This window comes from Agrococcus jenensis (genome assembly GCF_003752465.1).
Classification (GTDB): Bacteria; Actinomycetota; Actinomycetes; order Actinomycetales; family Microbacteriaceae; genus Agrococcus; species Agrococcus jenensis.
Genome location: NZ_RKHJ01000001.1, coordinates 2905964 through 2962035, shown reverse-complemented (window position 1 = coordinate 2962035; position 56072 = coordinate 2905964). Strand labels below are relative to the sequence as shown.

Below are 56072 nucleotides of genomic sequence, written 5' to 3'. Positions count from 1 at the left end.
GCCTTCGACCCGCGCCAGAAGCGCTTCTCCGTGCGTCGCACGAAGGAGCTGCCCGAGAGCGCGGAGCGGCGCCAGTGACGCCACTCGTGAGCTCAGACGAGCAGCGGGGCGGTCGCGGCGAGCACGGGGCCGGCGACCAGCACGGCCACGCGCGCCCAGTGCACGGTGACGGGCACCGCGATCGCCTCGGCGTCGGCGCTGCGGTCGGCGAGCGCCGCCCAGCGGCGGCGCACGAGCGCGGCGGCATCGCCCGACTCGGTGCCGGGCAGGTCGCCGACCCGCACGCCGGTGTCGAGCGGGCTGCGCGGATCCGTCCGGTCGCCGTCGCGCGCCCGACGGGCGGCGCGCCGCGCGGCGAGCGCGCCGGGCTGCGGCGCGACCCACACGGGCCAGCTGCGGCCGGGCGTGAAGAGCGTCAGGGCGTACTTCGTGTCGACGTGGATGAGCGCATCCCACAGCACCCGCACGGTGCGGAGGGGGTTGCGGAGCTCCGCACCCCGGTCGTCGACGACGAGCGCGGGCGCCCACAGGAACACGAGCACGGCGTAGCCGAGCCAGACCGCGAGGATGACCGCGGCCAGCGCGCCGCGCGGCTCCGACTGCAGGGCGACGAGCGCGCCGAGCACGGCGAGCAGCGCCCAGCACGCGACGGCGACGCCCCGGTTCACTCGAGAATGGACGGTCACGGCATGCAGATCGTCGTTCGACACAGCTTCATCGTCGCAGGCGCCTCCGCGCCGGACGACTCCGACACCCCGCTGCAGGAGGCGGCATGACTTCCCACACCAGCACCCACTCCACCGGCAGCGACACGCCCGCCCTGCAGATCACCGGCCTCAGCGTCGACTTCGCGGTCGACGGCTACTGGATCCCGGCGGCCCGCGAGGTCTCCTACGAGATCGGCAAGGGCGAGGTCGTCGCCGTGGTCGGCGAGTCCGGCTCCGGCAAGAGCGTCTCGTCGATGGCGATCCTCGACCTGCTGCCGAAGAACGCGCGCGTCGCGGGCTCGATCAAGCTCGGCGGCGAGGAGCTCACCGGCATCAGCCCCTCCGAGATGCGGCAGGTGCGCGGCAACCGCGTGTCGGCGATCTTCCAGGAGCCGATGACGGCCCTCAACCCCGTCTTCACCGTCGGCTTCCAGATCATGGAGGCGCTGCGCATCCACCGCAGCATGTCGCCGAGCGACGCGAAGGCGCGTGCGCTCGAGATGCTCGAGCTCGTCGAGCTGCCCGACGCGATGAAGGCGTTCAAGTCGTACCCGCACCAGCTCTCGGGCGGGCAGCGGCAGCGCGCGATGATCGCGCAGGCGCTCGCGCTCGACCCCGAGCTGCTCATCGCCGACGAGCCGACCACGGCGCTCGACGTCACGGTGCAGGCCGAGATCCTCGAGCTCATGCGCGACCTCAAGGACCGCCTCGGCTCCGCGGTGCTGCTCATCACGCACGACATGGGCGTCGTCGCCGACCTCGCCGACTGGGTGGTCGTGATGGAGCAGGGCCGCATCGTCGAGCAGGGTCCCGTGCGCGAGATCTTCGGCTCGCCCAAGGCGGCCTACACGCAGATGCTGCTGGCTGCCGTGCCGCGGCTCGGCGAGGGCGGCGAGGGCGAGGCGATCGACCTCACGGCGGCGCTCGCGCTCGCCTCGAACGACGACATCGAGGACGCGGAGCTCGCGCAGCGCGTCGAGGTGAACGCCCGCGCGGCGGAGCAGGCCAGGCAGGCCGAGACCACCGCGACGACGACGCCGCCGGTGCTCGTGCTCGAGGACGTCGCGATCGAGTACGGCAAGAAGGGCAAGCTCGGCACGTTCCGCGCGGTCGACGGCGTCTCGCTGCAGATCCACGCGGGCGAGGTGCTCGGCCTCGTGGGCGAGTCGGGCTCCGGCAAGTCGACCATCGGCCGCGCCGCGATCGGCCTCCAGCCGATCGCCGAGGGCAGGCTCGAGGTCGCCGGCGTCGACATCTCGCACATCGACCGCAAGCTCGCGCGCAGCCTCAACCGCAAGGTGGGCATCGTCTTCCAGGACCCGTCGTCGTCGCTCAACCCGCGACTGCCGATCGGCGAGTCCATCGGCGAGCCGATGTTCCTCGCGAAGATCCACCGCGGCAAGGCGCTCGACAAGCGCGTCGAGGAGCTGCTCGACGCCGTCCGGCTGCCGCAGTCGTACCGCAACCGCTTCCCGCACGAGCTCTCGGGCGGCCAGAAGCAGCGCGTCGGCATCGCCCGCGCGCTGTCGATGAGCCCCGAGCTGCTCGTCGCCGACGAGCCGACGAGCGCGCTCGACGTCTCGGTGCAGGCGACGGTGCTCGAGCTGCTCACCGAGCTCCAGCGCGAGCAGGGCTTCGCGTGCCTCTTCATCAGCCACGACCTCGCGGTCGTCGACCTGATGTCGGACCGCATCGCGGTCATGCACCACGGCAAGATCGTGGAGCAGGGCTCGCGCGACGCGATCCTGCGCGCACCGGAGCAGCCGTACACGCAGCGCCTCATCGCCGCGATCCCGGTGCCGGACCCCGACAAGCAGGCCGCCCGCCGGGCGCTGCGGCAGCAGGTGCTCGCGCAGACGTCCGACGAGTCGCCCGAGGCGGAGGCCCCCGCGGCCGCCGACCCGGACGCCCTTGTCGAGCAGCGCAAGGACGTGCAGGCGATCGAGGACGAGCGCAACATCTGACGCCACATCCGACGGCCGCGGCCGCCCGCTAGACTGGGCGCCGCGGCCGTTCGTCGCGCACCCCCTCATCGGAAGGCACCTGCATGCCGATCGCCGCGCGATCAGACCTCCGCAACGTGGCGATCGTCGCCCACGTCGACCACGGAAAGACCACCCTCGTCGACGCGATGCTCCAGCAGACCGGCTCGTTCGGCACGCACGACACGCACGACGAGCGGGCGATGGACTCGAACGAGCTCGAGCGCGAGAAGGGCATCACGATCCTCGCCAAGAACACGGCGATCCGGTACGTGGGCGCGCACGCCACGGACGGCCCCGTGATCATCAACGTGATCGACACCCCCGGCCACGCCGACTTCGGCGGCGAGGTCGAGCGCGGCCTGTCGATGGTCGACGGCGTGGTGCTGCTCGTCGACGCGTCCGAGGGCCCGCTGCCGCAGACGCGCTTCGTGCTGCGCAAGGCGCTCGAGGCGAAGCTCCCGGTCATCCTGCTCGTCAACAAGACCGACCGCCCCGACGCGCGCATCGACGACGTCGTGACCGAGAGCCAGGACCTGCTCCTCGGCCTCGCCTCGGACCTCGCGGACGACGTGCCCGACCTCGACCTCGACGCCGTGCTCGACGTGCCCGTCGTCTACGCATCCGGCAAGGCCGGCCGCGCGTCGACCGTCAAGCCGGCCGACGGCCAGCTCCCGGACAGCGAGGACCTCGAGCCGCTGTTCGAGGCGATCCTCCAGCACATCCCCGCACCGACGTACGACGACGAGGCGCCGCTGCAGGCGCACGTCACGAACCTCGACGCGTCGCCGTTCCTCGGCCGCATCGCGCTGCTGCGCGTCAAGGCGGGCACGATCCGCAAGGGCCAGACGGTCGCGTGGGTGCGCCACGACGGCGAGGTGCAGAACGTGCGCATCACCGAGCTGCTCGAGACGAAGGCGCTCGAGCGCGTGCCGGCCGAGAGCGCGGGCCCCGGCGACATCGTCGCCGTCGCCGGCATCGCCGAGATCACGATCGGCGAGACGCTCGCCGACCCCGACGACGTGCGCCCGCTTCCGACCATCACGGTCGACGAGCCGGCCATCTCGATGACGATCGGCACGAACACGTCGCCGCTCGCCGGCAAGGTCAAGGGCTCGAAGCTCACGGCCCGCATGGTGAAGGACCGCCTCGACCGCGAGCTGATCGGCAACGTGTCGCTCCGCGTCGTCGACATCGGCCGACCTGATGCGTGGGAGGTGCAGGGCCGCGGCGAGCTCGCGCTCGCGATCCTCGTCGAGCAGATGCGCCGCGAGGGCTTCGAGCTCACCGTCGGCAAGCCGCAGGTGGTCACGCGCCAGGTGGACGGCAAGCTGCACGAGCCCTTCGAGCACCTGACGATCGACGTCCCCGAGGAGCACCTCGGCGCCGTCACGCAGCTGCTCGCCGCCCGCAAGGGCATCATGGACGGGATGCAGAACCACGGCACCGGCTGGGTGCGCATGGAGTTCGTGGTGCCGAGCCGCGGGCTCATCGGCTTCCGCACCGAGTTCCTGACCATCACGCGCGGCACGGGCATCGCGAACGCGATCGCGCACGGCTGGCAGCCGTGGGCGGGCTCGATCGTGACCCGCAACAACGGTGCGCTCGTCGCCGACCGCATGGGCGTCTCGACGCCGAACGCGATCATGACGCTCCAGGAGCGCGGCGTGTTCTTCATCAAGCCGGGCGACGACGTCTACGAGGGCATGGTCGTGGGCGAGAACGCCCGCGCCGATGACATGGACGTCAACATCACCAAGGAGAAGAAGCTCAACAACATCCGGTCGTCGACCGGTGAGGAGCTCGAGCGCCTGACGCCCCCGAAGCTGCTCTCGCTCGAGGAGTGCCTCGAGTGGGCGCGCGACGACGAGTGCGTCGAGGTCACGCCGCACGCGGTGCGCATCCGCAAGGTCAACCTCGACGCCAACACCCGGGCGCGCGAGGCGAGCCGCCTCAAGAAGCAGGGCTGACCGACCGACCGCCAGCGCCCCGCGGACCGATCGCTCGGTCCCGCGGGGCGCTGCTGCGTCCCGGGCGCACCGGCGCGAGTGGTTGGATGGACGGAATGGACCCCCGCCTCGAGCGCGTGCTCTTCGTGCACGCGCACCCCGATGACGAGACGCTCTCGACCGGCGCCGCGATCGCGACCGTCGCCGCCGGCGGCGGCGACCCGGTCGTCGTCACCTTCACGCTCGGCGAGCGCGGCGAGGTGCGCGAGGAGCGGCTCGTCGACGTCGAGCACGTCGGCGTCGGCGAAGTGCGCCGCGCCGAGCTCGAGGGCGCGCTGCGGGCGCTCGGCGCGCGCGGCCGCCGCATCCACGGCTGGGACGACTCCGGCATGGCCTGGCACGCGTCGGGGATCGCCGGCGCCGCCCCCGATGCGCCGCCCACCTCGATGAGCAAGGCCGACCCCGACGACCTCGCGGATGCGCTCGGCGTCGTCATCGAGGAGGTCGACCCGACGTCGATCGTCACCTACGACGTCGACGGCGGCTACGGGCATCCCGACCACGTCGCCGCGCACCACGCAGCCGTGATCGCCGCGCGCCGCTACGACCTGCCGCTCTACGTGCGCTCGAAGCGGGCCGGCGACGTCGCCTTCCCGCTCGCGCCGGTGCGCGACCGCGTCGTGGCCGCGCTCGGCGAGCACCGCTCGCAGCTGACGGTGGAGGGCGATGACGTGCTGCACGTCGGCGGCCAGCGCCGCGCGCTCGACGAGGTCGAGCACTACACGCTCATCGAGACGCGTCCGCGCCGCCGCATCCGCTGGGGCCTGCGCGTGGGCACGCTGCTCGCCGGCGCGATCGTCGGCACGGTCGGCACCTTCTCGCACCAGCAGGTGCCGTGGGGCATCGCGCTCTCGCTGCTCGCCGCGCTCGGCCTCATCGTCGGCGTGCGGGCGGCCTCCGGCTCGCGCCAGCTGACGTTCGCGGCCGTGCTCGGCGTGCTCGGCGTCGTCGCGCTCGTCGCGATCGATCCGCTCGGCCGGGGCGCCTTCGGCACCGAGCGGGCGATCGTGCCGGCGAACCTGCCGGGGTGGCTCTGGACGATCGTCCCGGCCGTCGCGTCCTTCGTCGCGCTGGCGTGGCCGGACGCGGAGGCGATGCGGCGGATTAGGATGGCTTCGACGACCGCGACGGAAGGGGACCGGAAGTGACGTATGTGATCGCGCTCCCGTGCGTGGACGTCAAGGACCGCGCCTGTGTCGACGAGTGCCCGGTGGACTGCATCTACGAGGGCGACCGGATGCTCTACATCCACCCCGACGAGTGCGTCGACTGCGGTGCGTGCGAGCCGGTGTGCCCCGTCGAGGCCATCTTCTACGAGGACGACACGCCGGAGGAGTGGGCCGAGTACTACGAGGCCAACGTGCACTTCTTCGACGAGATCGGCTCGCCCGGCGGCGCGGCGAAGGTGGGCGTGCTGCCGTTCGACCACCCGATCGTCGCGGCGCTGCCCCCGCAGGCGCAGCCGGCCCCGTAGCCCGCGCCGCGTGGTCCAGCTGCCCGAGTTCCCCTGGGACACGCTCGCCGGGGCGAAGGCGCGCGCCGCCGAGCATCCCGGCGGCCTCGTCGACCTCAGCGTCGGCTCGCCCGTCGATCCGACGCCCGCGCTGCTGCAGGAGGCGCTGCGCGAGGCGACCGACGCCCACGGCTACCCGACGAACTGGGGCACGCCCGAGGCGCGCCGCGCGATCGTCGCGTGGTTCGCGCGCGTGCGCGGCGTGCCGGGCCTCGACGACGCCAACGTGCTCGTGACGGTCGGCTCGAAGGAGCTCGTCGCCGGCCTGCCGCAGCAGCTCGGCCTCGGCGCGGGCGACGCGGTCGTGCACCCCGCGGTCGCCTACCCGACCTACGACATCGGCGCCCGGATGGCCGGTGCGACCCCCGTGCGCGCCGACGACCCCGACGACTGGCCCGCCGAGACGCGGCTCGTGTGGCTCAACTCGCCGTCGAACCCGACGGGCGACGTGCTGGGCGTCGACGCGCTCCGCCGCGTCGTGGCCGCCGCCCGCGAGCGGGGGATCGTGGTCGCGAGCGACGAGTGCTACGCGCTGCTGCCCTGGGAGGTCGACGCGGCGCCCTCGATCCTCGACCCGCGCGTGACCGACGGCGACATCGGCGGCCTGCTCGCCGTCTACTCGCTCAGCAAGCAGTCGAACCTCGCCGGCTACCGCGCCGCCTTCGTCGCCGGCGACGCCGCGGTCGTGCAGCGCGTGCTCGCGGTGCGGAAGCACCTCGGGCTCATGGCGCCGAGCCCGGTGCAGCACGCGCTCGCCGTCGCGCTCGGCGACGACGCGCACGTCGACGCTCAGCGCGAGCGCTACCGCGCCCGCCGCGCGCTGCTCCTGCCCGCGCTCGAAGCGCGCGGCTTCTCGGTCTCCTCCGACGCCGGCCTCTACCTGTGGGCGTCGGACGGCACGGATGCGCTCGCGCAGGTCGACCGGCTGGCCGACCTCGGCATCCTGGCCGCGCCCGGCACGTTCTACGGCGACCCGACGCACGTGCGCGTCGCGATCACGGCCTCCGACGACGACATCGCGGCTGCCGCGGCGCGCCTGCTGGGCTGAGGCGCCGGGCCGTGGCATGGCCGTGGCCGAGGGTCCGCTCGGCGGTCGGTAGGCTGTCCTGGTGACGACCGAGGACACCGCCATGCACCCCGCCCGATCCGAGGACGCCCCTGCGCGGACCGTGACCCTGCAGCATGACGGCCGCGCCACCGAGCTCGCCGTCTTCCAGGCGGCGGACGGCCGCTCCGCGATCGACGTGTCGAAGCTCACGCGCGACACCGGCTACACCGCGCTCGACTACGGCTTCGTCAACACGTCGGCCACCCGCAGCGCCATCACGTACATCGACGGCGACCAGGGCATCCTCCGCTACCGGGGCTACCCGATCGAGGAGCTCGCCGAGCAGAAGACGTTCCTCGACGTCGCGCACCTGCTCATCCACGGCGAGCTGCCGAACGAGGACGAGCTCGCGGACTTCGACCACGGCGTGCGCCGCCACACGCTGCTGCACGAGGACCTGCGGCGCTTCTTCGACGCGCTGCCGCGCGACGCGCACCCGATGAGCGCGCTCTCGAGCGCGGTCAGCGCCCTGTCGACGTACTACGAGGCCGACCACGACCCGCGCGACCCCGAGAAGGTCGACAAGCAGACCATCCGGCTGCTCGCGAAGATGCCGGTCATCGCCGCCTACGCGCACAAGAAGTCGATCGGCCAGGCGTTCCTCTACCCCGACAACTCGCTGTCGTTCGTCGAGAACTACCTCAAGCTGAACTTCGGCATCCAGGCCGAGGAGTACGTGCAGAACCCCGTCATGGTGCGGGCGCTCGAGCGGCTCCTCATCCTGCACGCCGACCACGAGCAGAACGCGTCGACCTCGACGGTGCGGCTCGTCGGCTCGACCGACGCCAACCTGTTCGCCTCCGTCTCCGCCGGCATCCACGCCCTCTCCGGCCCGCTGCACGGCGGCGCGAACGAGGCCGTGCTGCAGATGCTCCGCGGCATCCGCGACTCCGGTGAGGGCGTCGAGCGCTTCGTCGAGCGCGTGAAGCGCAAGGAGCAGGGCGTCAAGCTCATGGGCTTCGGCCACCGCGTCTACAAGAACTACGACCCGCGCGCGAAGCTCGTGAAGTCGTCGGCCGAGGAGGTGCTCGCTCAGCTCGGCGTGCGCGACCCGCTGCTCGACATCGCGCAGGAGCTCGAGCAGGTCGCGCTCGCCGACGACTACTTCCGCGAGCGCAAGCTCTACCCGAACGTCGACTTCTACACCGGCGTGATCTACAAGGCCATGGGCTTCCCGGAGCGCATGTTCACCGTGCTGTTCGCGATCGGACGCCTCCCCGGCTGGATCGCGCACTGGCGCGAGATGATGCTCGACCCGCAGACGAAGATCGGCCGCCCCCAGCAGCTGTACGTCGGCCCGGTCGAGCGCCACATCTGAGCCGGCCCAGGCCCACCCCACCCACCGCCGCCTGCGCGGTCACCGACCCGGAGCATCCATGACCAGCAGCACGCAGGCGCAGCCCACGGGCGCCGTCGACCGGTTCTTCAAGATCAGCGAGCGGGGCTCGAGCGTCTCGCAGGAGGTGCGCGGCGGCCTCGTCACGTTCTTCGCGATGGCGTACATCATCGTGCTGAACCCGCTCATCATCGGCGGCTTCTCGGCCGATCAGGCGGCGACCGACGTCGAGGGCGGATGGCTGCCCAACGGGCAGGTGGCGGCCGTCACCGCCCTCGTCGGCGGCCTCATGACGCTCGCGATGGGCCTCATCGCCAACGTGCCGTTCGGGCTCGCGGCGGGCCTCGGCATCAACTCCTTCCTGGCCTTCGGCCTCGTCGGCGAGCTCACCTGGCCCGAGGCGATGGGCCTCGTGCTCATCAACGGCGTCATCATCGTCGTGCTCGCCGCGACCGGGCTGCGCCGGATGATCTTCGACGCCGTGCCGCCGGCGCTCAAGAGCGCGATCGCGGTCGGCATCGGCCTCTTCATCGCGTTCATCGGCTTCGTCGACTCGGGCTTCGTGCGCTCGACGGGCGCCGCGTCGCCGCCGGTCGAGCTCGGCGACGGCGGCTCGATCACGTCGCTGCCGACCGCGGTGTTCGTGATCGGCGTCATCCTCATGGGCATCCTGCTCGCGCTGCGGGTCAAGGGCGCGCTGCTCATCGGCATCGTGGCGACGACGATCATCGCCATCATCCTCGAGGCGATCTTCCGGGTGGGCCCGTCGCTCGGCGCGAACCCGGACGCCTGGAACCTCAACGCGCCGGCGCTGCCGACGAGCGTCGTCGCGCTGCCGGACCTCTCGCTCATCGGGCAGGTGTCGTTCGGCTCGTTCGACCGCATCGGCATCCTCGCGACCACGATGTTCATCTTCACGCTCGTGTTCATGAACTTCTTCGACGCGATGGGCACCATGACGGGCCTCGCCCGCCAGGCCGGCCTCGCCACCCCCGACGGCCAGTTCCCGGGGCTCAAGCGCGCGCTCGTCGTGGAGGGCTTCGGCGCGGTCGCCGGTGGCGGCGCGAGCGCCTCGTCGAACACCGTCTTCGTCGACTCCGCCGCGGGGGTGGGGGAGGGCGCCCGCACGGGCCTCGCCTCCGTCGTGACGGGCGTGCTCTTCCTCGCCGCCATGTTCCTGACGCCGCTCACGCAGATCGTGCCGCTCGAGGTCGCGGCGGCCACCCTCGTGGTGGTCGGCGCGATGATGATGGCGCAGATCGCCGACATCGACTTCACCGACTTCCGCGTCGCGCTGCCCGCGTTCCTCACGATCGTCGTGATGCCGCTCACCTACAACATCGCGAACGGCATCGGCGTGGGCTTCATCGCCTGGGTCATCGTCAACGCCGTCTCCGGCCGCGCGAAGCAGATCTCGCCGCTGCTGTGGATCGTGGCGGCGCTCTTCGTCGTCTTCTTCGTGCGCGGACCGCTGCAGGCGCTGATCGGCTGAGGCCGGCGCTCCGCGCCCGCTACGCCGCCTTCGACACGTGCGCGAGCACCTCGGGGGCGCGCCGGTCCAGTGCGGCGCCGCCCACGCGGATGCCGAACCACGCGGCGAGCGCGGCCACGGCGAGGCCGACCGCGAGGCTCAGCCAGCCGAGCCAGGGGATCCAGATCGCGGCGACCGCGAGCCCGATGCACGGCGCGCCGACCGTGCCGAGCAGCGGCAGCGAGAGGGCGATCCCGGCGAGCGACTGCACGCCGCCCGAGGAGCCCCGCCCGAGCGGGTTGGAGCCGGGCGCCGGCGCCTCGCCCGGCAGCAGCACGCCGAACCACAGCATGACGCCCGCGAGCAGCAGGAACGTGCCGAGCCCGCTGCCGATGCTCGCCGGCAGCAGCTCCCAGCGGCCGCTCGCCCACGTCGCGAGCACGGCGGTGAGCGCGAAGGTCGGCACGTAGACGACCGCGATGCCCAGGAGCCTGCCCGCGCGGTCGTCGGCGCCGCGCACGCCGGTGAGGATGTGCCACGCGAACGCGCTGCTGTCGTAGGCGACGTCGATCTGCACGATCGCCGCCGCCACGAAGGCCATCAGCACCGGCAGCAGCGCGAGCCCGTCGGGCGGGAGCCGCGTGCCGTCGACGTCGACGTCGACGAACCCGACGAGCTGCATGCCACCGACCACGGCCGGCACGAGCAGCGCGGCGATGACGTTCATGAGGTGCCGCACGTCGCGGCGGCGGTAGCGGATGCTGCGGGCAGCGATGGCGCCCACCGGGGTCGCGGGTAGCAGGCGGTCGAGCAGCCGCCCCTCGCGCACGCGCCCGCCGCCGCGCAGCACGATCGGGTGCGTGAGCCGCTCGGCGAGCAGTCGTCCCCACGCCCACCAGGCGAGCCCCACCGTGGCGAGCGCGATCGCGAGCTTCGCGACCGCCTCGAGCCACGCGCCCGCGGCGACCGCTCGCGGCAAGTCGAAGGCCGCGCCCAGCGGTGTCCAGGCGAGCGCTGCCGCAGCGGTGTCGAGCGCGCGGGCGAGGTCGGCGATCTCCCGCACGCCGCTCGCGAGCAGCTGCACCCCCACCGTCAGGCCGAGCACGGCGACGAGCAGCAGGATCGCCATCACGTCGCGAGCCCCCTTGCTCGCGAGCTGCCGCGCGAGCAGGTCGGCGACCGCGCGCGGCACGAGCACGGCGGTGGCGACGGCGATCGGCAGCGCGACGACGGCCGCGGCGAGCGCCGCCGCGGAGGTGGACCAGACCACCACGCCGATGGCGGTGCCGAGCGCGCCGACGAGGACCCACGGATCCAGCACGGACGCGACGAGCAGCCCGCGCCGCAGCGCCCCGGCGCGCACGGGCAGCAGGCTGAAGCGCTCGGCGGCGAGCGGATCGCTCGTGCCCACGAGCACCGTGACCGCCGTGAGCGCGAGCACGAGCACCGCGCCGCCGACGACGGCCGCCGCGGCGCCGAGCTCCGGCACGAGCGCCCGGACCGCGACCGCCCCGGCGAGGGTCGAGCCGAGCAGCGAGATCGCGCCGAGCGCGGTCACGACGAGCGCGACGACCGCCCATGCGCTCTGCCGCAGGCTGCCGACGAGCAGCCGGAACCTCAGCGCGAGGAGGTGCGCAGCCACGGCAGCCCCTCCGCGTCACCCGACTGCCGCCCGACGAGCTCGACGAAGCGGTGCTGGAGGCTCGAGCCCGCCCGCACCTCGTCGAGGCTCCCGGTCGCCACCAGTCGCCCATCGGCGACGACCGCGACCCGGTCGCACAGCGACTCCACGAGCTCCATGACGTGGCTCGAGAGCACGACCGTGCCGCCAGAGGCGACGAAGTCGCGCAGGATCGCCCGGATGGCCTCGCCGGAGACGGGGTCGACGGCCTCGAACGGCTCGTCGAGGATGAGCAGCCGGGGGGCGTGGATGAGCGCGCACGCGAGGGCGATCTTCTTGCGCATCCCCGCCGAGTAGTCGGCGACCGCGGTGCCGGCGGTGCCGGCGAGGTCGAGCGCCGCGAGCAGGTCGGCGGCCCGCGCCGTCACGTCGGCCTCCGGCATCGAGCGCAGCAGGCCGTTGTAGCGCAGCAGCTCCGCACCCGTCAGGCGGTCGAAGAGGTGCACGCCGTCGGGCAGCACGCCCATCCTCGCCTTCGCGGCCGCCGGATCCCGCCACACGTCATGCCCGAGCACGACCGCCGCGCCGTGGTCGGGCCGCAGCAGCCCGGTCGCCATCGAGAGCGTCGTCGTCTTGCCGGCGCCGTTCGGGCCGACGAGCCCGAACATCGACCCCTGCGGCACCGAGAGGCTCAGGCCGTCCACCGCCACCTTCTGGCCGAAGCGCTTCGCGAGCTGCACGAGCTCGAGCGCGGGCGGCGGTGCGGATGCGGGCTGGGCGTGCGCGGACGTCATGGCTCCAGCCTGCCAGCGGGGGCCGCCCGACGCCTCCGCCGCCCGGTGGACGGCGCGGTCCGCCCCTCGGCGGAGCGATCGGGGCGGCTAGTGCAGCAGCGCGTTCAGCTCGACGCCGCGGCCGTCCCGCGCGACGACCTCGACCGCGCCCGACACGGAGTTCCGGCGGAAGAGCAGCCCGGGGGTGCCCGAGAGCTCGACGGCCTTGACCGTCTCGCCCGACGGCACGAGCGTCACCTTCGTGCCGGCCGTCACGTAGAGGCCGGCCTCGACGACGGAGTCGTCGCCGATCGAGATGCCGACGCCCGCGTTCGCGCCCAGCAGCACGCGGGAGCCCAGCTGCACGCGCTCCTTGCCGCCGCCCGAGAGCGTGCCCATGATCGAGGCGCCGCCGCCGATGTCGGTGCCGTCGCCGACCACGACGCCCTGCGAGATCCGGCCCTCCACCATCGAGGTGCCGAGCGTGCCGGCGTTGAAGTTGACGAAGCCCTCGTGCATGACGACGGTGCCGGGCGCGAGGTGCGCGCCGAGGCGGATGCGCGAGGCGTCGCCGATGCGCACGCCGTCCGGCAGCACGAAGTCGGTCATCCGCGGGAAGCGGTCGACGAGCTGCACCTGGATGCCCGCGCGCTGCAGCTGCACCCGGTGCGACGCCGCCCAGTCCGGGTCGACGGCGCCGGCGTTCGTCCACGCGACGATCGGCAGCGCGGCGAAGATCCCGTCGAGGTTGATGGTGTTGGGCTGCACGAGGCGGTGGCTCAGCAGGTGGAGGCGCAGGTAGGCGTCCTCGGTCGACGCGGGGGCGGCATCCAGGTCGATCTCGACGTGCCGGTGCTCGAGCACCACGCCGCGGGCGGGCACCGGGCCGGCCTGGTCGCCGAGGTCGCCGCCGCCCATCCACGCCTCGTCGCCGCTCGGCGAGCCGAGCGCGGGGGAGGGGAACCACGCGTCGAGCACCCGGCCCTCGAAGACGGTGACGAGCGCATGTCCGTGTGCGGGGCGAGCCATGCGCCAAGTCTAGGCTTGGCCCCATGACTGCCCCGACGCTCGACCTCACCGCGACGAGCGCTGCGCTCACCCGCGCGCTCTGCGACATCGACTCCGTCTCGGACCGCGAGGGGCCGCTCGCCGACGCGATCGAGGCCGCCGTGCAGGCCGTGCCGCACCTCACCGTGACGCGCGTCGGCGACACGGTCGTCGCGCGCACCGACCTCGGCCGCGATCGCCGCGTCGTGATCGCCGGGCACATCGACACCGTGCCCATCAACGACAACCTGCCGACCCGCGACATCGAGGTCGACGGCGAGCCGCACATCTGGGGCCGCGGCACCGTCGACATGAAGGCCGGCGTCGCCGTGCAGCTCAAGCTCGCCGCCGAGCTCGCCGAGCCCGTCGTCGACCTGACCTGGATCTGGTACGACCACGAGGAGGTCGGCGAGGACCAGAACGGCCTGCGGCTGCTCGCCGAGACCCACCCCGAGCTCATGCAGGGCGACTTCGCGATCCTCGGCGAGCCCTCGAACGGCCACATCGAGGGCGGCTGCAACGGCACGCTGCGCGCCGAGATCCGCACGCGCGGCGTGCGCGCGCACTCCGCCCGCGCCTGGGTCGGCCACAACGCCATCCACGACGCCGCGGAGGTGCTGCAGGTGCTGCAGTCGTACCGCCCGCGGCAGATCGAGGTGGAGGGGCTCGTCTACCGCGAGGGCCTCAACGCCGTGATGATCTCGGGCGGCGTCGCGACGAACGTCATCCCCGACGAGTGCGTCGTGCAGGTCAACTACCGCTTCGCGCCGTCGCGGAGCCTCGCGGAGGCGACGGCGCACGTCGTCGAGCTCTTCGAGGGCTTCGACGTGCGCGTCATCGACGCGGCGCCCGGCGCCCGCCCGGGGCTCGACGCGCCGCTCGCGAAGGAGTTCATCGAGGCGGTCGGCGTGACGCCGCAGCCGAAGTACGGCTGGACCGACGTCGCACGATTCTGGGGCCTCGGCATCCCGGCCGTGAACTTCGGCCCGGGCGACCCGTCGAAGGCGCACGCGGACGACGAGTCGGTGCCGGTCGCGCAGATCGTCGCGACCGAGGAGAGCCTCCGCACGTGGCTCTCGCCGGCCTGACCGAGCGCCGCCCCGCGCTCGCGGCGATCGCCGCAACGGGCGCGGAGCGCTGGTGGGTGTGGCCCGCCGCGCTCTGGCTCGTCTCCCGCCTCATCAGCACGGCGTTCCTCGCCGCCTTCGCCGGCCGCCAGGAGCAGAGCTCGTGGACGCCCGCGGGCCCGGACCTGCTCGACTACTCGACGATGTGGGACGCCCACTGGTACTTCATCGTGTCGGTCTCCGGCTACCCGTCCGAGCTGCCGATCACCGACGACGGGCACGTCGGCGAGAACGCCTGGGCCTTCATGCCGGTCTATCCGATGGTCGCGCGGCTGCTGACGGCCGTCGGGCTGCCGTGGGAGGCCGCGTCGGTGCTGCTGTCGGTCGCCGCGTCGCTCGCGTTCGCCCTCGTCGCCTACCGGCTGTTCGCCGACATCGCGCCCGGCAGGGAGCGCTTCGCGCTCGCGATCGTGCTGCTGTCGCCGACCGCGCCGGTCTTCCAGCTGGGCTACGCGGAGTCGCTCTTCCTGCTGCTGCTCGCCGGCGCGCTGCTCGCCTGGCGGCTGCGCGCGTGGTCATGGCTGTGGGTGCTGCTGCCGGTGCTGGCGCTCACCCGGCCCGGCGGGCTCGCGTTCGCGCTCGCGCTCGGGCTCTGGTTCCTCATCCGCCTCTCGACCGACCGGGCCGCGTTCCCGGCGGCGGAGCGGCGGATGGTCGCGGGCCTCGGCGCGTGGAGCGCGCTCTGGGGCTTCGGCTGGCTCATCGCCTGCACGCTCGTCACCGGCAGCGCCACCGCCTACGTCGAGACCGAGCTCAGCTGGCGCTCCGCCTACATCGGCAGGCAGGAGCTCGTGCCGCTCACGCCCTGGCCGATCGGGCTCGAGTGGTGGTTCGGGGCGTGGTGGCCGCTGTGGCTCGTCGGGATCGTCGGCGCGGCGGTCGCGCTGCTCGCCGGCCCCTGGCGGCGGGGGGTCGCGCTCGAGGCCCGGCTCTGGACGATCGCCTACCTGCTCTACCTCGCCGCGGTGTGGTTCCCGCAGTCGTCGACCTGGCGGCTCCTCATGCCGATCTTCCCCGCCGCGGCGATGCTCGCCGCGGTGCGGCCCGGCTGGGCGCGGGCGGTGCTGCTCGGCGCGTGCATCGTGCTGCAGCCGGTGTGGATCTGGTTCTGCTGGCACGTGAACGGCGCGGACTGGACGGTTCCGTAGCGGGCGCCCGGTCGGCCGCTCTCGGGCGCCACGCGAGCGATGCAGGGCGAGAACATGAGACAATGTCCCCAGTAGCCGCGAATGAAAGGGGTGCCTCCATGGCCGCCATGAAACCACGCACCGGAGACGGACCGCTCGAGGCCGTCAAGGAGGGTCGGGTCATCGTCGTCCGCGTCCCTCTCGAGGGTGGCGGGCGCCTCGTGGTCTCCGTCAATGATGCAGAGGCAGCAGCGCTCCACAAGGCGCTGGGCGAGGTCGTCGTCACGGCCTGAACCGCTCCCGGCCCGTCGGGCCGAGCGCAACGGGGCCGATCCATGGCGGATCGGCCCCGTTCGCGTGCGCGGATGCGCCGCGCGGCGACTAGCGCTTCGGTGCTGCAGGCTCGGGCTTGCGCACGATCTGCAGCAGCCCGTCGCCGACGGGCGAGACCGCGGCCTGCACGGCGTCGCTCGTCGCGAGCTCCTTGAGCAGCGCGCGCACGTCCGAGGCGGCGTCGTCCCGCTGGGCGGGGTCGGCGACCTTGCCGCCGAGCAGGGCGTGGGCGACGAGCACCGAGCCGCCGACGCGCACGAGCGCGAGCGCGTGCTCGACGTACTCGAGCATCCCGGCCTGGTCGGCGTCGATGAGCACGATGTCGTAGCTCGACTCGTTCATGCGCGGCAGCACGTCGCGCGCCTTGCCGGTGATGAGCCGGGCGCGGGTGACGGGGATGCCGGCCTTCGCGAACGCCGCGCGGGCGTGCTGCTGGTGGTCGAGCTCGGTGTCGATCGAGGTGAGCGTGGCCGTGGGGGCGCCGCGCAGCAGCCAGAGGCCGCTGACGCCCGCACCGGTGCCGACCTCGAGGATGGCGGTCGCCTGCGTCCCTGCGGCGACGGCGGCGAGCTGCGCGCCGACGGCGGGCGCGATGGGCGTGATGCCGAGCTCGACGGAGGCGTCGCGCGCGGCGGTGAGCACCTCGTCCTCGCTCGCGAGGTCGTCGAGGTACTTGGCGATGAGCGATGTTGTCTGCACGGTTCCTCCGCCTCGACCCTAGTCGTGCGAGGCACGCGCATCCTCCAGGCTCGCCGCCGATCCGGCCGTCGTGGGCTCCACTACCCTGGAGGGGTGTCCCTCGCAGGCATCACCCTCGACAAGCTGCTGCTGATCGCAGTGCTCGCGGCCATCCTCATCGGCCCCGAGCGGCTGCCCGCGCTCGCCGAGAAGCTGGGCGCGCTCGTGCGCGGCCTGCGCGACCTCGCCGGCGGCGCGAAGGAGCGGATGCGCGAGGAGATGGGCCCGGAGTTCGACGAGGTCGACTGGCGGCGGCTCGACCCCCGGCAGTACGACCCGCGCCGCATCGTGATGGATGCGCTGCGCGACGACCCGAAGCCGCCGCCGGACTTCGCCACCGCCGCGGCGGGGGCCTCGGTCGCGACCGTGACAGGCCTCCCGCGCCGGGCGAGCGGCCCGATGCGCTTCGACGACGAGGCGACCTAGCCCAGCCCCTCCGCGTCCCCGCACCCGAGTGGTCACTCCCGCCCGTGAGTGGTCACTCCCGACCGTGAGTGGTCACTCCCGCGCCCGATCGGTCACCTCCGCGCCTGAGTGGTCACCTCCGCGGACGAGTGGTCATTTCCGCGCCTGAGTGGTCACTTCTGCCCCTCACTGGGTCAGGGAAGGAAGCCGGGAGGAGACGAGTGGAACCGTCCCGCATCTACCGCGCCCATCACCCACTTCCCGGTTGCGTCGCGCAGTCACTGCATCCGTGGCCATGCAACCCAGGCGCCACTCACCAGCGGCAGTGACCTCTCACGTGCCCAAGTGACCTCTGACGGACCGGAGTGACCTCTGACAGACCAGAGTGACCTCTCACGTGCGGGAGTGACCACTCACGAGCGGAAGTCACCACTCACGTGCGGGAGTGACCACTCACGTGCGGGTGGGTGGGCGGTCAGGCGGGGGAGAGGGGGAGGCCGCGGCCCGCGATGGGGCGCGTGCCGCGCAGCGCCTCGGCGAGCGCGATCACCGCGGCCGCCGCGGGATCGCTCGGCTCCGACGCGACGACCGGCGCGCCGGCGTCGCCGCCCTCGCGCAGGGCGACCGACAGCGGGATGCGCGCGAGCAGCGGCACGCCCAGCCGCCGCGCCGCCTCGTCGCCGCCGCCCGCGCCGAACAGCTCGAGGATCGAGCCGTCGGGCTGCGCGAGCCCCGCCATGTTCTCGACCACGCCCAGCACCTCCTGCCCCGTCTGCCGCGCCACCTCGGCCGCGCGCTCCGCGACGTCGGCCGCCGCGCGCTGCGGCGTCGTCACGACGAGCACCTGCGCGTGCGGCAGCAGCTGGCCGAGCGAGATCGCCACGTCGCCGGTGCCGGGCGGCATGTCGATGAGCAGCACGTCGAGGTCGCCCCACCACACGTCGGTGAGGAACTGCTGCAGCGTGCGGTGGAGCATCGGGCCGCGCCACGACACCGAGCGGTTGCCGTCGACGAACATCCCGATCGAGACGAGCCGCACGCCGTGCGCCTCGGGCGGCATCATCATGTCGCCGACCTTCGTCGGCTTCGCCGCGCTCCCGAGCAGCGCCGGGATCGAGTAGCCGTGCACGTCCGCGTCGATGACGCCGACGGCGAGCCCGCGGGCCGCGAGGGCGACCGCGAGGTTCGCGGTGACCGTCGACTTGCCCACGCCGCCCTTGCCGCTCGCGACCGCGATGATGCGCGTGAGCGTGCCGGGCCCGAACTGCGCGGGCCGCGAGCCGCGCAGCCGCTCGACGAGCGCCTGCCGGCGGGCGGGATCCATCACCGCGACCTCGACGGCCACGGCATCGACGCCGGGCACCGACGCGGCCGCCTGCCGCACATCCGCCTCGATCCGATCGGCCGCCGGGCACGCCGCGACCGTCAGCTCGAGCCGGATGCTCGCGAGGCCGCCGTCGAGCGTCGCGGTCGGGATCATGTCGAGCTCGACGAGCGGTCGGCGGATCTCGGGGTCGACGACGGTGCCGAGCGCGCGCTTGAGCCGGGGGTCGATCACCGGGCGGTCACCGGTCCGGTCATGAGGTCTCGCGCTCGCGCCGCTCGTCGAGGTCCTCGACGAACGTCTTGAGCTCGGCGCGGATGAACTCGCGCGTCGCCATGTCGCGCATCGCCATGCGCAGCGCGACGACCTCGCGCGCCAGGTACTCGGTGTCGTTGAGGTTGCGCTCGGCGCGCAGGCGGTCCTGCTCGATCTGCACCCGGTCGCGGTCGTCCTGGCGGTTCTGCGCGAGCAGCAGCAGCGGCGCGGCGTACGAGGCCTGCAGGCTCAGCACGAGCGTGAGCAGCGGGAAGCCCTGATCCTGCGGGTCGAACTGCGCGGCGGGCGCCGCGAGCGAGTTGTAGCCGAGCCAGAAGGTGACGAAGATCGTCATCCCGATGAGGAACGCGGGCGTGCCCATGCCGCGCGCGAACGACTCGGTGAAGCGGCCGAAGCGGTCCTTCGACTGCGGCTTGGGCATGGCGAAGCGACGCCGCGCCTTCGGCCGCGAGAACTGCTCGTCGCGCTCAGCCACGCTGCGGCTCCTCCTGCGTGCGCCAGTCGGCGGGCAGCAGGTGGTCGAGCACGTCGTCGATCGTGACGACGCCGACGAGCCTGCCCGCGGTGTCGACGACGGGCACCGAGACGAGGTTGTACGCGGCCATCTGGCGCGTCACCTCCGCGGCGGTGTCGCTCGTGAGCACCGGCTCGATCTGCTCGTCGAGCAGCGTGCCGACCCGCTCGTTCGGCGGGTAGCGCAGCAGCCGCTGGAAGTGCACCATGCCGAGGTAGCGGCCGGTGGGCGCCTCGTACGGCGGCAGGGTCACGCAGATCGCGGCGGCGAGCGCCGGCGCGACCTCGTGGCGGCGCATGAGCGCGAGCGCCTCGGCGACCGTGCCGTCGGAGGCGAGGATGATCGGCTCCGTCGTCATGAGGCCGCCCGCGGTGTCGGCGCCGAACGCGAGCAGCATGCGCACGTCCTCGGCCTCATCCGGGTCCATGAGCTCGAGCAGGGTCTCGGCGCGCTCGGTCGTCATGTGCGCGACGAGGTCGGCGGCGTCGTCGGGCTCCATCTGGTCGAGCACGTCGGCGGCGCGGATGTCCTCGAGGCCGTTGAGGATCTGCACCTGCCGGTCCTCGTTCATCTCCTCGAGGATGTCGGCGAGCCTGTCGTCGGAGAGGTCCTCGGCGACCTCCATCATGCGCTGCTCGGGCAGGTCGAGCATCGCGGAGGCGGCGTCGGCGGCCGGCAGCTCCTCGAGCGACGCGAGGAGGTGGTCGGTGTCGTGGTCGGCGTCGGGCTCGTGGCGCACGTCGTTCCAGCGCGCGAGCGTCGTGGGTCCCTTGCCGAACGGGCCGACCTTCGGCTTCCGCAGGAAGAGCTCGTCGACCTCCCACTCGCCCGGGCCGCGCTCGGCGATCGACAGGTCCTCGAGCACGGCCGTCGAGCCGTCGCGGAGCGTCACGGTGCGGCCCAGCACGTCGGCGAGCAGCAGGCGCTCGCCGCCGCGCTGGCGGAAGCGCCGGTCGCTGATCGCGGAGGCGATGAGCTGGCCGCCGCCGATCGACAGCACCCGCCCGATCGAGAGGAAGACGCGCGCGCGGCCCCGGTCCTCGACGACGAGCCCGACCACGCGCGGGGAGGCCGCGGTGCGGGGCACGGTGACGACGTCGCGCACCTTGCCGATGCGCTCTCCCGCGGGGTCGAAGACGCCCGAGCCGGCGAGGCGCGCGACGAACACGGTGGGAGCGCTCATGCCGTCCAACGTACCGCGCAGCGCCGCCCGTCGAGGTGTGACGCCCAGAGCGAAAGCCCGGTGCGCGCCGACGACCGCATGGAAGACTGGGCGGGTGAGCATGTTCCAGCGATCCGCGACCGGCGACCAGCATCTGCCGCGCGGTGTCGTGGTGGCCTCCTACGAGACCTACGACCAGGCGCAGGCCGCGGTCGCGAAGGTCTCGGGCGCCGAGGCGGAGGTCGTCGGCCTCGCGATCGTCGGCAACGACCTCAAGCTCGTCGAGCGCATCGTGGGCAGGCTCACGTGGGGCAAGGTCGCGCTGCAGGGCGCGATGCGCGGGCTCGGCTTCGGCGCGTTCATCGGCCTCGTCTACCTGCTCTTCGTGCCGGAGGCGATCGCCTCGGTGCTGCTCTTCCCGGCGCTCGGCCTCGCGTTCGGCATCCTGCTCGGCGTCACCTCGCACGCGATGACCCGCCGCAAGCGCGACTACGCGTCGGTGCAGCAGGTGCTCGCGGCCCGCTACGACGTCGTCGCCCCGCAGGAGACCGCCGGCAAGGCCATGCACATCATCGGCCAGCGCGGCGGCGCCGCAGCGGCGGCATCGCCCGCGCCGCAGCCGGCCGAGCAGCCGCAGCCGCCCGCACCGCCGCTCGGCTGAGGGTCAGACCAGCGCGGGCGACGTCCGCGCGGCCGACTGCACGGCATCCGTCACGAGGTCGAGCAGCGGCGACGACAGGTTCCAGCGCTGCCACCACAGCGGCACCTCGACCCCCGTCTCGGCGAGCTGCACGAGCGAGCCGTCGGCGAGCCCCGCCTCGAACTGACCGGGCAGCAGCATGCCCCAGCCGAGCCCCATCCGCACCGCCTCGGCGAACTCGGCGGATGCCGAGATGACGTGCCGCGGCGCCTCCGAGCGCGCGCCGTGCCGGTGCGCGAACTTGGCCTGGAGGGTGTCGTGGCGGTCGAAGTCGACGATCGGCGCCGCCTCGAGGGCCGCGCGGGACAGCCCACGCGAGAACCACCGCTCGGCGAGGGCGCGCGAAGCGATCGGCACGTAGCGCATGCGTCCGAGCGGCGAGGCGACGCAGCCGGCGACCGGCTCGCGCTGCGAGGTGACCGCGCCCATGACGGTGCCCGCCTCGAGCAGCTGGGCGGTGCGCTCCTGGTCCTCGCGATGGATGTCGAACGTCACGCTCCGCTCGGCGGTCACCGCGGCGAGCGCGGGCAGGAACCAGGTGATGAGGGAGTCGGCGTTCACGGCGAGCGGCACGCGCTGCGCGAGGGTGTCGTCGCCGAGCGCGATGCGCGCGTCGTGCTCGAGCAGCGCGAGCTGCCGCGCGAGCCGCACGAGCGCCTCACCGGCCTCGGTGGCGCGCACCGGCTTCGTCCGCTGCAGCACCACCCGGCCGACGCGCTGCTCGATCGCGCGGATGCGCTGGCTCACCGCGCTCGGCGACACCGCGAGCTGCACGGCCGCCCGGTCGAGCGTGCCGGCGTCGACGACGGCGGCGAGCGTGCGGAGATGGTCGAGCGGCAGGTCCATCCCTCGATCCTAGATGAAGCGATCCTTATGATGCTGCACGATCGTGCGCTGGACTGCATGTCTGATCACTCGTAGCGTCGACGGCATGGACCAGGGACTCATCGCACTGCTGTCGGGGCTCGGCCTCTGCCTCGGGCTGATCATCTCGATCGGCGCGCAGAACGCCGTGGTGCTGCGGCAGGGCCTCCGCCGCGAGCACGTCGGGATCGTCGTGCTCGTGTGCGTCGTGAGCGACGCCATCCTGCAGGTGATCGGCGTCGCCGGCGTCGCGACGCTCGTGACGAGCCACCCGTGGCTCGAGACCGTCGCCCGCTGGGCCGGTGCCGTCTTCATCGTGGGCTTCGCGATCGTGAGCGCCCGGCGCGCGTGGCGCGGCGGCGGCTCGCTCGAGGCGGCGCCCGAGGCGGAGGCCGACGGCGTGCCCGGCGGCGGCGCCCCCGTGGCGACCCGCACCCGCACCCGCAGCAGCCGGCTCGCCGTGCTCGGCACGATCCTCGCGGTCACCTGGCTCAACCCGCACGCGCTCGTCGAGACGACCGTCGTGATGGGCTCGGTCGCCGCGACGCACGGCGACGCGCGCTGGTGGTTCATGGTGGGCGGCATCACGGCGAGCACGCTGTGGTTCGTCGGCTTCGGCTACGGCGCCCGCTACCTCGCGCCGCTGCTGCGCACGGAGCGGGCCTGGCGCATCCTCGACGGTGCCATCGCGGCGGTCATGCTCGTGATCGCGGTCACGCTCGTCCTGGGCTGAGCGCGCCGCCGGGTCGCGTCAGCGCGCGCGCACCTCGCGCATCCACGCCTCGACCTGGTCGGCCGTGCGGGGGATCGCGCCGGAGAGGTTCCGGGCGCCGTCGGCCGTGACGACGATGTCGTCCTCGATGCGGATGCCGATGCCGCGCAGCTCCTCGGGCACGGTGAGGTCGTCGGCCTGGAAGTAGAGGCCGGGCTCGATCGTGAAGACCATCCCCTCGCGCACGATGCCGTCGTGGTAGAAGTCGCGGCGCGCCTGCGCGCAGTCGTGCACGTCGAGGCCGAGGTGGTGGCTCGTGCCGTGCACCATCCAGCGCCGGTGCAGCTGCTGGTCGGGCTCGAGCGACGCCTCCGCCGAGATCGGCAGCAGCCCCCACTCCGCGGTCCGGCGCGCGATCACCTCCATCGCGGCGGCGTGCACCTCCTTGAAGACGATGCCCGGCCTCACGATCGCGAAGGCGGCGTCGGCCGCCTCGACGACGGCGTCGTAGACGCGCCGCTGCACCTCGGTGAATGCGCCCGAGATCGGCAGGGTGCGGGTGATGTCGGCTGTGTAGAGGCTGTCGACCTCGACGCCCGCGTCGAGCAGGATGAGGTCGCCCTCCCGGACGGCGCCGTCGTTGCGCGTCCAGTGCAGGTAGCAGGCGTGGTGACCGGATGCCGCGATCGTGTCGTAGCCGACGGCGTTGCCGTCGAGCCGCGCGCGGCGGTGGAAGGCGCCCTCGACGACGCGCTCGCCGAGCTCGTGGCGGGTGGCGAGCGCGAGGTCGGCGATGACGTCGTCGAAGCCGCGCGCGGTCGCGTCGACCGCGGCCTGCACCTCGGCGACCTCCCAAGCGTCCTTCACGAGCCGCAGCTCGCTGAGGTCGCGCGCGAGCGTGTCGCCGTCGGGGTTCGCGCCCTCGACGCGCGCCTCGACGGCGGGGTCGGCGCCGGTCACGACGAGCGCGGTGCCGCCGCCGGTCAGGGCGGCGTCCAGCTCGGCGAGGTCGGCGGTCGCGACGCCGAGGTCGGCCGCGACGTGCTCGAGCGAGGGCCGGGGACCGACCCAGAACTCGCCGATCGCCGGGTTCGCGTAGAACTCGGTCGTGCCGCGACCGGCGGGACCGCGGAAGTACAGCGTCGCCTCGTGGCCGTCGCCGGCCGCCGGCTCGAGCACGAGCACCGAGTCGGGTTCGGCGTCGGAGCCCCAGCCGGTGAGGTAGGTGAAGTCGGCGTGCGCGCGGAACGGGTAGTCGGTGTCGTTCGAGCGCACCTTGAGCGACCCCGCCGGGATCACGAGGCGCACGCCGGGGTGCATCGCCGAGAGCCGCGCGCGGCGCTCGGCGGCGGGGCCGGCGGCGGCGCGCGGCGCGGGCGTCGTCGCCTCGCGCTCGGCCCAGCCGGACTGGATGTGCTCCGTGAACGCCGACGACGTCGGGGTCGTCGATCGGTTGGTCGTGCTCTGCGTCGTCGCCTGGTCACTCATGCCCGCCATCATCCCACCGAGGCGAGGTCGGTGGCGGCGGATGCCTCAGCCGCGCACCGAGGGCGGGTTGCGGTCGGCGTAGAGCGCGGCGAAGAAGCCGAGCGTCGTGCCGTCGGGGTCGGGACCGCGCTCCTTGAACTCGTCGAGCAGCGCGAGCAGCCGCCGCTCGAACTCCTCGCGGTGCGCGTCGTCGATCTTCAGCCCCATCCAGGTCGCGTCGAGCTGGTCGGGCGCGAGCCCCTCGATCTGCTGCAGGAACGTCTCGACGAGCACGGGGGAGCCCTCGGGCATCGACGTGCGCCACGAGAGCCCGGTCGCGCGGTAGGGCACCTCGCGCGCACCGCCGGCGCCGGCGCGCTCGGGCTCGGCCGCGAGGAAGCCGGTCTGCACGAGCGTGCGCACGTGGTGGAGCATCGTGCCGGGGTTGACGCCCAGCAGCTCGGCGAGCTCCTTGTTCGTGCGCGACTCGAACGCGCACAGCCGCAGCGCTCGGAGCCGCAGCGGCGAGCTGAGGGCCCGCGCCATCGCCTGCGCGCGAGCGTCGGGATCGTCGGCCCGCAGCTCGATCCGGTCGTCGCCCATGCCGTCACCCTACGCGAGCGATTGACAGATCTCAATCGAGCGCGCACACTGATCGACATGTCTCGATCGGAAGCCGTCGGGGAGCGCGCGGACCGCTCGCTCTGGCGCGACGGCAACTTCCTCACCCTCTGGAGCGGCCAGGCGCTCGCGCAGCTCGGATCGCAGGTCGCCGAGCTCGCGATCCCGGTGCTCGCGGTGCTGCTGCTCGGCGCGAGCGAGCTCGAGGTCGGGTTCCTGAACGCCGCGGGCGTCGCCGCGTTCCTCGTCGTCGGGCTGCCCGCGGGCGCCTGGATCGACCGCATGCGCAAGCGCCGGGTGATGATCTGGGCGGATGCCGTGCGCGCGGTCGCGCTCGGCGTCGTGCCGCTGCTGTGGTGGGCCGGCCTGCTCGAGATGTGGCACCTCTACGCCGTCGCGCTCGTGGTCGGGGTCGCCACCGTCTTCTTCGACGTGTCGTACCAGAGCCTCATCCCGTCGCTCGTCCGGCCCGGCCAGATCGCCGAGGCGAACGGCAAGCTCGAGGCGACCTACCAGGTGGCGAACATCGGCGGTCCCGCGGTCGGCGGCTGGCTCATCGGCATCGTCGCCGCGCCGTTCGCGATCCTCGCCACGGTCGGCACCTACGTCGCATCGTTCGTCGCGCTGCTGCTCACGCGCGACCACGAGGAGCCGCGCGCCGCCGACGACCGCGGGCCGATCCTGCAGGAGATCGGCGAGGGCCTGCGCTGGGTGTTCGGCAACCGGCTGCTGCGCCGCATCGTCACGACGACCGCCGTCTTCAACCTCTCGAGCACGCTGTCGTTCACCCTGCTGCCCATCTTCCTGCTGCGCGAGCTCGGGCTCAGCCCCGCCGCGATGGGTGTGATCTTCTCGCTCGGGGCGATCGGCGGGCTCGCCGGCGCGGTCGCGACGCCCCACATCGTGCGCCGCATCGGCGAGGCGCGCGCCATCCCGGCGAGCGGGATCGCGTTCAGCGTCGTCGCGTGCCTGCTGCCGCTCGCGGCCACGTTCCCGGCGGTCGCGTTCCCGCTGCTCGTGGCGCAGTCCTTCGTCGCGAGCTTCACCGTGCTGCTCTACAACATCACGCAGCTCACCTTCCGCCAGCGCATCACGCCCACCCGGCTGCTCGGCCGCATGAACGCCTCCATCCGCTTCTGCGTCTGGGGCGTGATGCCGATCGCGGCGCTCGCGGCGGGCGTGCTCGGCACCTGGCTCGGCGTCGTCCCGACCATGTGGATCGGCGCGGTCGGGCAGGTGGTCTCGGCGCTGTTCGTCGTCATCGGCCCGTTCTGGGCGCTCCGCGAGCTGCCCGACGCGGCGGCCTGACCGGGCGGCGCGACGCAGGACAGGCTCAGGCGGCGCGCCGTACCCTCGTGGGATGCATGTGCCGACCCCCGCTGGCCTCGCCGAGTGGCGCGAGGTCGCCGACACCGCGGTCGACGGCGCCGTCGCCTCCCACGTGGACGGCGATCACGTGCTGCTGCTGCGCCGCTGGCGGCGCGAGGGAGCGCCGATCGTGCTGCTCGTGCACGGGATCGGCATGGGGCAGCAGTACTTCGGGCTGCTGCGCGAGGCGCTCTCGGCCGAGCTCGACGTCATCGCCCTCGACCTCCCCGGCTTCGGGTCGTCGCCGGAGCCGGCCGAGAGCATGCCGATGCCGGAGCTCGCCGACTTCGTCGCCGACGCCCTGCGCGGCATCGTCGGCGAGCCGGTGATCGCGCTCGGCCACTCGATGGGCACCCAGGTGGTCGCCGAGCTCGCCGCGCGGCACCCCGAGGTCGTCGACCGCGTCGTGCTCATCGCGCCCACCGTCAACCCGCGCGAGCGCAGCGGCTGGCAGCAGGCGTGGCGGCTGCTGCAGGACCTCGCGAACGACCCGCCCATCGTCGCGCTCGTCGGCGCGCGCATGTACGCCCAGACCGGGCTGCGCTGGTACCTGCGGAAGCTGCGGTCGATGCTCGCGCACGACCTGCGCGACGTGCTGCCGCGCGTGCTCCAGCCGACGCTCGTCATCCGCGGCGAGGAGGACAGGGTCGTGCCGGAGGACTGGGCCGCCGAGGTGTGCGGCCTGCTGCCGGACGCCGAGCTGCGGATCGCGCGCGGCAAGGGCCACGAGGCGATGGTGACCGGCGCCGAGCCGGTCGCGCGCATGGTGATGGAGTTCGCGGCATGAGCGCGCAGCGCCCGCGGCCGAGCGCGCGGCTCATGCCCGGGGAGGCCCTCGTCTGGGCGGGGGACTACCGCTTCGCGGCGATGCAGCACGTGCGCTCGTGGTTCGACCGCCGGCCGCCGTCGCTCACCGGTCCTGCGGATGCGCGCGTCCACGTCGTGCTCGTGCCCGGCGTCGTCGAGCGGTGGCACTTCATGGAGCCGCTCGCGAAGCACCTCGTGCACGCGGGGCACGCGGTGCACTTCGTGCCGGAGCTCGACCGCAACCTCGCGCCGGTGCTCGAGTCGGCGCCGATCGTGCGCGACGTGGTCGACCGCGTCGCCGCCGAGCATCCGCACGCCAGGATCGTGCTCGTCGGCCACTCGAAGGGCGGCCTCATCGGCAAGCGCGTGCTCGTCGACCGCGCCCTCGAGCCCGACGAGCCGCAGCCCGACGGGCTCGTCGCGCTCGCCACCCCCTTCGCCGGCTCGGCGCGGGCGCGCTTCATCCCGGGCACGTGGGTGCGCGAGCTCGACGCGTCGAGCGAGGTGCTGCTCGCGCTCGCCGCGGAGCGCGTCGCGGATGCGCGCATCCGCGTGATCCTGCCGCGCATCGACCCGCACATCCCGGGCAACGAGATCCCGGAGGGGATGCAGGGCGTGCGGCTGCGCGCGAGCGGCCACTTCCGGCCGCTCGCCACCCGGGAGGCGGCCGAGGCCGTGCTCGACGCGATCCGCGCGCTCACGAGCGACGCGCGGCCGGAGCCCGGAGCGGAGCTGCGCGAGGCGGTGCGCGACACGGCGGACGACGCCGAGCCCGGCGGGGCCGACCGCTAGCCGGTCCTCCGCAGCTGCACGAGGACCGGCCGGTGGTCGGTGCCGGCGCTGTCGAGCCCGGTGAGCACCCGCGCGGCGACCGGCTCCCAGTCGGGCGTGGCGACGACGTGGTCGATCTGCGCGCCGAGCCACGACGGCGCCCACGTCGGCCAGCTGCCGACCGCGCCCGCGCCGACCGCGCTCGCCGCGTCGCGGCACGTGCCGAGGTCGCCGCCGTCGACGCCGAGCGAGGCCCAGTGGTCGAGCGTGGAGTTGAAGTCGCCCGCCATCACGACCGAGGACGAGCCGTCGCAGAGACCCGCGACGAACTCGAGGTCGGCGCGCCAGTTGCGCATCTGCTGCGGCACGGGCGCGACCGGGTGCGTCGACACGAGCACGGGGCCCTCGCCGTCGTCCGGTCGCGCGACGACGGTGGGCAGCGTGCGCGTGCCGCCGACGGAGCCGTCGGTCGTGTACTCGCCGAGCGCCGCCGAGATGAGCAGCGTCGTGTTGAGCGCGCCGTACGAGGGGGAGTAGTCGGTCGTGTGCACCCAGAACGGGTTGCCGCGCTCGCGCAGCAGCTCCGCGACCCCGACGCCGAGCGGCAGCGTCGTCTCGGGCAGCATCACGACATCCGCCCCGGTCTCGTCGATGATGCGCGCGACCTCCTCGGCGCCCGGCTCGTCGCCGAGCGTGTTCCAGGTGAGCACCACGAGGTCGCCCCCGTCGCCGTCGATCGTCTGGCCGTCATCGAGACCGCGGGATGCGTGGACGCCGCCGGAGACGAGCGCGAAGACGAGCAGCATCGAGACGACGCCGAGCACGAAGGGCCGCACGCGCCGCCAGCCGACGAAGCAGAGGAAGACGATCGCCAGCACGAGCGCGATGCCGACCACGCCGATCCGCATCGACACGACCTGGGCGACGACCGGCGCCTGCTCGAGGCCGAGCGCCTGCGGCCACGCGGCGATCAGCAGGCACGCCGCGATGACGATGGCGAGCAGCCAACCGAGGATCGCGAGCACATCGGGAGCGTAGGACACCGATCGATGCGAGGCCTGTGGAGCGCGTCCCCCGACCGGCCGGAATAGGCTGGCCGGATGGACGACGACTGGGTGCGCAGGGGTCCGATCGACCTGCACGCGCACTCCCGCGAGTCGGACGGCACCGATGCGCCCGGCGACGTCGTGCGGGCCGCCGCCGCGGCGGGGCTCGGCGTCGTCGCGCTCACCGACCACGACACGGTCTCGGGCTGGCAGGAGGCGGCCGACGCCGCGATGGAGACGGGCGTCGCGCTCATCCCGGGCGTCGAGTTCTCGTCGCAGATCGGCCCGGCGAGCGTGCACGTGCTCGGCTACCTGCTCGACCCCGTCTCGGCCGCGTTCGTGGGGGAGCGGGAGCGCATCCGGCTCGAGCGCGTCGAGCGCGCCGAGCGGATGGTGCGCGCGATCGGCCGCGACTACCCGCTCACGTGGCGGCACGTCGAGGAGCACTCGGCGCCCGGGGCCACGATCGGCCGCCCGCACATCGCCGATGCGCTCGTGACCCTCGGGATCGTGCCCGACCGGTCGGCGGCGTTCGAGGGCATCCTGCACTGGCAGGGCGGCTACTACCAGCCGCACCACGCGCCGCACCCGGTCGACGCGATCCGCATCATCGCGGATGCCGGCGGCGTCGCGGTGCTCGCGCACCCCGCGGCACGCGGCAGGCCCGTCATGCGGATGGGCGTGCTCGGCGAGCTCGTCGACGCCGGCCTCGACGGCGTCGAGATCTGGCACCGCGACAACGACGCGCGCTCGCAGCGGGAGCTGCTGGTCGACGCCGAGCGCCTCGGGCTGCTCGTCACCGGCTCGAGCGACTACCACGGGTCCGGCAAGCCCAACGTGCTGGGCGAGCACACGACCGAGCCGGCGGTGCTCGCCGAGATCGTGCGGCGCGCGACCGGCTTCGCGCCGGTCGTGCCCGCGCCCTAGCCGCGCGCGACGGGGTCTTGACAGCCCACTTGCATTTTGCAAGCATCAGCGGCATGAGCCTCTTCATCACCTGCCCGGTCCAGAGCGTCGAGCGCGCGACCGCCTTCTACACGGCCATCGGCTGGACCCTCAACGCCGAGATGTCCGACCACAACGTCTCGTGCTTCCAGATCGCGCCCGAGCAGTACGTCATGCTCGGCAGCCGCGAGATGTACGCGAGCGTCGGCGGCGTCGAGTCGGTCATCGGCGGTCCCGACACCCCGTCGAAGGTCACGGTCTCGTTCGACCTGGGGAGCCGCGAGGCGGTCGACGAGCTCGTCGAGCGCGCCGGCGCCGCGGGCGGCCGGATCGGCGACACCGACGACTACCCCTTCATGTACCAGCGCCAGTTCGACGACCCCGACGGCTACCACTACTCGCCGTTCTGGATGAAGCCGGACGCAGCCGCCGACGCGTGAGCGACCTCGCGGCCGCCCTCGACGTCGTCGGCGCGCGCTGGGCGCTGCGGATCGTCGAGCGGCTGCTCGACGGGCCGCAGCGCTACGGCGACCTCCAGCGCGACCTCGGCGTGCCGACGAACATGCTCGCGACCCGGCTGCGCGAGCTCGAGGAGGCCAGCGTGCTGGCCCGGCTGCCGCTCACGCACAACACCCGGGCCTACGCGCTCACCGAGCGCGGGCTCGCGCTCCGGGAGGCGATCGACGCGCTCGGGCGCTGGGGCGCCGAGCTCGACGAGGTCAGCGCTGCGTCGGCCCCGGACTAGCTCTGCGCGGGCGGCGTCGAGCCGCCCGAGCGGCTGCGCCGGCGCCGGCGACGCGTCGGCGACGCGTTGCCGTCGTGGTGCTCGTTGCCGCCGCCGTCGTGCGTGCCGCGCCCCTCGGCGACCGGTCCATCCGTCGTCGGGGCAGCGCCCTCGGCGCCGCGACCGCGTCCGCCGCGGCTGCGGCGACGACCGCCCTCGCCGTCGCTGCTGCGCTGGCTCTCGCCGCCGCGCTGGCCCTCGCCGCCGCGGCCGCGCTCGGAGCGGCCACCGGGCGCGACGCCCTCGCGCTTCGCCTCCTTGTTGGGAGGCGTCGCGTGCAGTCGGCCCTTCACGCCCTGCGGGATCTTCAGGTCGGTGTAGAGGTGCGGGCTCGACGAGTACGTCTCGACCGGCTCGGGGCGACCGAACTCCAGCGCGCGGTCGATGACCGACCACTTGTGGAGGTCCTCCCAGTCCACGAAGGTCACGGCGATGCCGGTGCGACCGGCGCGGCCGGTGCGGCCCACGCGGTGCAGGTACGCCATCTCGTCCTCGGGGATGGTGTGGTTGATGACGTGCGTCACGTCGTCGACGTCGATGCCGCGGGCCGCGACGTCGGTGGCGATGAGCACATCCTTCTTGCCGGCCTTGAACGACGCCATGGCGCGCTCGCGCGCCTCCTGGCTCATGTCGCCGTGCACGGCCGCGGCCTGGAAGCCGCGGTCGATGAGCTCCTCGGTGATGCGCGCGGCGGCGCGCTTCGTGCGGGTGAAGACCACGGTCTTGCCGCGGCCCTCCGCCTGCAGGATGCGCGCGATGACCTCGTCCTTGTCGAGCGCGTGCGCCCGGTAGACGACGTGCTCGATGTTGGCCTGCGCGATGGTGTCGTCGACGTCGGTCGCGCGGATGTGCAGCGGGCGCGCCATGAAGCGGCGGGCGAGCGCGACGACCGGTCCCGGCATGGTGGCCGAGAACAGCATCGTGTGCCGCACGGCCGGCACCTTCGAGAAGATCTTCTCGACGTCCGGCAGGAAGCCCAGGTCGAGCATCTTGTCGGCCTCGTCGAGCACGATCTCCTTGACGTTGGAGAGGTCGAGGATGCGCTGCTGCGAGAGGTCGAGGAGGCGGCCGGGCGTGCCGACGACGATCTGGGCGCCGGCCTTCAGCTGCTCGATCTGGCCCTCGTAGGCCTTGCCGCCGTAGATGGAGACGATGGTCGTCGGACGGTTGGAGGTGATGATCTCCATGTCCTCGGTGACCTGCACGGCGAGCTCGCGCGTGGGGACGACGATGAGCGCCTGGACGCCGGCGGGCGGCTCCGCACCGAGCCGCTGCGCGAGGGGGAGGCCGAACGCGAAGGTCTTGCCGGTGCCGGTCTTCGCCTGGCCGATGATGTCCTGGCCGGAGAGCGCGAGCGGGATCGTCTGCGTCTGGATGGGGAAGGGCTCGAGGATGCCGCGGTCGGCGAGCGCCTGGACCATGTCGGCGTCGATGTTGAGGTCTTGGAAAGTCAAGGGAGTGTTCCACCTGTTCGGGTTGCTCCGACCAGCCTACCCGCGGCATGCGTGGGCGGGGTGTTCCGCGCCCCTAGACTCCTCACCGTGGTGAAGTGGTTCGACCGGACGCCGCGCGACGTCACGCGCCAGCTGCTCCGTCAGCATCGCGTGCCGGTCGTGGGCGACCGCGTGCTGCTCTCGGACGTGCGTCCCGCGCTCGCGCCCTTCGTCGGCCAGGCGCTCGGCCTCGAGCTCGAGCTCGTCGCGAAGGCCGGCCGCGTGCTCGCGGAGGCGCCATCGCTCGAGTCGCGCGTCGCGCTCGCCGAGGTCGTCCGCATCCACGCCGCCCGGGCCGGCGCGTTCGCGCGCATCCTCGAGGGCGAGCACGTCGACGCGGAGGAGGCGATGCGCCCCTTCGCCGAGACGACCCGCTCCTTCGCCGACGCGATCGCCGGGGCCGACTGGTACGAGCAGGTGCTCGCGCTGCACGTCGCGAGCGGGCTGCTCGTCGACTTCTTCGTCTCGATCGCGCCCGGCCTGCCGGAGGACGACCAGGACGCCATGCTGCGCGCGCTGCGCAGCGAGACCACGCATCCGCACCTCGTGCACCTGCTGCAGCGGGCGATCGTCGCGACGCCGCGGCTCTCCGACCGGCTGGCCGTGTGGGGGCGCCGGATCGTGGGGGATGCGCTGCTGCAGATGTACCTGGCGGTCAACGGCCCCGACGACTCCGGTCGCGCGGTGCCGAGCCAGCCGCGGCTCGAGCCCGCGTTCAACGACATCGTCGCGTCGCACACCCGCCGCATGGACGAGCTGGGCCTCACGGCCTGAGCGCCTGACCGGGTCGGGCCGCGCGGGTCAGGCCGCGCGGGTCAGCTGCGCGAGGTAGGCGGCGTCGGCCTTGGCGCGGCGCGGGGGGAGCACGCGCGGCAGCACGAGCGCCACGGCGAGCGCCGCCGCGAGGCTCGCGATCCAGAGCCAGCCGTTGTCGTTCGCGAGCCCTGCAAGCCGGAGGATCGTCCAGACGATGCCGGCGGCCGCGGCGGAGGCCGCGGGGTTGAGGAAGAGCCCCACCCACTGCCTGCCGGGCAGCAGGTACCGCGCGGTCAGGCCGATCGCCGCGCCGATGACCATCGGCACCAGGACGAGGATGGGCATCAGGCCACGAAGCCGATCTTGCGCGTCGTCTCGCTGCCGATCTCGACGTAGGCGATCTGCGCGCTCGGCACGAGGTACCGGCGGCCCTTCGCGTCGTCGAGCGTGAGGTGACCGGCGCCGAGCGCGGCGATGACGGCGGACTCGATCTCCTGCGCCGTCTGCGCCGAGTCGAACGCGATCTCGCGGGGCGAGTCCTTGATGCCGATGCGGATGTCCATGGCCTCAGGATAGGCGATGCCGGCCGGGCGATCGGCCGCGTCCGCCGAGGGCGAAGCGCCGCCGCCCGGAGCGGCTCCCGGCCGTGTCGGCGGCCGCCGCTACCGTGGCGTCGTGCTCGACCTGCTGCCCCTCGCCGACGCGATCGCCGACCTGCCGGAGGCGTCCGGCGCCGAGCCCGCCGACCCGGCCGGCGCGGCCCTCGACCCCTCGCAGCGCGCGGTGCTCGCCCTCGACCGGCGGGCGTCCGCGATCGTGCTCGGCGTCGCGGGCTCCGGCAAGACGACGACGCTCGTCGAGCTCGCCGCCGACCGGCTCGCGCGGGGCCTCGACCCGGCGTCGCTGCTCGTCGTCGCGGGCTCCCGGCAGGCGGCGACCGCGCTCCGCGACCGGCTCGCGCAGCGCACCGCGCTCGTCACGCCCGGGCCGCTCGCGCGCTCGATGCCGTCGTTCGCGCACGCGCTGCTGAGCGCCGCGGCCCTCGCCGACGAGCGGCCCGTGCCGCAGCTGCTCTCGGGCGCCGAGCAGGACCGCATCATCGCCGCGATGCTCGCCGGCCACGCCGACGACGCCGCGGCCGGCATCGCGACCGGCCCCGAGTGGCCGCCGCACCTGCACGACGAGGTGCGCGAGCAGGCGGGCTTCCGCGCCGAGCTGCGCGAGCTGCTCGCGGCCGCGCAGGAGCGGGGGATGGACGCGGCCGACCTCGCCGCGCTCGCCGCGGCGCGCGAGGTGCCCGAGTGGGCCGCCGCCGCGCGGTTCCTCGACGAGCTCGAGCGGCTCCAGCGGCTCGAGCGCCGCGGCGCCGAGGCGCTGACCGCCGCGTCGCTCCTGCGCCGCGCGGCGACGGCGATCGCCGAGACGACGGTGCCGCTCCCGAGCCTCGTGCTCGTCGACGACGCGCAGGAGCTCACCGAGGGCGCCGTCGTCGTGCTCGAGGCGCTCCGGTCGCGCGGGGCGTCGGTGATCGCCTTCGGCGACCCCGACACGACCACCGGCGGCTTCCGCGGCGCCGACCCGGCGCTGCTCGCCGCGCTGCCCGCGCGGCTCGGCTTCGCGCGGCAGCCAGGGCACCGGCTCGAGCTCGCGGTCGACCACCGCCACGGCGAGCGGGTGCGCGCGTTCATCGCGACGTCGGTCGAAGGGATCGGCACCGCGGGCGCCGGGACGCACCGCCGCGCCGCCGCGCGCGCGACGCCGGGCGGCGACGAGCTCGAGCTGCACCTCGCGCAGTCCATCGACGAGCAGGCGCGCCGCATCGCGCGCCTCATCCACGAGCGCCGGGCGCGGGGCGTCGCGTTCGACGACATCGCCGTCATCGCCCGCACCGGGCGAGCGGCCGCCGAGATGGGGTCGCTGCTCTCGGCGCTCGAGGTGCCGGTCGCCTCCGGCGGGCCGACGCGGCTGCGCGAGACCGAGGTGGTCGACGCGCTCGTGCGCGTGCTCGCCGTCGCCACAGGCCGTCGCGCGCTCGATGCGCAGCTCGCCGAGGAGCTGCTGCGCAGCGACCTGCTCGGGCTCGACGCGCTCGCGGTGCGGCGGCTCAAGCGCGCGCTCCGGCACCGCATCGTCGCGGCGGGCGGCGAGGTGCACGTCGCCGGTGCCGAGCTCGTGCGCGCCGCGATCGCGGCCGCCGTCGCCGGCGACCCGGCGCAGCTCGAGGGGCTCGCCGACGCGCGGCAGGGCGCCGCGGCCGCGCGGCGGCTCGCGCGCATGCTCGCCGACGCCGGGGCGCTGCTCGGCGCGACCGACCCGGCGGGCGCCGACCGCGTGCTGTGGGCGGTGTGGAGCGCCGCGGGCGTCGCCGACGGCTGGCGGCGCGCAGCGCTCGGCGGCACGACGGTCGAGCGCGCGCTCGCGAACCGCCGGCTCGACGCCGTCGTGGCGCTCTTCGACCAGGTGGCGCGGCTCATCGAGCGGCGGCCCGACGCCGACACCGGCGCGTTCGTCGACGCGTGGCTCGCGTCGAGCGTCGACGACGACTCGCTCGCGGCGCGCGCCGAGCGCTCGCGCGTCGCGATCGGCACGCCCGGCCAGCTCGTCGGGCGCGAGCTCGACACCGTGATCGTCGCCGGCCTGCAGGACGGCGTCTGGCCCAACCTGCGGCCGCGCGGCTCGCTGCTCGGCGCGAACCGCCTCGACGGCGACCCGAGCGAGGACGCCCGCGCCGGCGTGCTCCACGACGAGCTCCGCACGTTCGTCAAGACGGTCGCGAGCGCGCGCGCCGCCGTGCTGCTCACGGCCGTCGCGAGCGAGGACGAGCAGCCCTCGCCCTTCGTCGGCGGCATCGACCCGGAGCCCGCCCCGAGCAGGGACGACGGCTGGCACTCCCTGCGCTCCCTGGTGGCGAGCCTGCGACGGCGCGTGGTCGAGCGCCGCCCGGACGCCGAGCAGGCGGCGTCCGCGCTCCGGCGGCTCGCCGACGCCGGTGTGCCGGGCGCCGCGCCCGAGGAGTGGGCGGGCCTCACCGACGTCACGACGACCGAGCGGCTCGACGCGAGCGAGCAGGTGCGCGTGAGCCCCTCGGCGCTGCAGGGGCTCGTCGAGTGCGAGCTCTCCTGGGTCGTGGGCCGCATCGCGGGCAGCACCTCGAACCGGGCGGCGGCGCTCGGCACGATCGTGCACGACGCGGTCGAGCACGTCGACGCGACCGACGCGGCCGCGATCGAGGCGGCCGTCGACGCCCGCTTCGCCGAGCTCGCCCACCCCTCCGAGTGGGAGGCGGCCCAGCAGCGCGAGGAGGTCGTGCCGATGGCGGGCGCGCTCGCGGGCTACTTCCAGGTGCTGCGCGGCGCGGGCTGGACGATCGAGCGCGACGAGCGCGAGGCGCGCTTCTCCGTCGAGGTCGACGGCGCGGTGCTCTCCGGCGCGATCGACTGGATCGAGCACGGACCGTCGGGCGAGGTGCGCATCGTCGACCTCAAGACGGGCAAGCGCGTGCCGCAGGAGGTGCCCGGCCTCGGGAACCTGCAGCTGCGCGCCTACCAGCTCGCCGTCGCGCTCGGCGGCATCGAGGGCATCGAGGCGGGCGGCCGCACGTCCGCGCGGCTCGTGATGCCCAAGCTCGCGCGGCGCGACAAGACGGTCGACTCCGAGCCGTTCGACGAGGTGGCGGATGCGTTCCGCGCGCACATCCGCTCGGCCATCGACACCATGGGTGGCGCGACGTTCGTCGCGCGGCCGGAGCTGCACTGCAGCGGCGACTACAGCTTCGGCCAGTGCGCCATCCACGTCATCCCGGAGGTCACCGAGTGATCAGCGCCATCGAGATCACCGAGGCGATCGCCGCCGTGCGCGGGAGGGCGCCGCAGCGCCCGACCGAGGAGCAGGTCGCCGTCATCCAGGCGCCGGAGGAGCCGACGCTCGTGGTCGCGGGCGCCGGCAGCGGCAAGACCCACACGATGGCACAGCGTGTGCTGTGGCTCGTCGCCAACGGCAGCGTCGCGCCCGACGAGGTGCTCGGCCTCACGTTCACCCGCAAGGCGGCGCGCGAGCTCGGGGAGCGGCTGACCGCCGAGCTGCGCGCGCTCGGCGAGGCGGGGCTCGTCGACCCCGAGGTGGCGGCGACCCGGCGGCCCGTGGTGCAGACCTACAACTCCTTCGCGAGCGCGCTGTTCCGCGAGTGGGCGCTGCTGATCGGGCGCGATCCCGAGTCCGAGGTGCTCACCGACCCCGCCGCGTTCCTGCTCGCCCTCCGGGTGGCGCGCGCCTCCGACGACCTCCGGCTCGCCGCGCTCGGCCGCGCCGAGACCGTCGCCGACCGCGTCGTGCAGCTCGCCGGCACGCTCGGCGACCACCGCGTCTCGACCGACGAGCTGCGGCGCGGCCGCTACCCGGAGGGCTTCCAGGCGCTCCGCGCGCTGCCCACCGCCGACGAGCCGAAGGCCTTCCGCGCCGCGCACGCGAAGGCGATCGCGCAGGACGTCGAGCGGGTCTCGAGCCTCGAGCCGCTCGCCGACCTCGTCGACGCGTTCGACGACGCGAAGCGCCGCCGCGGCGCCGTGCAGTTCAGCGACCAGGTGTGGCTCGCGCTCGACGCCGTGAGCGCGCACGCGGGTGCCGTCGACGAGCTGCGCGCCCGCCACCGGGCGGTGCTGCTCGACGAGTTCCAGGACACCTCGGTGCTGCAGCTGCAGCTGATCCACGCGCTGTTCGACGGGTCGCCCGTGATGGCGGTGGGCGATCCCAACCAGGCGATCTACGGCTTCCGCGGCGCGAGCGCCGGCACGCTCGCGCTCTTCGCGCAGCGCTTCCGGGTCGAGCGCACGCTCACCCTCTCGACGAGCTGGCGCAACGACGAGGACGTGCTGCGGCTCGCCCACGCCGTCGCGACCCGGCTGCCCGAGCAGCCCGGCGTGCCCGTCAGGCGGCTCGCGGCGCGCGAGGGCGCCGGACCCGGCGACGTCGTCGTGCGGCACCTGCCGACGATCGAGGACGAGTCGCGCGAGCTCGCGCGGTGGCTGCGCTCCCACGGCGCCGGCGTCGCGGGCTCCGAGACCACCGCTGCCGTGCTCGTGCGCTCCCACGCGCAGGGCATCGAGCTCACGAGGGCGCTCCGCACCGAGGGCATCCGCGTGTTCCGCTCGGGCGGCGGCGGGCTGCTCGACGAGCCGGAGGTCGTCGACCTCGTCGCCGCGCTGCGCGTGCTCGGCCGGCCGGAGGAGGGGTCGAGCCTCGTGCGGCTGCTCGCCGGCAGCCGCTGGCGCATCGGCGTCGCCGACCTCGCGGCGCTCCAGCGGCGCGCGTCGATGCTCGCGAAGGCCGGGCTGAGCGACGAGCAGCGCAGCGCCGATCGGGGTGCGATCGCGCCGGAGGCGCACGTGTCGATCGTCGACGCGCTCGACGCGCTCGTCGACGTCCCGCGGCTCGAGGGTGCCACGGAAGCGGGGCTCGCGCGCATGCGGGAGGCCGGCGCGCTGCTGCGCGAGCTGCGCCGCCGCGCCGGGATGCCGCTGCCCGAGCTCGTGCGGAGCGTCGAGCAGGCGCTGCGGCTCGACATCGAGGTCGCGGCGAAGCGCCCGCACGCGCACGGCGCGCTCGACGCCTTCGCGCGCGAGGTGCAGGCGTTCACCGCCGCCGACGAGCGCGGCTCGCTCGAGGCGTTCCTCACCTACCTCGACGTGCTCGAGGCGGGGCGCGGCCCCGACGTGCCCGAGCCGGAGCCTGAGCCCGGCTGGGTGCAGGTGCTCACGATGCACGCCTCGAAGGGGCTCGAGTGGGACGTCGTGGCGCTGCCTCGGCTCGCCGCCGCGAAGCAGGACGACCAGCCGCTCGGCTGGCTCACGCACGCGACGCTGCCCTACCCGCTGCGGGGCGACGCCGACCTGCTGCCGCGCCTCGAGTGGCGGGGCCACGACACCCAGCTCGACTACGCGACGGCGCGCGAGCGGTACCTCGAGTCGCTCTGGGACCACTTCCAGTCGGAGGAGGACCGGCTCGCGTACGTCGGCGTCACCCGCGCGCGACGGGCGCTGTGGCTCTCCGGCGCGCAGTGGTACGGCATGGCCCGCACCCCCGCGAAGCCGAAGCGGCTGCTCGAGCTCGCCGCGGGTGCGATGGGTGCCGACCTGCTCGAGCCTCCCGCGAAGGGCGCCGAGAACCCGCTCGGCGACCGCAGCCCCTCGCTCGCGTGGCCGGTCGACCCGCTGGGTCCCCGGCGGCAGGCGATCGAGGGAGCCGCGGCCGCGGTGCACGTCGCGGACGCGTCGGCGCCGACGCCGTGGGACGACGCCATCGCGCTGCTGCTCGCCGACCGCTCGGCCACGCCGCTCGCCCTCCCCACCCGCATCGCCGCATCCGGCTTCAAGGACTGGGCGGCCGACCCGGTCGCCGTCGCGCAGCAGATCGCGCGGCCGATGCCGCAGGAGCCCTTCGCGGCGACGCGGCTCGGGACGCTCTTCCACGGCTGGGTCGAGCGGCGCGGCAGCGCGATCGGGCTCGGCGACGCCGTCGACGACGAGGCGCTCGACGAGGAGCTCGTGGGCATCGACGCCGACCGGCTCGAGCGGCTGAAGCGCACCTTCCTCGCCTCGCCCTACGGCGACCGCGAGCCCGCCGAGACCGAGCTCGAGATCCACCTGCCCCTCGCCGGCACGACGGTCGTGTGCAAGATCGACGCCGTCTACCGCGACGGGGAGCGGGCGACGGTCGTCGACTGGAAGACCGGCAGGCTGCCCTCCGGCGACGCCGACCTCGAGGCGCGGCAGCTGCAGCTCGCGCTCTACCGCGCCGCCTACGCGGCGCACGCGGGGCTCGACCCCGACCTGGTCGACGCGGAGCTCTACTTCGTCGAGCACGACCGCGTCGTGCGGCCGTCGCGCATCGAGTCGCTCGCCGAGCTCGAGGACCGCTGGCTGCGGGCGCAGCGGGCGGTCGCGGCGGCGTCAGCGGTCGGCTGAGGGCGCGCGGTCCGCGTCGTCGCCCGCGCCGTCGACCGGTCCGGTCTCGCCGAGGTACTGCTGCACGCCGGTGAGGTCCATCGTCTCGGGCTGGCTCGCGGCGATCGCGGCGCCCGGGTCGCGGTCGACGCGCTGCACGAGCGACGCGAGCATCCCGGACGCGTCGTCGACGACGGACCGGTCGCCCGAGTCGACGCCGTGCAGCAGCCATCGGGCCACGTCGAGCTCGGCGTGCAGCATCGCGCGCTGGCGCAGCTGGCGGTCGCCGATGCCGCGCGCGGCGGCGTGCGCGTCGAACGCCTCGTCGACGCTGCCGAACTCGTTCGAGCCGAGCAGGAACGCGAGGTCGCGCGCCGGGTCGCCGACGGCGAGCGCGTGCCAGCCGTCGATGCCGACGACGCGCGCGCCCTCGACGCGGAAGGCGGGCGCCTGCAGGTCGCCGTGCACGAGCGCGGGCTTGAACTGCCAGAGCCGGTCGTCCGAGAGGGCGCCCTCCCAGCGCTCGAGCAGCGCCGTCGGCACCGAGCCGGTCGCGGCAGCGCGGTCGAAGGTGTCGAGCAGCCGCTGCCGCAGCGCCTGCGCCGTCTCGTGCGGCAGGCCCGCGTCGGCGGCGACGGACGTCGGCAGCTCGTGGATGGCCGCGATCGCCTGGCCGACGCTCGTCGCGAGACCGGGACGGGCGGGGGAGATGTCCTGCAGCCGCATCGTCGCGCCGCCGAGGCGGGTGAGCACGAAGAGGGTCGAGCGGCCCGCCTCGGCGGTGCCGAGCGCGGACGGCACCTCGAACGGCAGCCGCGAGCGGGTCGCGAGCGTGAGCGCCGCCAGCGCCGCCGCGTGGGCCTGCGCGGTGCCGAGCGCCGCGACCGAGCGGGGGAGCACGATCTGCACGGTCTCGCCGTCGGCGAGGCGCGCGGCCACGACCGAGCGGTGCTCGTCGGAGCCGTCCTCGGTCGCCCCGACCACCGTCAGGCCGTCGACGGCGGTGGTGGCGAGCGCGGCTAGAGTGAAGGGGTTCGTGCTCATGGATGCCAGGCTAGGCCGCCCTCGACCGTCGGGGGCCGCGCCACGCGACGGAGGTGACGTGCAGGTTCCCCCGCTCGCCAGATCGGCCCTCGACCGCGACCACGCGTCCCGGCTCGCGCCGGATGCGGTCGACCGCGCCCTCGAGGACCCCTCGACCCGCGTCATCGCGGTCGCCGGCGATCGCGCGCCGGTGCGCGACGGCGCGCTCGTGCGCTTCGCCCCCGACGCGCTGCCCGCCGACGTCGAGCCGCTCGTGCCGCTCAGCTGGCTCGGCCGCGCGGCCGGCGCCGACGGCGCCGCCGGCGGGGTGATCCTGTCGATGCTCGTCGCCGAGCCCTTCGACGTGCCGGGCGCCGAGTGGCGCTCGCTCCGCGAGGTGGGTGCCGACCTCGACGACGCCGACGCCGGCGCGCTCGTGCAGGCGGTCGCGCTCGGCGTCTGGCAGCGCGAGAGCCACCACAGCCCGATCGACGGCAGCCCCGCCGACTTCGAGGAGTCGGGCTGGGTGCGCCGCGACGTCAACGGCGCAGCCCACTTCCCGCGCACCGACCCCGCGGTGATCGTGGCGATCCACGACCGGGCCGACGAGCGCATCCTGCTCGGCCACAACGCGGCGTGGCCCGAGGGTCGCTACTCGCTCATCGCGGGCTTCGTCGACCCGGGCGAGTCGCTCGAGGCCGCGGTCGTCCGCGAGGTGCGCGAGGAGACGGGGCTCGAGGTCGTCGAGCCGCACTACCTCGGCTCGCAGCCCTGGCCGTTCCCGCGCAGCCTCATGATCGGCTTCGAGTGCGTCGCCGACGACCCGGGCACCATCCGCCCCGACGGCGTCGAGATCCTCGACGTCCGCTGGTTCACGCGCGACGAGCTGCGGGCGGGCGCCGTGCAGCTGCCGGGCCGGACCTCGATCGCGTCGTGGATCCTCGACGCCTGGCTCGCGCGCGGCGCCCGACCCGCGTGACCGATCGCGTGCTGACCGACGCCGACCGCATCCTCGCCGGCCTCGACGAGCAGCAGCGCCAGGCGGCGACGACGCTCGGCGGCCCCGTCGCGATCCTCGCGGGCGCCGGCACCGGCAAGACGCGCGCGATCACGCACCGGATCGCCTACGGCGTCGCCACCGGCGAGCAGGCCGAGCACGCATCGCTCGCGCTCACGTTCACGAGCCGGGCGGCGGGGGAGATGCGCACGCGGCTCGCGCGCCTCGGTGCCGGCGGGGTGCAGGCGCGCACGTTCCACGCGGCGGCGCTCGCGCAGCTGTCGCACTTCTGGCCGCGGCTCACGGGCTCCGCGATGCCCCGGCTGCTGCCGCAGAAGGCGTCGCTGCTCGCCGACGCCGCGGCGCAGCTGCGCCTGCGGCTGCCGACGGCGCAGCTGCGCGACGCGGCCGGCGAGATCGAGTGGCGCAAGTCGCAGGCGATGACGATGGAGGACTACGGGCTGCAGGCCCGCATCCGTCCGATGCCGACCGGCATCGCGCCCGACGCGATGATCGACCTCCACATGGCCTACGAGCGCGTGAAGGACGAGCGGCGGCAGATCGACTTCGAGGACGTGCTGCTCGCGACCGCCGGCATGCTCGAGCGGGAGCCCGTGGTCGCCGACGAGGTGCGATCCCGCTACCGCCACTTCACCGTCGACGAGTACCAGGACGTCTCGCCCATGCAGCAGCGGCTGCTCGCCGCGTGGCTCGGCGACCGGCGCGACGTGTGCGTGGTCGGCGACCCCAGCCAGACCATCTACTCCTTCGCCGGCGCCGACCCGGCCAGCCTCAACCGCTTCGTCCACGACCACCCGGACGCCGAGGTCGTGCGGCTCGAGCGGTCGTACCGCTCGACCGCGGCGATCGTCGGCTGCGCGAACCGGCTCATGCGCGGGCGGGACGCGCTCACGCTCACGGCCGCGTCGGGCGAGCCGGGGCGGGAGCCGAGCGCGACCGTGCACGGCAACGACTCCGCGGAGGCCGCCGCGGTCGCCGCCGCGTGCCGCGCGCAGGTCGACGCCGGTGCCGACCCCGGCGACATCGCGGTGCTCACGCGCTTCCACGCGCAGGCCGGGCTGCTCGAGCAGGCGCTCGCGGGCGTCGGCCTGTCGTCGACGGTGCGCGGGTCGACGCGGTTCTTCGAGATCCCGGTGGTCAAGCGCGCCGTGCTCATGCTGCGGAGCGCGCCCGCCGACGGCCGGCCGGTGTTCCAGGCGGTCGCCGACATCGTCATGGGGCTCGGCTACTCCGCCTCGCCGCCCGCGACGCACGGCGAGGAGCGGGCGCAGTGGGATGCGCTGCACGCGCTCGTCACACTCGCCGAGGAGGCGGGCGGCACCGACCTGCCCGGCTTCGCGCGCGACCTCGAGCGGCGCGCGGCGACGGAGCACGAGCCGACGCTCGCGGCCGTGACGATCGCGACGATCCACGCCGCGAAGGGCCTCGAGTGGCCGCACGTGCACGTGATCGGCCTCGCCGAGGGGCTGCTGCCGGTCTCGCACGCGACGACGCTCGCCGAGATCGACGAGGAGCGCCGACTGCTCTACGTCGCCATCACCCGCGCGCAGCGGTCGCTCTCGCTGACCTGGGCGCGCCACTCCGGCCACGCCATCAGGCAGCCATCGCGGTTCCTGGCCGAGATCGGTGGGGGCAGCGCGCCCGGGAGCGCCGCAGCGCGCTGACCGAGGCGTCGCGCTGCCGGATGCGCGCGCCCCAGCCCGCTGGCAGCGCGTCGTCGGCCGCCCGGCGGAGGGCGCCGAGCACCGTGACGACCGTCTGCGCCGCCGCGATCGGGCTCGGCACGGGCGTCAGGTGGCCCGGGAGCAGCGCGCCGGCGTCCAGGCGAGCGGCGTCCTGCCGGGCGCAGCCCGCGCAGCCGGCGCCCGCGGGCACGAACGGCCCGACCTGCACCCAGACGTCGCCGACCACGACGGGCAGGTGCGCGAGCCCCGACGCCGCGAGCCGCTCGAGCTCCGCGTCCGGCAGCCGCCACGCCGCCACCGGCAGCACGAGCCCGTCGTCGCGCGCGGGATGGCCCGACAGCCGCACCGCGCGGTGCAGCGCGTCGGCGAGGGGGATGCGGCCCCGCACGCGCACCCCGAGCGCGGGCGGCGAGAGCTCGAGCGCCGGCCCGACCGCGCGGAGCAGCACGGCGGCCGGCTCGTCGCCCAGCAGGTGCTCGAGCTCGCGGCGCACGACCCCGCGCGTCAGCGCCGCGATGCCGAGGAGCGTCGGGTCGTCCGCGTCGAGCTCGGCGACCGGCTGCTGCGCCCCGATCGCGATGCGGTCGGGCGCGGTGCGGAAGACGGCGAGGTGCGGATCGAGGCGCAGCATGGCGGCATGGTGCGCCGATCGGCACCGCCGCGTCGCCGGCTCTCCACAGGCCGACGCTCCACAGGCCGGGTCAGCGCTGCGGCGGGGCGTCCTCGCCGGAGTCCTCGTCGGGCTCGTCGTCGGCCTCAGCCGGCGCGGGCGCCTCGCCCTCCGCGCGCTCCGCGTCGTCGAGCAGCTCCTGCAGCGCGAGGTCCATCTCGTCGAGCTCGCCGGCGCCCTGCAGGCGCGCGATGACGCGCGACGGGTCGTCGATGTCGGCGCCGTCGGGCATGAGGTCGGGCTGGTCCCAGAGCGAGTCGCGCACCTCGGCGCCCACGGCATCCGTCACCGTGCGCCAGAACGCGGCGGCCTCGCGCAGTCGGCGCGGCCGGATCTCGAGGCCGACGAGCGTGCCGAACGCCTTCTCGGCGGGGCCGCCCGTCGCGCGCCGCCGGCGCACCATCTCGGCGATCGACTCGCGCTTGGGGAGCCTGGCGGTCGCCGTCTCGGTGACCGCGTCGACCCAGCCCTCGATGAGGGCGATCGTCGTCTCGAGGCGCGCGAGCGTCTCGACCTGCTCGGGCGTCTTCGGCGGGATGAGCGCACCGCTCTTCAGCGCCTCGCGCAGCTCATCGGGGTTCGTCGGGTCGAACGACTCCGCGAGCTCCTCGAGCCGGTCGACGTCGATGCGGATGCCCTCGGCGTACTCGCGCACGGACGAGAGCACGTGCAGGCGCAGCCAGCGCGCGTGGTGGAAGAGCCGGGCGTGCGCGAGCTCGCGCGCCGACATCCAGATGCGCACCTGGTCCTCGGGGATCTCGAGCCCCTCGGCGACCGCGCGCAGGTTGACCGGCAGCAGCGCCGCGGTGCCCTCGAGCAGCGGGAAGCCGAAGTCGCCGCCCGCGACGGTCTCACCGGCGAGCTGGCCGACCACGTTGCCGAGCTGCATCGCGAACATCGTGCCGCCGACGTTGCGGAGGATCCGCTCGGCGCCGGCGAGCATCTCCTGCGCCTCCTCGGGCGCGTGCTCCTGCATCGCGGCCGTGAGCGCGTCGGAGATGCTGTTCGCGACCGGCTCGCTCATCTCCTGCCACACGGGGATGGTCGCGTCGACCCATTGCTGCCGCGAGAGCAGCTGCAGCTCGGTGGCGGCGGCGCCGATGTCGGTCGTCTCGCTGAGCCAGAGCGCCGCGAGCTCGGCCGCCTGCCGGACCGCGTCGCGCTCGGCGCTCGACACCGAGCCGGGGTCGCGCTGCACGACGGCCGCGGCCTGGCGGCGGGACGCCTCCCAGTCGATGCCGTCCTCGGTGCGCGCGAGCGCCGCCTGCAGCTGGGCCATCAGGGCCTGCAGCTGCGCGGGGTCGGACGGCATGCCGGCAGCGCCTGCCAGTCGGGCGGGATCGATCGGTCCCTCGCCCGACAGGAACTTCTGCAGCATCTCCCGCAGCTCGTCCTCAGGGCGTCGATCGTCGGAGTCCTCAGGCATGCGACTACGCTAGCCGCAGCATGTCGCAACCCGCGGGGAATCCGCCCATCCCGTCCTCCGCCGTCCGCGAACACCCGGTGCAGCACCGGTTCCCGGACGTGCGGCCCCGTCGCGTGCGCCGGGCCGGATGGGTCGGCCTCGGCATCGCGGCGGTCGCGTCGCTCGCGCTCGCCTTCCTGCCCTCGCCGTACGTCGTCGAGACGCCCGGCCCCACCTTCGACACCCTCGGCGCCACCGACGCCGGCCCGCTCATCACGATCGACGGCGCCGAGACGTACCCGACCGAGGGGGAGCTGCGGCTGCTGACCGTCTCGCTGCTCGGCAACCCGCAGCGGCCGCTCACCTGGATCGACGTCGCCGAGGCCTACCTCGACCCGTCCGACTCGATCATCCCGATGGCCGCGGCCTTCCCGCCCCAGGTGTCGGTCGAGGAGTCGAACGAGGCTGGCCGCATCGAGATGCAGAACTCGCAGTCGGCCGCCGTCGCGGCCGCGCTGCTGCACGAGGGCCTCGACGTCGAGAGCGACGTGCGCATCGCCGGCGTCATCCCCGGCTCGCCCGCGGAGGGCCTGCTCGAGGAGGGCGACCGCATCCTGCGCGTCAACGGCGAGGCGGTGTACGACGTCTTCTCGATCCGCGCCTCCATCGCGGCCGTCGACGGCCCCACGACGCTCGAGATCCAGCGCGGCGACGAGGCGCTCACCGTCGAGGTGACGCCGGTCGTCGAGGACGGGCAGAAGATCGTCGGCATCTACCCGTCGAACGAGTTCACGTTCCCGTTCGAGGTCGACATCCAGCTGCCGAACGTGGGCGGGCCGAGCGCCGGCATGATGTTCGCGCTCGGCGTCGTCGACGAGCTGACGCCCGGCGCGATGACCGCCGGCACGCGCTGGGCCGGCACCGGCACGATCGCCGCGCTCGGCGACGTCGGCCCCATCGGCGGCATCGTGCAGAAGATGCACGGCGCGGTCGACGCCGGCGCGACGCACTTCCTCGCACCGGTCGAGAACTGCGGCGAGGTCGCCGGGCACGTGCCGGAGGGGCTCACCGTCTTCGCGGTCGACACGCTCGACGACGCGATGGCGGCGATCGACGCGGTGGCCATGAACGAGGACACCTCGGCGCTCCCGACGTGCGAGGCTGCACCCGCCCCCTAGGCGCGGTTCGCTCATAGGCGGGGCGGATACCATGAGCGGCACCGCCCGCCCCGCACCTTGGAGCTGAACGACGTGTCTTCCAACGCCGAACGACCGACCCCAGCGACCGTCAGGCGGCAGCGTCCATCGCCGCTGCTCATCACGATCCTGATCGTCGCCGCCATCATCGGGGCGTTCGTGCTCTTCTCGGGGTTCTACGCCGATGTGCTGTGGTTCGACCAGCTCGGCTTCGTGCAGGTGCTGCAGACGCGCTGGCTCTCGATGGCCGTCATGTTCCTCATCGGCTTCCTGGGCATGGCGGTGCCGCTCGCGCTCAGCGTGCAGATCGCCTTCCGCTCGCGCCCCGTCTACGCGCAGCTCAACTCGCAGCTCGACCGCTACCAGGAGCTCGTCGAGCCGCTGCGCCAGGTCGGCATGTGGGCCGCGCCCGTCGTGCTCGGCCTCTTCGCCGGCATCGCCTCCGCGACGCAGTGGGAGACGGCGCAGCTGTGGCTGCACCGCACGCCCTTCGGCGAGACCGACCCGCAGTTCGGGTTCGACATCAGCTTCTACGTCTTCGAGCTGCCGCTGTACCAGCAGATCGTCGGCTTCGCGCTCGCGGTGCTGTTCATCAGCGGCGTCGCGACGCTCGCGACCGCCTACCTCTACGGCGCCATCCGCGTGACGGGCCGCGAGTTCCGCATCTCGCGCTCCGCGCGCATCCAGCTCGCGATCATCGTCGCGCTCTACATGCTCGCGCTCGGCGTCTCGATCTGGCTCGGCCAGTACGCCGCGCTCGCCATGACCTCGCAGGGCTTCCTCGCGACCGGCGCCGGCTACACCGAGGTCAACGCGACCATCCCCGGCGCGCAGATCCTCGCGGGCATCGCGGGCCTCGTCGCCATCTTCTTCATCATCACCGCGGTGATCGGCCGCTGGCGCATCGCGATCGTCGGCACCGCGCTGCTCATCGCCGCCTCGCTCGTCGTGGGCGTCGCCTACCCGGCGATCGTGCAGCGGTTCCAGGTCGACCCGAGCGCGCGCACGCTCGAGGAGCCGTTCATCCAGCGCAACATCGACGCCACCCGCGCAGCGTGGGGCATCGACGGGATGGTCGAGAGCGAGTCGGATGCGCGCACGGACGCCGAGCCCGGCGCGCTGCGCGCCGACGCGGAGACGACCGCGAACATCCGCATCATCGACCCGGCGCTCGTCACCGACGCCTTCGCGAACCTGCAGGAGTACCGCCAGTACTACGGCTTCGCCGAGCAGCTCGACGTCGACCGCTACGAGGTCGACGGGCAGACGCAGGACACCGTGATCGCGGTGCGCGAGCTCGACCTCTCGGGGCTCGAGGAGGACAGCTGGTACAACCGGCACATCGTCTACACGCACGGCTACGGCGTCGTCGCGGCGTACGGCAACCAGCGCGGGCCGGAGGGCCAGCCGGTCTTCCTGCAGCAGGGCATCCCGACCGAGGGCGCGCTCGGCGACTACCAGCCGCGCGTCTACTTCGGCGAGTCGACGCCCGACTACTCGATCGTCGGCGGCGCCGAGGGCTCCGCGCCGCTCGAGCTCGACTACCCGCGGTCGGCCGAGGAGGGCAGCGGCAACGCCAACACCACCTTCTCGGAGGACGGCGGACCCAAGCTCGACTCGTTCATCAACCGCCTGGTCTACGCGCTGAAGTTCCAGTCGGAGCAGATCATCCTGTCGGACGCCGTCACCGCCGACTCGCAGATCCTCTACGACCGCGACCCGCGCGACCGCGTCGCCGCCGTCGCGCCCTACCTGACGCTCGACAGCGATCCCTACCCGGCAGTCGTCGACCAGCGGCTCGTGTGGATCGTCGACGGCATGACGACGACCTCGATGTACCCGTACTCGTCGCACCGGTCGATCGCGCAGACGATCGCCGACGTGACGAACGCGAACCCCGAGCTCACCGCCGGCGACATCGTGAACTACATGCGCAACTCGGTGAAGGCCGTCGTGGACGCGTACGACGGGTCCGTGACGCTCTACGCGTGGGACCCGGAGGACCCGATCCTGCAGGCGTGGATGCAGATCTACCCGGGCACGGTGCAGCCGATGAGCGCCATGTCGGGCGAGCTCATGAGCCACGTGCGCTACCCGGCCGACATGTTCAAGCTGCAGCGCAACGTGCTCGGCGACTACCACGTCACGAACCCGGCGACCTTCTTCTCGGGCGACGACCAGTGGGCGACGCCCTCCGACCCGACGTGGTCGAACGCGCAGGTCACCGCGCCGCCGCAGCCGCCCTACTACCTGACGATGTCGGTGGATGGGCAGGACCCGGCGTTCACGCTCTACTCCACCTTCATCCCGCGCGACGGCCGCGAGGTGCTCTACGGCTACCTCTCGGTGAACGCCGACGCGGGCAGCACGCCAGGACAGGTGAGCGAGGACTACGGCAGGCTCACGCTGCAGTCGCTGCCGAAGGAGGGATCGATCCCCGGCCCCGGCCAGGTGCAGAACAACTTCGACACCGACGCCGAGGTCTCGCAGGTGCTCAACATCCTGCAGCAGGGCTCCACCGAGGTGCTGAACGGCAACCTGCTGACCCTCCCGGTCGGCGGCGGCCTGCTCTACGTGCAGCCGGTCTACCTGCAGTCGACCGGTGCGACCTCGTTCCCGGTGCTGCGGAAGATCCTGGTCGCGTTCGGCGACGACATCGCCTTCGAGGACACGCTCGACGAGGCGCTCGACTCGCTCTTCGGCGGCGACTCCGGTGCCGACGCGGGCGACTCCGGCGTCGACCCGGTGCCGACCGAGCCCGGCCAGGAGGGCGAGCAGCCCGCCCCCGAGACCGATCTGCAGACGCAGCTCGACGCGGCGATCGAGCAGGCGGGCACGGCGCTCCAGGAGCGACAGGCCGCCTACGCCGAGAACGACCTCGTCGCGGCCGCGGAGGCGGACGAGCGGCTCACCACGGCGCTCGCCGAGGCCATCCGGCTCTCGGCCCAGATCGAGGGCGAGGCGGCACCCGAGGAGGCTCCGGCGGAGACGCCGGCGCCGGAGGAGACCACCGCGCCGTAGGCATCCGGTGGGGCCGATTTGCCCTGCTGCCAAGTCCCTGGTAACGTCTCTTCTTGTGCCGCGGGGTGGAGCAGCTCGGTAGCTCGCCGGGCTCATAACCCGGAGGTCGCAGGTTCAAATCCTGTCCCCGCAACAAGAAGTCCGCGAACTGCGGCACACGAAGAGGCCCCCGCGAGGGGGCCTCTTCTGCGTGGTGGCGCGGCCGACTAGCCTCGCCGCATGGGCTTCGCGGTCTCGGCCGAGTCGTACGACCGGTTCATGGGCAGGTTCTCGGTGCCGCTCGCCGCGGTCTTCGCCGACTTCTCGGGAGTCGCGGCCGGCGCCGCGGGCGCGGTGCTCGACGTCGGCAGCGGCCCCGGCGCGCTGACCGACGAGCTGCTCGCGCGCGGCGCGACCGCGACGGCGATCGATCCCTCGCCGAGCTTCGTGGCGGCCGCGCGCGCGAGGCACCCGTCGGTCGAGGTCGTCGAGGGCGTCGCCGAGGCGCTGCCGTTCGCCGACGCGGTCTTCGATGCCGCCCTCGCGCAGCTCGTCGTGCACTTCATGCGCGACCCGGTGCAGGGGCTCGCCGAGATGGCGCGCGTCACGCGTCACGGCGGCGCGGTCGCCGCGTGCGTCTGGGACCACGCCACCGGCCCGCTCGGCGTCTTCTGGGCGGCCGTCGCCACGCTGCACGACGGGCCGGGGGAGCCGCCCTCGGAGGCGCGGCGGCCGGGCGCGCACCGCGGCGAGCTCGGGGACGTGCTGCGGGCGGCGGGGCTGCGGGACGTGCGGGAGGAACCGATCGCGGTGACGGTGGCCTTCTCGGACGTGGACTCGTGGTGGCAGCCGTTCGAGCTCGGGGTGGGGCCTCCTGGCGACCACGTGGCGGGCCTCGACGCGGCGGCGCGCGAGCGGCTGCGCGATCGCTGCGCCGAGCTGCTGCCCGAGCCACCCTTCGAGGTGCGCGCGGTCGCCTGGGCAGCGCGGGGCACGCGCGCCTGACGCGGCGCGCGTGCCCGGCGGGCTACTCGAAGAGCCCGCCGATGCCGCCGCCGCTGCTGCTGCCGCCGTTCGAGCCCGAGACCTGCTGCCGACCCTCGCTCGGCTGCACCACGACGAAGCCGGGGCCGTGGAACGCCAGCTGGAAGGCCTCGCCCGTGCCGCCGCGCAGCAGCGAGCGCATGTTCATGCTGTTCACGACGCTCGGCTGCAGGTTCGACGACCAGCAGACCGCGGCGTTCGGGTCGACGAACGTCGGCTGGCGCGAGCAGTCGAGCAGCATCGGCTGCCCCTCGCACGAGACGCCGACGGTGCCGGCGCCGCCGAGCTCCAGGTTGAACAGGCCGCCGGCCATGATGTTGCCGCTGCGCAGCATCTTGATGTCCCACTGCAGGTTCGCGTCGAAGGCGAGCAGGTTCTTGCCGCTCACCGACAGGCCCTCGTTCTCGAGCAGCACCGTGAAGACGTTCGCGGCGTCGCGGGCGAGGAAGACCTCGCCCTGCCCGCGCATCCGCATGAGCGGTGCACCCTCACCGGTGACGAGCTTCTTCAGCATGCGCGCGGCGCCGGCACCCTCGTGCTGGAACTCGATCTGACCCTGGTAGGCGACCATCGCACCCTTGGCGGCCAGCACGTCGCCGCCGTTCGCGACGTTCGCGCGCAGCATGTAGCTGGACTGCTTCACCCACCGCTCGGTCGACTGGGTCTCCTGATTCGCCTCTGCGAACAGCTCGGATCTCATGCGTCCCCCTCCAGGGCCTGCTCGAGCCTGACGACCTTGCCGTCGAGCTCACCCGTCCATCCGGGCCGGATGTCCGCCTTCAGGACGAGGGACGCGCGCGGGCTGAGCGCGAGGACGGCGTCGGTCGCGCGGCGCACGACGTCGAACACCGCATCCCACTCGCCCTCGATCGTCGTGAACATCGCGTCGGTGCGGTGCGGCAGCCCGCTCTCGCGGACCACGCGCACGGCCGCGGCGACCGCGTCGTGCACGGAGCCGTCCGGGCCGGCGGTGCCGGGTGCAACGGAGAATGCGACGAGCATCCTGCTCCCTTCGTCGGTGCGATCTTGGCATCCGCATGCTGGAAGCGCACGCGGCTCGCCACGGCGCCCGCAGGCAGCCCGCGCGCGGCTGCCGCCGTAGGCTCGGAGCATGGACGAGCGAGACGGAGTGCTGACGGCCGCGGCCGTGCAGTGGGCGCCGGGCGAGGACGTGGACGCGAACCGGGATGCCGCGGCCGCCTGGATCGATGCGGCCGCCGCGCGCGGCGCTCGCCTCATCGTGCTGCCCGAGTACTCGCAGCACTGCTCGAGCGACCTCGCCGCCACCGCGCCGGCGGCCGCCGAGCAGCTCGACGGACCGTTCGTCGCGATGCTGACGGAGCGCGCGACCGCGCACGGCGCGCTCGTCGTCGCCGGCCTGCTGGAGCGCCGGGATGGCGGCGTCTCGAACACCGTCGTCGCCGTCGACGCGACCGGGGTGCGCGTCGCCTACCGCAAGGTGCACCTCTACGACGCGTTCGGGTCGAGCGAGTCCGACTGGCTGACGGCCGGCGACCCCGGGCAGGTGCCCGTCGTGGAGGCGCTCGGCACCCGCATCGGCATCCAGACCTGCTACGACCTGCGGTTCCCGGAGGCGACGCGACGGCTCGTGGACGCGGGCGCCGACGTCGTCGTCGTGCCCGCCGAGTGGGTGCGCGGACCGCAGAAGGAGCGCCACTGGACGACGCTCGTCACGGCCCGTGCCATCGAGTCGACGGTGCACGTCGTCGCCGCCGACCAGGCACCGCCGCTCGGCGTGGGGTGCTCGCTCATCGTCGACCCCATGGGCGTGGCGCTCGCCGCGCTCGGCGACGGGGAGGGCCTGGCCGTCGCACCGATCGACGCGGAGGTCACCGCGGCGACGCGCGTGCGCAACCCGTCGCTCGCCAACCGGCGCTACCGCATCGCCTGAGCGCGGAGGGCGCTGCGCGGCGCGCGCTGCGCGGCGCGCTCAGGGCACGGGCTGGAGCACCGCGTCCTTGAGCCCCGCGAGCCGCGAGGCGGCCTCGTGCAGCGTGTCGTCCGACTTGCAGAACGCGAACCGCATGGTCGAGCGGAGGTCGCGCCGCGAGGGTCGGGCGAGCGCCAGCAGCGGCACGCCGACGACCCCGACGAGCTCCGGCATGCGCCGAGCGAGTGCCGTCGCGTCGTCGATGCCGAGCGGCGCCGCGTCGGCGAGCAGGAAGTACCCGGCCATCGCGTCGTGCACCGTGAAGCCGGCCTTCCGCAGCCCGCGCGCGAGGATGTCGCGCTTGCGCGCGAACGTCTGCTGGATGGTGTCGAAGTGCTCGTCGGCGAGCCGCAGGCCGACGGCGACCGCGGGCTGGAACGGTGCGCCGTTCACGAACGTCAGGTACTGCTTGACGGCGCTGATCTGGGCGATGCGCTCCGGGGTCGACATGACCCAGCCGACCTTCCAGCCGGTGACGGAGAACGTCTTGCCGGCCGACGAGATCGACACGAGCCGGTCGCGCGCCGCGTCGATCGTGGCGATCGGCACGTGCCGCTCGTCGTAGACGAGGTGCTCGTAGACCTCGTCGGTGACGATGATCGCGTCGCGGCGCTCGGCGACGCGCACGATGTGCCGCATCGACGCCTCGTCGAAGACGGTGCCGGTCGGGTTGTGCGGGGAGTTCACGATGATCATGCGCGTGCGCGGCGTCGCGGCGCGCTGCAGCCGGTCGGGGTCGGGCTGGAAGTCGGGCGCGGCGAGCGGCACGGGCACGAGCACCGCGCCGGCGAGCGCGGCGACCGCGGCGTACGCGTCGTAGTACGGCTCGAAGACGATCACCTCGTCGCCGGGGGAGAGGTAGGCGAGCATCGTCGCGGCGAGCGCCTCGGTCGCACCGGCCGTGACGAGCACGTCGCCGCGGCCGAGGCCGATGCCGTAGAAGCGCCGCTGGTGCTCGACGACCGCGTCGATGAGCTCCTGGCTGCCGCGGCCGGGACCGTACTGGTTCCTACCGTGGTCGATCGCGTGCTTCGCCGCGTCGAGCACGGCCCGCGGGCCGTCCTCGTCGGGGAAGCCCTGCCCGAGGTTGAGGGCGCCGGTCTTCGACGCGAGCGCGGTCATCTCGGCGAAGATCGTCGGCGCGAGCCGGCCGTCCGCGCCGAGCAGTCCTGCGCCCGCTGCGGTCCGCTGCCAGGGTGCCTGCTCCATGCTCCGAACGCTACTCGCTCCCGCCTCCCTTCCGACGCTCGACATCGGGATCGCATGGGAACCGCATGGATTCGGGTGCCACGCTCGAGCACATGACGAACCCGTACGATCGCGTGCCGAACCCCGCTGGCCCGCAGCAGCAGCCGCAGCAGCCCGCTCCCGCCCCGGCCCCCGACGGCCAGCGCTGGCAGGGCTGGCAGCAGCCCTCCTCGCCGTCCTTGCAGGGCGGCCCGTACGCCACCAGCGCGCCACGGGCACCGGGCGCCGAGCACCCGACGCTGGCTTACACGCCGATCGGCGCGCAGCAGGCGCCCGCCGCGGCTGCGCCGCGCGCATCCCGGCGCACCGGCCTGGTCGTGACGTCGCTCGTCGCTGCGGCGCTGCTCGGCGGCGCGGCCGGCTTCGGCGGCGGCGCGCTCGCGCTCAGCCAGCAGCAGCCGCAGACGCAGTCGGCGCCGGGCGCCGGCGCGACCGGCGACACGGTCTCCGACCCGTCGACGATCGCCGACGTCGCTGCGGCTGCCGGACCCTCCGTCGTCACCGTGCAGGCCTCGTCGAGCTCGGGCTCGGGCGAGGGGTCCGGGGTCGCGATCGCGGCCGGCGGCTACATCGTCACGAACAACCACGTCGTCACGCTCGACGGGCAGGCTGCCGACGCGACCATCACGGTCGAGACGAGCGACGGCCGGCTGCTCGCCGCCGAGATCGTCGGCACCGACCCGATCGTCGACCTCGCCGTCATCAAGGTCGACGCGGAGCTGCCGGTCATCACCTTCGCCGCGAGCGACGACGTGCGCGTCGGCGACACGGCGATCGCCATCGGCGCGCCGCTCGGCCTCTCGAACTCCGTGACCGACGGCATCGTCTCGGCGGTGGACCGCGGCCTGCGCATCGCCTCGAGCGCCGCGCCGAGCGAGGAGGACCAGTCGCAGCAGCAGCCCTTCGGCTTCTGGCAGCCCGACGGCACCCAGGCGGCCGCGGAGGACATCTCCATCCCGGTCGTGCAGACGGATGCGTCGATCAACCCGGGCAACTCCGGCGGCGCGCTGCTGAACGCGGCGGGCCAGCTCGTCGGCGTCAACGTGGCGATCGCCAGCATGGGCTCGGAGACCTCGTCCGGCTCGATCGGCATCGGCTTCGCGATCGAGTCGAGCCTCGTGCAGCGCGTGGTCGACGAGATCATCGCCGACGGCACCGCGAGCCACGGCCTGCTCGGCGCGTCGGTGAGCGACGTGACGGACGCCTCCGTCGGCACCGTGGGCGCGCTCATCCGAGAGACGGTCGAGGGCGGCGCGGCCGCCGCCGCAGGCCTGCAGGCGGGCGACGTCGTGACCGCGATCGACGGGCAGCCCGTGACCGGCGCGACCGATGCGACCGCGCAGGTGCGCGCCCATGCCGGTGGCGAGACCGTGACCGTCACCTACCTCCGCGACGGCGACGAGGCCGAGGCCGAGGTGACGCTCAGCGAGCTCGGCTAGCCGCGACCCCCGTCGGTCTCCGCGCCGTCGGTCCCGCGAGGGGCCGGCGGCGCGCTGTCCTCGAGCGGCAGGTCCTCGTCGACCGGCGGCACGTCGGCGCGCCGCTGCCGCAGGCGCCGGAGCCCGCCGCCGAGGCCCTCGCGCTCGATCGCGCGCGCCTCGCTGATCCGCTCGCCGAGGCTCGGCCGCACCTCGTGCACGACCGGGGCGAGGCTCGCGTCGAAGGCGACCGGCGGGGGACCGAAGGCCTCGCGTGCCGCCTGCACGATCTGGCGGCCGAGGATGTGGTTGCCCACGCCGCCGACGACGGCGCCGATCCCGAAGGGCAGTGCGCGCCCCAGCATCGATGCGCCGGTGTTGCGCGCCATGCGCTTGAGGAACGCGCGCCGCAGGAAGTCCACGACCTGGCCCATCATGCCGGTCGGCATGCGCGACGTGACGAGCTCGCCCCAGAAGGCGCTGCCGGCCGCGCCGCGGCCCATCGACTGCTCGGCGACGCGCTTCACGAGCGCCTTGCCGCCGGAGCCGAGCATGAGCCCCATGACGAG

Annotated in this window: 51 protein-coding genes and 1 tRNA gene (1 of these 52 cut by a window edge); 30 read left to right on the top strand and 22 right to left on the bottom strand. The window is 74.0% G+C overall.

The features are described from left to right. Nucleotides 1-92: 92 nt before the first annotated feature. Nucleotides 93-710, bottom strand: coding sequence for a PH domain-containing protein (locus tag EDD26_RS14500; protein WP_123698344.1), 618 nt, complete (start codon nt 708-710; stop codon nt 93-95). Nucleotides 711-772: 62 nt separating this feature from the next. Here EDD26_RS14500 and EDD26_RS14495 point away from each other — a divergent pair, with 62 nt between their 5' ends. The 7 genes from EDD26_RS14495 (at nt 773) to EDD26_RS14465 (ending at nt 10147) form a co-directional block, all read left to right on the top strand. Beyond that, the gene (locus EDD26_RS14495) at nt 773-2671 is read left to right on the top strand and encodes an ABC transporter ATP-binding protein (RefSeq protein ID WP_123698343.1); all 1899 of its coding nucleotides are present in this window, start codon (nt 773-775) and stop codon (nt 2669-2671) included. A gap of 83 nt (nt 2672-2754) precedes the next feature. Further along, entirely contained in the window at nt 2755-4659 is a 1905-nt protein-coding gene (typA, locus tag EDD26_RS14490; protein WP_123698342.1) for a translational GTPase TypA, read from the top strand. 95 nt (nt 4660-4754) lie between these two features. Next, entirely contained in the window at nt 4755-5846 is a 1092-nt protein-coding gene (locus tag EDD26_RS14485) for a PIG-L family deacetylase (protein WP_170165652.1), read from the top strand. Then, nucleotides 5843-6172: a ferredoxin gene (gene fdxA / locus EDD26_RS14480; protein ID WP_123698340.1), complete on the top strand. Its 330-nt coding sequence runs from the start codon at nt 5843-5845 to the stop codon at nt 6170-6172. The genes EDD26_RS14485 and fdxA overlap by 4 nt, the downstream gene beginning before the upstream one ends. Before the next feature lie 10 nt (nt 6173-6182). Then, on the top strand, nt 6183-7259 hold the full coding sequence (gene dapC / locus EDD26_RS14475) for a succinyldiaminopimelate transaminase (RefSeq protein ID WP_123698339.1): 1077 nt from the start codon (nt 6183-6185) through the stop codon (nt 7257-7259). An 82-nt stretch (nt 7260-7341) separates the two neighbouring features. After that, the gene (locus EDD26_RS14470) at nt 7342-8637 is read left to right on the top strand and encodes a citrate synthase (RefSeq protein WP_123698637.1); all 1296 of its coding nucleotides are present in this window, start codon (nt 7342-7344) and stop codon (nt 8635-8637) included. 58 nt (nt 8638-8695) lie between these two features. After that, nucleotides 8696-10147 (top strand): NCS2 family permease, encoded by a 1452-nt coding sequence (locus EDD26_RS14465; RefSeq protein WP_123698338.1) that lies wholly within the window; start codon nt 8696-8698, stop codon nt 10145-10147. A gap of 19 nt (nt 10148-10166) precedes the next feature. Here the strand turns inward: EDD26_RS14465 and EDD26_RS14460 are convergent, their stop codons facing one another. The 3 genes from EDD26_RS14460 to EDD26_RS14450 all read right to left on the bottom strand — a co-directional run bounded on the left by EDD26_RS14460 (nt 10167) and on the right by EDD26_RS14450 (nt 13549). Beyond that, entirely contained in the window at nt 10167-11768 is a 1602-nt protein-coding gene (locus EDD26_RS14460) for a hypothetical protein (RefSeq protein WP_123698337.1), read from the bottom strand. Next, nucleotides 11744-12541 carry an ABC transporter ATP-binding protein gene (locus EDD26_RS14455; RefSeq protein ID WP_123698336.1) on the bottom strand — a complete coding sequence of 266 codons (798 nt, stop codon included), beginning with the start codon at nt 12539-12541 and terminating at the stop codon, nt 11744-11746. The genes EDD26_RS14460 and EDD26_RS14455 overlap by 25 nt, the downstream gene beginning before the upstream one ends. An 87-nt stretch (nt 12542-12628) precedes the next feature. Continuing rightward, complete coding sequence (locus EDD26_RS14450; RefSeq protein ID WP_123698335.1) at nt 12629-13549, bottom strand: DapH/DapD/GlmU-related protein; 921 nt, start codon at nt 13547-13549, stop codon at nt 12629-12631. Nucleotides 13550-13572: 23 nt separating this feature from the next. Here EDD26_RS14450 and dapE point away from each other — a divergent pair, with 23 nt between their 5' ends. From dapE to EDD26_RS14435, 3 genes are all read left to right on the top strand, one after another. Further along, nucleotides 13573-14655: a succinyl-diaminopimelate desuccinylase gene (dapE, locus tag EDD26_RS14445; RefSeq protein ID WP_123698334.1), complete on the top strand. Its 1083-nt coding sequence runs from the start codon at nt 13573-13575 to the stop codon at nt 14653-14655. Next, on the top strand, nt 14637-15842 hold the full coding sequence (locus EDD26_RS14440; protein ID WP_123698333.1) for a hypothetical protein: 1206 nt from the start codon (nt 14637-14639) through the stop codon (nt 15840-15842). Before dapE ends, EDD26_RS14440 begins: the two co-directional genes overlap by 19 nt. Before the next feature lie 98 nt (nt 15843-15940). Next, nucleotides 15941-16114: a DUF3117 domain-containing protein gene (locus EDD26_RS14435; protein WP_123698332.1), complete on the top strand. Its 174-nt coding sequence runs from the start codon at nt 15941-15943 to the stop codon at nt 16112-16114. A gap of 88 nt (nt 16115-16202) precedes the next feature. On the opposite strand, the gene EDD26_RS14430 is transcribed toward EDD26_RS14435, so the two are convergent. Next, a complete protein-coding gene (locus EDD26_RS14430) occupies nt 16203-16853 on the bottom strand; it encodes an O-methyltransferase (RefSeq protein ID WP_123698331.1) in 651 nt (216 codons plus the stop codon). A gap of 93 nt (nt 16854-16946) precedes the next feature. Here EDD26_RS14430 and EDD26_RS14425 point away from each other — a divergent pair, with 93 nt between their 5' ends. Next, nucleotides 16947-17318 (top strand): twin-arginine translocase TatA/TatE family subunit, encoded by a 372-nt coding sequence (locus EDD26_RS14425; protein ID WP_211333872.1) that lies wholly within the window; start codon nt 16947-16949, stop codon nt 17316-17318. Nucleotides 17319-17772: 454 nt separating this feature from the next. On the opposite strand, the gene EDD26_RS14420 is transcribed toward EDD26_RS14425, so the two are convergent. The 3 genes from EDD26_RS14420 to EDD26_RS14410 are packed head-to-tail and all read right to left on the bottom strand — an operon-like array spanning nt 17773 to nt 20594. Continuing rightward, nucleotides 17773-18855 carry an Mrp/NBP35 family ATP-binding protein gene (locus EDD26_RS14420; RefSeq protein WP_245989956.1) on the bottom strand — a complete coding sequence of 361 codons (1083 nt, stop codon included), beginning with the start codon at nt 18853-18855 and terminating at the stop codon, nt 17773-17775. A 19-nt stretch (nt 18856-18874) separates the two neighbouring features. Beyond that, nucleotides 18875-19318, bottom strand: a complete 444-nt coding sequence (locus EDD26_RS14415) for a DUF1003 domain-containing protein (protein WP_123698636.1) — start codon at nt 19316-19318, stop codon at nt 18875-18877. Between the two features lie 46 nt (nt 19319-19364). Continuing rightward, a complete protein-coding gene (locus EDD26_RS14410) occupies nt 19365-20594 on the bottom strand; it encodes a magnesium transporter MgtE N-terminal domain-containing protein (protein WP_123698330.1) in 1230 nt (409 codons plus the stop codon). Nucleotides 20595-20694: 100 nt separating this feature from the next. Between EDD26_RS14410 and EDD26_RS14405 the strand changes: the two genes are divergently transcribed. Continuing rightward, nucleotides 20695-21234 carry a YflT domain-containing protein gene (locus EDD26_RS14405; protein ID WP_342769319.1) on the top strand — a complete coding sequence of 180 codons (540 nt, stop codon included), beginning with the start codon at nt 20695-20697 and terminating at the stop codon, nt 21232-21234. A gap of 3 nt (nt 21235-21237) precedes the next feature. Here EDD26_RS14405 and EDD26_RS14400 read toward each other — a convergent pair whose 3' ends face one another. After that, nucleotides 21238-22119: a LysR family transcriptional regulator ArgP gene (locus tag EDD26_RS14400; protein WP_123698328.1), complete on the bottom strand. Its 882-nt coding sequence runs from the start codon at nt 22117-22119 to the stop codon at nt 21238-21240. A gap of 85 nt (nt 22120-22204) precedes the next feature. On the opposite strand from EDD26_RS14400, the gene EDD26_RS14395 reads away from it, so the two are divergent. After that, on the top strand, nt 22205-22870 hold the full coding sequence (locus EDD26_RS14395) for a LysE/ArgO family amino acid transporter (protein ID WP_123698327.1): 666 nt from the start codon (nt 22205-22207) through the stop codon (nt 22868-22870). Nucleotides 22871-22888: 18 nt separating this feature from the next. On the opposite strand, the gene EDD26_RS14390 is transcribed toward EDD26_RS14395, so the two are convergent. Further along, a complete protein-coding gene (locus EDD26_RS14390; protein ID WP_425453455.1) occupies nt 22889-24349 on the bottom strand; it encodes an aminopeptidase P family protein in 1461 nt (486 codons plus the stop codon). Between the two features lie 33 nt (nt 24350-24382). After that, the gene (locus EDD26_RS14385) at nt 24383-24919 is read right to left on the bottom strand and encodes a winged helix-turn-helix domain-containing protein (protein WP_123698325.1); all 537 of its coding nucleotides are present in this window, start codon (nt 24917-24919) and stop codon (nt 24383-24385) included. Between the two features lie 57 nt (nt 24920-24976). Here EDD26_RS14385 and EDD26_RS14380 point away from each other — a divergent pair, with 57 nt between their 5' ends. From EDD26_RS14380 to EDD26_RS14370, 3 genes are read left to right on the top strand one after another with little or no spacing between them, the layout of a single operon-like run. Beyond that, nucleotides 24977-26245, top strand: coding sequence for an MFS transporter (locus EDD26_RS14380; RefSeq protein WP_123698324.1), 1269 nt, complete (start codon nt 24977-24979; stop codon nt 26243-26245). 52 nt (nt 26246-26297) lie between these two features. Continuing rightward, nucleotides 26298-27092: an alpha/beta fold hydrolase gene (locus EDD26_RS14375; RefSeq protein ID WP_123698323.1), complete on the top strand. Its 795-nt coding sequence runs from the start codon at nt 26298-26300 to the stop codon at nt 27090-27092. Beyond that, the gene (locus EDD26_RS14370; RefSeq protein WP_123698322.1) at nt 27089-27904 is read left to right on the top strand and encodes an esterase/lipase family protein; all 816 of its coding nucleotides are present in this window, start codon (nt 27089-27091) and stop codon (nt 27902-27904) included. Before EDD26_RS14375 ends, EDD26_RS14370 begins: the two co-directional genes overlap by 4 nt. Here the strand turns inward: EDD26_RS14370 and EDD26_RS14365 are convergent. Further along, nucleotides 27901-28908, bottom strand: a complete 1008-nt coding sequence (locus EDD26_RS14365) for an endonuclease/exonuclease/phosphatase family protein (protein WP_123698321.1) — start codon at nt 28906-28908, stop codon at nt 27901-27903. The genes EDD26_RS14370 and EDD26_RS14365 overlap by 4 nt on opposite strands. Nucleotides 28909-28983: 75 nt before the next feature. On the opposite strand from EDD26_RS14365, the gene EDD26_RS14360 reads away from it, so the two are divergent. The 3 genes from EDD26_RS14360 to EDD26_RS14350 are packed head-to-tail and all read left to right on the top strand — an operon-like array spanning nt 28984 to nt 30619. Further along, nucleotides 28984-29856 carry a PHP domain-containing protein gene (locus EDD26_RS14360; RefSeq protein WP_123698320.1) on the top strand — a complete coding sequence of 291 codons (873 nt, stop codon included), beginning with the start codon at nt 28984-28986 and terminating at the stop codon, nt 29854-29856. Nucleotides 29857-29909: 53 nt separating this feature from the next. Further along, the gene (locus tag EDD26_RS14355) at nt 29910-30314 is read left to right on the top strand and encodes a VOC family protein (protein WP_123698319.1); all 405 of its coding nucleotides are present in this window, start codon (nt 29910-29912) and stop codon (nt 30312-30314) included. Further along, nucleotides 30311-30619, top strand: a complete 309-nt coding sequence (locus EDD26_RS14350; protein ID WP_123698318.1) for a winged helix-turn-helix transcriptional regulator — start codon at nt 30311-30313, stop codon at nt 30617-30619. Before EDD26_RS14355 ends, EDD26_RS14350 begins: the two co-directional genes overlap by 4 nt. Here the strand turns inward: EDD26_RS14350 and EDD26_RS14345 are convergent. Next, the gene (locus tag EDD26_RS14345; RefSeq protein WP_123698317.1) at nt 30616-32112 is read right to left on the bottom strand and encodes a DEAD/DEAH box helicase; all 1497 of its coding nucleotides are present in this window, start codon (nt 32110-32112) and stop codon (nt 30616-30618) included. The two genes, EDD26_RS14350 and EDD26_RS14345, sit on opposite strands and share 4 nt — an antisense overlap. Nucleotides 32113-32199: 87 nt before the next feature. Here EDD26_RS14345 and EDD26_RS14340 point away from each other — a divergent pair, with 87 nt between their 5' ends. Next, nucleotides 32200-32925 carry a ferritin-like fold-containing protein gene (locus EDD26_RS14340; RefSeq protein ID WP_170165651.1) on the top strand — a complete coding sequence of 242 codons (726 nt, stop codon included), beginning with the start codon at nt 32200-32202 and terminating at the stop codon, nt 32923-32925. Between the two features lie 27 nt (nt 32926-32952). On the opposite strand, the gene EDD26_RS14335 is transcribed toward EDD26_RS14340, so the two are convergent. Both EDD26_RS14335 and EDD26_RS14330 read right to left on the bottom strand, forming a co-directional pair. Next, nucleotides 32953-33252, bottom strand: a complete 300-nt coding sequence (locus EDD26_RS14335; RefSeq protein ID WP_123698316.1) for a hypothetical protein — start codon at nt 33250-33252, stop codon at nt 32953-32955. After that, entirely contained in the window at nt 33252-33470 is a 219-nt protein-coding gene (locus EDD26_RS14330; protein ID WP_123698315.1) for a DUF3107 domain-containing protein, read from the bottom strand. The genes EDD26_RS14335 and EDD26_RS14330 overlap by 1 nt, the downstream gene beginning before the upstream one ends. 112 nt (nt 33471-33582) lie before the next feature. On the opposite strand from EDD26_RS14330, the gene EDD26_RS14325 reads away from it, so the two are divergent. Both EDD26_RS14325 and EDD26_RS14320 read left to right on the top strand, forming a co-directional pair. Beyond that, nucleotides 33583-36723: a UrvD/REP family ATP-dependent DNA helicase gene (locus EDD26_RS14325; protein ID WP_170165650.1), complete on the top strand. Its 3141-nt coding sequence runs from the start codon at nt 33583-33585 to the stop codon at nt 36721-36723. Further along, on the top strand, nt 36720-39866 hold the full coding sequence (locus EDD26_RS14320) for an ATP-dependent helicase (RefSeq protein WP_170165649.1): 3147 nt from the start codon (nt 36720-36722) through the stop codon (nt 39864-39866). The genes EDD26_RS14325 and EDD26_RS14320 overlap by 4 nt, the downstream gene beginning before the upstream one ends. Here EDD26_RS14320 and EDD26_RS14315 read toward each other — a convergent pair. Continuing rightward, nucleotides 39852-40889 (bottom strand): phosphotransferase, encoded by a 1038-nt coding sequence (locus tag EDD26_RS14315; protein ID WP_170165648.1) that lies wholly within the window; start codon nt 40887-40889, stop codon nt 39852-39854. The two genes, EDD26_RS14320 and EDD26_RS14315, sit on opposite strands and share 15 nt — an antisense overlap. 58 nt (nt 40890-40947) lie before the next feature. On the opposite strand from EDD26_RS14315, the gene nudC reads away from it, so the two are divergent. Continuing rightward, entirely contained in the window at nt 40948-41847 is a 900-nt protein-coding gene (gene nudC, locus EDD26_RS14310) for an NAD(+) diphosphatase (protein WP_245989954.1), read from the top strand. Then, on the top strand, nt 41844-43550 hold the full coding sequence (locus EDD26_RS14305) for an ATP-dependent helicase (RefSeq protein ID WP_245989951.1): 1707 nt from the start codon (nt 41844-41846) through the stop codon (nt 43548-43550). The genes nudC and EDD26_RS14305 overlap by 4 nt, the downstream gene beginning before the upstream one ends. Here the strand turns inward: EDD26_RS14305 and EDD26_RS14300 are convergent. Beyond that, nucleotides 43480-44202: a hypothetical protein gene (locus EDD26_RS14300; protein WP_123698310.1), complete on the bottom strand. Its 723-nt coding sequence runs from the start codon at nt 44200-44202 to the stop codon at nt 43480-43482. The two genes, EDD26_RS14305 and EDD26_RS14300, sit on opposite strands and share 71 nt — an antisense overlap. 70 nt (nt 44203-44272) lie before the next feature. Further along, entirely contained in the window at nt 44273-45667 is a 1395-nt protein-coding gene (locus EDD26_RS14295) for a zinc-dependent metalloprotease (RefSeq protein WP_123698309.1), read from the bottom strand. 20 nt (nt 45668-45687) lie between these two features. Here EDD26_RS14295 and EDD26_RS14290 point away from each other — a divergent pair, with 20 nt between their 5' ends. The 4 genes from EDD26_RS14290 (at nt 45688) to EDD26_RS14275 (ending at nt 50847) form a co-directional block, all read left to right on the top strand. Then, a complete protein-coding gene (locus EDD26_RS14290; protein ID WP_123698308.1) occupies nt 45688-46824 on the top strand; it encodes a YlbL family protein in 1137 nt (378 codons plus the stop codon). Nucleotides 46825-46896: 72 nt separating this feature from the next. Continuing rightward, nucleotides 46897-49863: a UPF0182 family membrane protein gene (locus EDD26_RS14285; RefSeq protein ID WP_281273325.1), complete on the top strand. Its 2967-nt coding sequence runs from the start codon at nt 46897-46899 to the stop codon at nt 49861-49863. A gap of 59 nt (nt 49864-49922) precedes the next feature. Continuing rightward, nucleotides 49923-49996: transfer RNA gene (locus EDD26_RS14280), tRNA-Met, on the top strand. A gap of 86 nt (nt 49997-50082) precedes the next feature. Beyond that, nucleotides 50083-50847, top strand: a complete 765-nt coding sequence (locus EDD26_RS14275; protein WP_123698307.1) for a class I SAM-dependent methyltransferase — start codon at nt 50083-50085, stop codon at nt 50845-50847. Between the two features lie 22 nt (nt 50848-50869). Here EDD26_RS14275 and EDD26_RS14270 read toward each other — a convergent pair whose 3' ends face one another. Further along, nucleotides 50870-51586: an AIM24 family protein gene (locus tag EDD26_RS14270; RefSeq protein WP_123698306.1), complete on the bottom strand. Its 717-nt coding sequence runs from the start codon at nt 51584-51586 to the stop codon at nt 50870-50872. Continuing rightward, nucleotides 51583-51888 (bottom strand): thiamine-binding protein, encoded by a 306-nt coding sequence (locus EDD26_RS14265; protein ID WP_123698305.1) that lies wholly within the window; start codon nt 51886-51888, stop codon nt 51583-51585. The genes EDD26_RS14270 and EDD26_RS14265 overlap by 4 nt, the downstream gene beginning before the upstream one ends. Nucleotides 51889-51997: 109 nt before the next feature. Between EDD26_RS14265 and EDD26_RS14260 the strand changes: the two genes are divergently transcribed. Further along, nucleotides 51998-52798, top strand: a complete 801-nt coding sequence (locus EDD26_RS14260; RefSeq protein ID WP_123698304.1) for a nitrilase-related carbon-nitrogen hydrolase — start codon at nt 51998-52000, stop codon at nt 52796-52798. A gap of 39 nt (nt 52799-52837) precedes the next feature. Here EDD26_RS14260 and EDD26_RS14255 read toward each other — a convergent pair whose 3' ends face one another. Then, on the bottom strand, nt 52838-54046 hold the full coding sequence (locus tag EDD26_RS14255; RefSeq protein WP_123698303.1) for an aminotransferase class I/II-fold pyridoxal phosphate-dependent enzyme: 1209 nt from the start codon (nt 54044-54046) through the stop codon (nt 52838-52840). 92 nt (nt 54047-54138) lie between these two features. On the opposite strand from EDD26_RS14255, the gene EDD26_RS14250 reads away from it, so the two are divergent. Further along, nucleotides 54139-55524 carry a S1C family serine protease gene (locus EDD26_RS14250; RefSeq protein WP_170165647.1) on the top strand — a complete coding sequence of 462 codons (1386 nt, stop codon included), beginning with the start codon at nt 54139-54141 and terminating at the stop codon, nt 55522-55524. Here EDD26_RS14250 and EDD26_RS14245 read toward each other — a convergent pair. Next, nucleotides 55521-56072, bottom strand: the 3' portion of a protein-coding gene (locus tag EDD26_RS14245) for a hypothetical protein (protein WP_211333871.1). The gene runs 354 nt beyond the window's last position; the window shows 552 of its 906 coding nt (coding positions 355-906); its start codon lies off the right edge, out of view; its stop codon occupies nt 55521-55523. The genes EDD26_RS14250 and EDD26_RS14245 overlap by 4 nt on opposite strands.

Bases quoted from the DNA above. Each gene is read 5' to 3' on its own strand.
- EDD26_RS14250 (WP_170165647.1), top strand. From the start codon at position 54,139: ATGACGAACCCGTACGATCGCGTGCCGAACCCCGCTGGCCCGCAGCAG.
- EDD26_RS14295 (WP_123698309.1), bottom strand. From the start codon at position 45,667: ATGCCTGAGGACTCCGACGATCGACGCCCTGAGGACGAGCTGCGGGAG.
- EDD26_RS14300 (WP_123698310.1), bottom strand. From the start codon at position 44,202: ATGCTGCGCCTCGATCCGCACCTCGCCGTCTTCCGCACCGCGCCCGAC.
- dapE (WP_123698334.1), top strand. From the start codon at position 13,573: ATGACTGCCCCGACGCTCGACCTCACCGCGACGAGCGCTGCGCTCACC.
- EDD26_RS14380 (WP_123698324.1), top strand. From the start codon at position 24,977: ATGTCTCGATCGGAAGCCGTCGGGGAGCGCGCGGACCGCTCGCTCTGG.
- EDD26_RS14335 (WP_123698316.1), bottom strand. From the start codon at position 33,252: ATGCCCATCCTCGTCCTGGTGCCGATGGTCATCGGCGCGGCGATCGGC.
- EDD26_RS14315 (WP_170165648.1), bottom strand. From the start codon at position 40,889: ATGAGCACGAACCCCTTCACTCTAGCCGCGCTCGCCACCACCGCCGTC.
- EDD26_RS14415 (WP_123698636.1), bottom strand. From the start codon at position 19,318: ATGCCCAAGCCGCAGTCGAAGGACCGCTTCGGCCGCTTCACCGAGTCG.
- EDD26_RS14255 (WP_123698303.1), bottom strand. From the start codon at position 54,046: ATGGAGCAGGCACCCTGGCAGCGGACCGCAGCGGGCGCAGGACTGCTC.
- EDD26_RS14355 (WP_123698319.1), top strand. From the start codon at position 29,910: ATGAGCCTCTTCATCACCTGCCCGGTCCAGAGCGTCGAGCGCGCGACC.
- EDD26_RS14375 (WP_123698323.1), top strand. From the start codon at position 26,298: ATGCATGTGCCGACCCCCGCTGGCCTCGCCGAGTGGCGCGAGGTCGCC.
- EDD26_RS14405 (WP_342769319.1), top strand. From the start codon at position 20,695: ATGTTCCAGCGATCCGCGACCGGCGACCAGCATCTGCCGCGCGGTGTC.
- EDD26_RS14290 (WP_123698308.1), top strand. From the start codon at position 45,688: ATGTCGCAACCCGCGGGGAATCCGCCCATCCCGTCCTCCGCCGTCCGC.
- EDD26_RS14470 (WP_123698637.1), top strand. From the start codon at position 7,342: ATGCACCCCGCCCGATCCGAGGACGCCCCTGCGCGGACCGTGACCCTG.
- EDD26_RS14330 (WP_123698315.1), bottom strand. From the start codon at position 33,470: ATGGACATCCGCATCGGCATCAAGGACTCGCCCCGCGAGATCGCGTTC.
- EDD26_RS14385 (WP_123698325.1), bottom strand. From the start codon at position 24,919: ATGGGCGACGACCGGATCGAGCTGCGGGCCGACGATCCCGACGCTCGC.
- EDD26_RS14390 (WP_425453455.1), bottom strand. From the start codon at position 24,349: ATGATGGCGGGCATGAGTGACCAGGCGACGACGCAGAGCACGACCAAC.
- EDD26_RS14485 (WP_170165652.1), top strand. From the start codon at position 4,755: ATGGACCCCCGCCTCGAGCGCGTGCTCTTCGTGCACGCGCACCCCGAT.
- EDD26_RS14360 (WP_123698320.1), top strand. From the start codon at position 28,984: ATGGACGACGACTGGGTGCGCAGGGGTCCGATCGACCTGCACGCGCAC.
- typA (WP_123698342.1), top strand. From the start codon at position 2,755: ATGCCGATCGCCGCGCGATCAGACCTCCGCAACGTGGCGATCGTCGCC.
- EDD26_RS14270 (WP_123698306.1), bottom strand. From the start codon at position 51,586: ATGAGATCCGAGCTGTTCGCAGAGGCGAATCAGGAGACCCAGTCGACC.
- EDD26_RS14455 (WP_123698336.1), bottom strand. From the start codon at position 12,541: ATGACGTCCGCGCACGCCCAGCCCGCATCCGCACCGCCGCCCGCGCTC.
- EDD26_RS14400 (WP_123698328.1), bottom strand. From the start codon at position 22,119: ATGGACCTGCCGCTCGACCATCTCCGCACGCTCGCCGCCGTCGTCGAC.
- EDD26_RS14370 (WP_123698322.1), top strand. From the start codon at position 27,089: ATGAGCGCGCAGCGCCCGCGGCCGAGCGCGCGGCTCATGCCCGGGGAG.
- EDD26_RS14465 (WP_123698338.1), top strand. From the start codon at position 8,696: ATGACCAGCAGCACGCAGGCGCAGCCCACGGGCGCCGTCGACCGGTTC.
- EDD26_RS14395 (WP_123698327.1), top strand. From the start codon at position 22,205: ATGGACCAGGGACTCATCGCACTGCTGTCGGGGCTCGGCCTCTGCCTC.
- EDD26_RS14260 (WP_123698304.1), top strand. From the start codon at position 51,998: ATGGACGAGCGAGACGGAGTGCTGACGGCCGCGGCCGTGCAGTGGGCG.
- EDD26_RS14450 (WP_123698335.1), bottom strand. From the start codon at position 13,549: ATGGCTCGCCCCGCACACGGACATGCGCTCGTCACCGTCTTCGAGGGC.
- EDD26_RS14275 (WP_123698307.1), top strand. From the start codon at position 50,083: ATGGGCTTCGCGGTCTCGGCCGAGTCGTACGACCGGTTCATGGGCAGG.
- EDD26_RS14495 (WP_123698343.1), top strand. From the start codon at position 773: ATGACTTCCCACACCAGCACCCACTCCACCGGCAGCGACACGCCCGCC.
- EDD26_RS14435 (WP_123698332.1), top strand. From the start codon at position 15,941: ATGGCCGCCATGAAACCACGCACCGGAGACGGACCGCTCGAGGCCGTC.
- EDD26_RS14410 (WP_123698330.1), bottom strand. From the start codon at position 20,594: ATGAGCGCTCCCACCGTGTTCGTCGCGCGCCTCGCCGGCTCGGGCGTC.
- EDD26_RS14265 (WP_123698305.1), bottom strand. From the start codon at position 51,888: ATGCTCGTCGCATTCTCCGTTGCACCCGGCACCGCCGGCCCGGACGGC.